General features: G+C 64.9%; 54 protein-coding genes, 1 rRNA gene and 1 pseudogene (2 of these 56 cut by a window edge). 23 read left to right on the forward strand and 33 right to left on the reverse strand.

The features are described from left to right. The 6 genes from NXY83_RS19760 to NXY83_RS19785 form a co-directional block, all read right to left on the reverse strand. Window positions 1-502, reverse strand: a 16S ribosomal RNA gene (locus NXY83_RS19760); it reaches 1,024 nt to the left of the window's first position. Window positions 503-1,176: 674 nt separating this feature from the next. Continuing rightward, window positions 1,177-1,482, reverse strand: coding sequence for a 30S ribosomal protein S14 (rpsN, locus tag NXY83_RS19765; RefSeq protein ID WP_258803889.1), 306 nt, complete (start codon window positions 1,480-1,482; stop codon window positions 1,177-1,179). A 4-nt stretch (window positions 1,483-1,486) separates the two neighbouring features. Continuing rightward, window positions 1,487-1,654: a 50S ribosomal protein L33 gene (gene rpmG, locus NXY83_RS19770; RefSeq protein ID WP_013602737.1), complete on the reverse strand. Its 168-nt coding sequence runs from the start codon at window positions 1,652-1,654 to the stop codon at window positions 1,487-1,489. Beyond that, window positions 1,654-1,890 (reverse strand): 50S ribosomal protein L28, encoded by a 237-nt coding sequence (gene rpmB / locus NXY83_RS19775; RefSeq protein WP_026532175.1) that lies wholly within the window; start codon window positions 1,888-1,890, stop codon window positions 1,654-1,656. The genes rpmG and rpmB overlap by 1 nt, the downstream gene beginning before the upstream one ends. 267 nt (window positions 1,891-2,157) lie before the next feature. Continuing rightward, a complete protein-coding gene (locus NXY83_RS19780) occupies window positions 2,158-2,946 on the reverse strand; it encodes an SGNH/GDSL hydrolase family protein (RefSeq protein ID WP_258803890.1) in 789 nt (262 codons plus the stop codon). A gap of 47 nt (window positions 2,947-2,993) precedes the next feature. After that, window positions 2,994-3,473, reverse strand: a complete 480-nt coding sequence (locus NXY83_RS19785) for a MarR family winged helix-turn-helix transcriptional regulator (protein WP_258803891.1) — start codon at window positions 3,471-3,473, stop codon at window positions 2,994-2,996. A 59-nt stretch (window positions 3,474-3,532) separates the two neighbouring features. Here NXY83_RS19785 and NXY83_RS19790 point away from each other — a divergent pair, with 59 nt between their 5' ends. After that, window positions 3,533-3,820: a YciI family protein gene (locus tag NXY83_RS19790; RefSeq protein ID WP_258803892.1), complete on the forward strand. Its 288-nt coding sequence runs from the start codon at window positions 3,533-3,535 to the stop codon at window positions 3,818-3,820. On the opposite strand, the gene NXY83_RS19795 is transcribed toward NXY83_RS19790, so the two are convergent. The 6 genes from NXY83_RS19795 to NXY83_RS19820 form a co-directional block, all read right to left on the reverse strand. Further along, a complete protein-coding gene (locus NXY83_RS19795; RefSeq protein ID WP_258803893.1) occupies window positions 3,817-4,662 on the reverse strand; it encodes an SGNH/GDSL hydrolase family protein in 846 nt (281 codons plus the stop codon). The genes NXY83_RS19790 and NXY83_RS19795 overlap by 4 nt on opposite strands. Before the next feature lie 163 nt (window positions 4,663-4,825). After that, window positions 4,826-5,869, reverse strand: a complete 1,044-nt coding sequence (locus NXY83_RS19800; protein ID WP_258803894.1) for a siderophore-interacting protein — start codon at window positions 5,867-5,869, stop codon at window positions 4,826-4,828. Then, on the reverse strand, window positions 5,866-6,681 hold the full coding sequence (locus NXY83_RS19805) for an ABC transporter ATP-binding protein (RefSeq protein WP_258803895.1): 816 nt from the start codon (window positions 6,679-6,681) through the stop codon (window positions 5,866-5,868). Before NXY83_RS19805 ends, NXY83_RS19800 begins: the two co-directional genes overlap by 4 nt. 1 nt (window position 6,682) lies before the next feature. Further along, a complete protein-coding gene (locus NXY83_RS19810; RefSeq protein ID WP_397427536.1) occupies window positions 6,683-7,816 on the reverse strand; it encodes a FecCD family ABC transporter permease in 1,134 nt (377 codons plus the stop codon). Then, window positions 7,813-8,901, reverse strand: coding sequence for a FecCD family ABC transporter permease (locus NXY83_RS19815; protein ID WP_258803896.1), 1,089 nt, complete (start codon window positions 8,899-8,901; stop codon window positions 7,813-7,815). Before NXY83_RS19815 ends, NXY83_RS19810 begins: the two co-directional genes overlap by 4 nt. A 26-nt stretch (window positions 8,902-8,927) precedes the next feature. Continuing rightward, entirely contained in the window at window positions 8,928-10,019 is a 1,092-nt protein-coding gene (locus NXY83_RS19820; protein WP_258803897.1) for an iron-siderophore ABC transporter substrate-binding protein, read from the reverse strand. 360 nt (window positions 10,020-10,379) lie between these two features. Here NXY83_RS19820 and NXY83_RS19825 point away from each other — a divergent pair, with 360 nt between their 5' ends. Beyond that, complete coding sequence (locus NXY83_RS19825; protein ID WP_258803898.1) at window positions 10,380-10,874, forward strand: FBP domain-containing protein; 495 nt, start codon at window positions 10,380-10,382, stop codon at window positions 10,872-10,874. A gap of 73 nt (window positions 10,875-10,947) precedes the next feature. On the opposite strand, the gene NXY83_RS19830 is transcribed toward NXY83_RS19825, so the two are convergent. The 5 genes from NXY83_RS19830 to NXY83_RS19850 form a co-directional block, all read right to left on the reverse strand. After that, entirely contained in the window at window positions 10,948-11,676 is a 729-nt protein-coding gene (locus NXY83_RS19830) for a hypothetical protein (protein WP_258803899.1), read from the reverse strand. Between the two features lie 56 nt (window positions 11,677-11,732). Continuing rightward, entirely contained in the window at window positions 11,733-12,416 is a 684-nt protein-coding gene (locus NXY83_RS19835) for a hypothetical protein (protein WP_258803900.1), read from the reverse strand. A 219-nt stretch (window positions 12,417-12,635) separates the two neighbouring features. Then, on the reverse strand, window positions 12,636-16,097 hold the full coding sequence (locus NXY83_RS19840; RefSeq protein WP_258803901.1) for an ATP-binding protein: 3,462 nt from the start codon (window positions 16,095-16,097) through the stop codon (window positions 12,636-12,638). Beyond that, a complete protein-coding gene (locus tag NXY83_RS19845; RefSeq protein ID WP_258803902.1) occupies window positions 16,094-16,897 on the reverse strand; it encodes a DUF4194 domain-containing protein in 804 nt (267 codons plus the stop codon). Before NXY83_RS19845 ends, NXY83_RS19840 begins: the two co-directional genes overlap by 4 nt. Beyond that, entirely contained in the window at window positions 16,890-18,347 is a 1,458-nt protein-coding gene (locus NXY83_RS19850) for a DUF3375 domain-containing protein (protein WP_258803903.1), read from the reverse strand. The genes NXY83_RS19845 and NXY83_RS19850 overlap by 8 nt, the downstream gene beginning before the upstream one ends. A gap of 230 nt (window positions 18,348-18,577) precedes the next feature. Here NXY83_RS19850 and NXY83_RS19855 point away from each other — a divergent pair, with 230 nt between their 5' ends. The 3 genes from NXY83_RS19855 (at window position 18,578) to NXY83_RS19865 (ending at window position 21,832) form a co-directional block, all read left to right on the forward strand. Next, a complete protein-coding gene (locus tag NXY83_RS19855) occupies window positions 18,578-18,880 on the forward strand; it encodes a hypothetical protein (protein WP_258803904.1) in 303 nt (100 codons plus the stop codon). Window positions 18,881-18,942: 62 nt separating this feature from the next. After that, window positions 18,943-20,943 (forward strand): acyl-CoA dehydrogenase family protein, encoded by a 2,001-nt coding sequence (locus NXY83_RS19860; protein WP_258803905.1) that lies wholly within the window; start codon window positions 18,943-18,945, stop codon window positions 20,941-20,943. Between the two features lie 64 nt (window positions 20,944-21,007). Further along, window positions 21,008-21,832, forward strand: a complete 825-nt coding sequence (locus NXY83_RS19865) for a TIGR04086 family membrane protein (RefSeq protein ID WP_258803906.1) — start codon at window positions 21,008-21,010, stop codon at window positions 21,830-21,832. Window positions 21,833-21,874: 42 nt separating this feature from the next. Here the strand turns inward: NXY83_RS19865 and NXY83_RS19870 are convergent, their stop codons facing one another. Then, window positions 21,875-22,273, reverse strand: a complete 399-nt coding sequence (locus NXY83_RS19870; RefSeq protein WP_258803907.1) for a YchJ family protein — start codon at window positions 22,271-22,273, stop codon at window positions 21,875-21,877. Between the two features lie 163 nt (window positions 22,274-22,436). Between NXY83_RS19870 and NXY83_RS19875 the strand changes: the two genes are divergently transcribed. The 5 genes from NXY83_RS19875 to NXY83_RS19895 all read left to right on the forward strand — a co-directional run bounded on the left by NXY83_RS19875 (window position 22,437) and on the right by NXY83_RS19895 (window position 26,825). Next, the gene (locus NXY83_RS19875; RefSeq protein WP_258803908.1) at window positions 22,437-23,222 is read left to right on the forward strand and encodes a hypothetical protein; all 786 of its coding nucleotides are present in this window, start codon (window positions 22,437-22,439) and stop codon (window positions 23,220-23,222) included. 27 nt (window positions 23,223-23,249) lie between these two features. Continuing rightward, window positions 23,250-24,254, forward strand: coding sequence for an aldo/keto reductase family protein (locus NXY83_RS19880; RefSeq protein WP_258803909.1), 1,005 nt, complete (start codon window positions 23,250-23,252; stop codon window positions 24,252-24,254). A gap of 67 nt (window positions 24,255-24,321) precedes the next feature. Further along, window positions 24,322-25,119: an SDR family oxidoreductase gene (locus NXY83_RS19885; RefSeq protein WP_397427611.1), complete on the forward strand. Its 798-nt coding sequence runs from the start codon at window positions 24,322-24,324 to the stop codon at window positions 25,117-25,119. A gap of 147 nt (window positions 25,120-25,266) precedes the next feature. Then, window positions 25,267-26,394 (forward strand): sulfite oxidase, encoded by a 1,128-nt coding sequence (locus NXY83_RS19890; protein ID WP_258803911.1) that lies wholly within the window; start codon window positions 25,267-25,269, stop codon window positions 26,392-26,394. Window positions 26,395-26,441: 47 nt separating this feature from the next. After that, window positions 26,442-26,825: an RNA-binding S4 domain-containing protein gene (locus NXY83_RS19895; RefSeq protein WP_258803912.1), complete on the forward strand. Its 384-nt coding sequence runs from the start codon at window positions 26,442-26,444 to the stop codon at window positions 26,823-26,825. Window positions 26,826-26,883: 58 nt separating this feature from the next. On the opposite strand, the gene NXY83_RS19900 is transcribed toward NXY83_RS19895, so the two are convergent. Continuing rightward, window positions 26,884-27,396, reverse strand: a complete 513-nt coding sequence (locus tag NXY83_RS19900; RefSeq protein ID WP_258803913.1) for a hypothetical protein — start codon at window positions 27,394-27,396, stop codon at window positions 26,884-26,886. Window positions 27,397-27,494: 98 nt separating this feature from the next. Between NXY83_RS19900 and NXY83_RS19905 the strand changes: the two genes are divergently transcribed. From NXY83_RS19905 to NXY83_RS19935, 7 genes and pseudogenes are all read left to right on the forward strand, one after another. After that, entirely contained in the window at window positions 27,495-28,817 is a 1,323-nt protein-coding gene (locus NXY83_RS19905; RefSeq protein WP_397427537.1) for an HNH endonuclease, read from the forward strand. Between the two features lie 171 nt (window positions 28,818-28,988). Continuing rightward, window positions 28,989-29,606 (forward strand): uracil-DNA glycosylase, encoded by a 618-nt coding sequence (locus tag NXY83_RS19910; protein WP_258803914.1) that lies wholly within the window; start codon window positions 28,989-28,991, stop codon window positions 29,604-29,606. Window positions 29,607-29,615: 9 nt separating this feature from the next. Continuing rightward, entirely contained in the window at window positions 29,616-30,551 is a 936-nt protein-coding gene (locus tag NXY83_RS19915) for a hypothetical protein (protein WP_258803915.1), read from the forward strand. A 199-nt stretch (window positions 30,552-30,750) separates the two neighbouring features. Beyond that, window positions 30,751-32,304: an alanine/glycine:cation symporter family protein gene (locus NXY83_RS19920; RefSeq protein ID WP_258803916.1), complete on the forward strand. Its 1,554-nt coding sequence runs from the start codon at window positions 30,751-30,753 to the stop codon at window positions 32,302-32,304. Window positions 32,305-32,439: 135 nt separating this feature from the next. After that, window positions 32,440-33,147: a FadR/GntR family transcriptional regulator gene (locus NXY83_RS19925; protein WP_258803917.1), complete on the forward strand. Its 708-nt coding sequence runs from the start codon at window positions 32,440-32,442 to the stop codon at window positions 33,145-33,147. A gap of 27 nt (window positions 33,148-33,174) precedes the next feature. Then, window positions 33,175-34,200, forward strand: coding sequence for an asparaginase (locus NXY83_RS19930; protein WP_258803918.1), 1,026 nt, complete (start codon window positions 33,175-33,177; stop codon window positions 34,198-34,200). Window positions 34,201-34,206: 6 nt separating this feature from the next. Next, window positions 34,207-34,503 (forward strand): annotated as a pseudogene (locus tag NXY83_RS19935) (lyase family protein); the annotation flags it as partial. A gap of 63 nt (window positions 34,504-34,566) precedes the next feature. Here NXY83_RS19935 and ggt read toward each other — a convergent pair. After that, on the reverse strand, window positions 34,567-36,438 hold the full coding sequence (ggt, locus tag NXY83_RS19940) for a gamma-glutamyltransferase (RefSeq protein WP_258803919.1): 1,872 nt from the start codon (window positions 36,436-36,438) through the stop codon (window positions 34,567-34,569). Window positions 36,439-36,626: 188 nt separating this feature from the next. On the opposite strand from ggt, the gene NXY83_RS19945 reads away from it, so the two are divergent. Beyond that, window positions 36,627-37,571, forward strand: coding sequence for an L-lactate dehydrogenase (locus tag NXY83_RS19945; protein ID WP_258803920.1), 945 nt, complete (start codon window positions 36,627-36,629; stop codon window positions 37,569-37,571). Between the two features lie 130 nt (window positions 37,572-37,701). Then, window positions 37,702-39,018: an ATP-binding protein gene (locus NXY83_RS19950; RefSeq protein ID WP_258803921.1), complete on the forward strand. Its 1,317-nt coding sequence runs from the start codon at window positions 37,702-37,704 to the stop codon at window positions 39,016-39,018. Window positions 39,019-39,110: 92 nt separating this feature from the next. On the opposite strand, the gene NXY83_RS19955 is transcribed toward NXY83_RS19950, so the two are convergent. From NXY83_RS19955 to NXY83_RS19980, 6 genes are all read right to left on the reverse strand, one after another. Further along, window positions 39,111-39,758: an HD domain-containing protein gene (locus NXY83_RS19955; RefSeq protein WP_258803922.1), complete on the reverse strand. Its 648-nt coding sequence runs from the start codon at window positions 39,756-39,758 to the stop codon at window positions 39,111-39,113. Between the two features lie 42 nt (window positions 39,759-39,800). After that, window positions 39,801-40,016, reverse strand: a complete 216-nt coding sequence (locus NXY83_RS19960; protein WP_258803923.1) for an AsnC family protein — start codon at window positions 40,014-40,016, stop codon at window positions 39,801-39,803. Between the two features lie 83 nt (window positions 40,017-40,099). After that, on the reverse strand, window positions 40,100-40,984 hold the full coding sequence (gluQRS, locus tag NXY83_RS19965; RefSeq protein WP_258803924.1) for a tRNA glutamyl-Q(34) synthetase GluQRS: 885 nt from the start codon (window positions 40,982-40,984) through the stop codon (window positions 40,100-40,102). Between the two features lie 361 nt (window positions 40,985-41,345). Continuing rightward, window positions 41,346-44,486, reverse strand: coding sequence for an efflux RND transporter permease subunit (locus NXY83_RS19970; RefSeq protein WP_258803925.1), 3,141 nt, complete (start codon window positions 44,484-44,486; stop codon window positions 41,346-41,348). Window positions 44,487-44,492: 6 nt separating this feature from the next. Next, complete coding sequence (locus NXY83_RS19975; RefSeq protein WP_258803926.1) at window positions 44,493-44,951, reverse strand: hypothetical protein; 459 nt, start codon at window positions 44,949-44,951, stop codon at window positions 44,493-44,495. Next, window positions 44,948-48,217, reverse strand: coding sequence for an efflux RND transporter permease subunit (locus tag NXY83_RS19980; RefSeq protein ID WP_258803927.1), 3,270 nt, complete (start codon window positions 48,215-48,217; stop codon window positions 44,948-44,950). The genes NXY83_RS19975 and NXY83_RS19980 overlap by 4 nt, the downstream gene beginning before the upstream one ends. 247 nt (window positions 48,218-48,464) lie before the next feature. Between NXY83_RS19980 and NXY83_RS19985 the strand changes: the two genes are divergently transcribed. Together NXY83_RS19985 and NXY83_RS19990 are read left to right on the forward strand one after the other, a co-directional pair. After that, window positions 48,465-49,136, forward strand: a complete 672-nt coding sequence (locus NXY83_RS19985) for a response regulator transcription factor (protein ID WP_258803928.1) — start codon at window positions 48,465-48,467, stop codon at window positions 49,134-49,136. Window positions 49,137-49,208: 72 nt separating this feature from the next. Next, window positions 49,209-49,667: an Lrp/AsnC family transcriptional regulator gene (locus NXY83_RS19990; protein ID WP_258806366.1), complete on the forward strand. Its 459-nt coding sequence runs from the start codon at window positions 49,209-49,211 to the stop codon at window positions 49,665-49,667. On the opposite strand, the gene NXY83_RS19995 is transcribed toward NXY83_RS19990, so the two are convergent. Then, window positions 49,668-50,123, reverse strand: coding sequence for an Lrp/AsnC family transcriptional regulator (locus NXY83_RS19995; RefSeq protein ID WP_258803929.1), 456 nt, complete (start codon window positions 50,121-50,123; stop codon window positions 49,668-49,670). 106 nt (window positions 50,124-50,229) lie between these two features. On the opposite strand from NXY83_RS19995, the gene NXY83_RS20000 reads away from it, so the two are divergent. Continuing rightward, complete coding sequence (locus NXY83_RS20000; protein ID WP_258803930.1) at window positions 50,230-50,877, forward strand: LysE family translocator; 648 nt, start codon at window positions 50,230-50,232, stop codon at window positions 50,875-50,877. Here the strand turns inward: NXY83_RS20000 and NXY83_RS20005 are convergent. Continuing rightward, on the reverse strand, window positions 50,874-51,851 hold the full coding sequence (locus NXY83_RS20005; RefSeq protein WP_258803931.1) for a hypothetical protein: 978 nt from the start codon (window positions 51,849-51,851) through the stop codon (window positions 50,874-50,876). The genes NXY83_RS20000 and NXY83_RS20005 overlap by 4 nt on opposite strands. Before the next feature lie 154 nt (window positions 51,852-52,005). Between NXY83_RS20005 and NXY83_RS20010 the strand changes: the two genes are divergently transcribed. Beyond that, window positions 52,006-52,212: a hypothetical protein gene (locus NXY83_RS20010; RefSeq protein WP_258803932.1), complete on the forward strand. Its 207-nt coding sequence runs from the start codon at window positions 52,006-52,008 to the stop codon at window positions 52,210-52,212. 31 nt (window positions 52,213-52,243) lie between these two features. Here the strand turns inward: NXY83_RS20010 and NXY83_RS20015 are convergent, their stop codons facing one another. From NXY83_RS20015 to NXY83_RS20035, 5 genes are all read right to left on the reverse strand, one after another. Then, window positions 52,244-52,618, reverse strand: coding sequence for a nuclear transport factor 2 family protein (locus NXY83_RS20015; protein WP_258803933.1), 375 nt, complete (start codon window positions 52,616-52,618; stop codon window positions 52,244-52,246). A gap of 39 nt (window positions 52,619-52,657) precedes the next feature. After that, the gene (locus NXY83_RS20020; RefSeq protein ID WP_258803934.1) at window positions 52,658-53,161 is read right to left on the reverse strand and encodes a DUF456 domain-containing protein; all 504 of its coding nucleotides are present in this window, start codon (window positions 53,159-53,161) and stop codon (window positions 52,658-52,660) included. A 95-nt stretch (window positions 53,162-53,256) separates the two neighbouring features. After that, window positions 53,257-54,456 (reverse strand): NAD(P)-dependent malic enzyme, encoded by a 1,200-nt coding sequence (locus NXY83_RS20025; RefSeq protein ID WP_258803935.1) that lies wholly within the window; start codon window positions 54,454-54,456, stop codon window positions 53,257-53,259. A 285-nt stretch (window positions 54,457-54,741) separates the two neighbouring features. Continuing rightward, complete coding sequence (locus tag NXY83_RS20030) at window positions 54,742-55,350, reverse strand: TetR/AcrR family transcriptional regulator (RefSeq protein WP_258803936.1); 609 nt, start codon at window positions 55,348-55,350, stop codon at window positions 54,742-54,744. Between the two features lie 138 nt (window positions 55,351-55,488). After that, window positions 55,489-56,092, reverse strand: partial view of an MFS transporter gene (locus NXY83_RS20035; protein ID WP_258803937.1) — the 3' end only. Its footprint extends 683 nt past the window's final position; 604 of the gene's 1,287 nt are visible here — the last part of the coding sequence; its start codon lies beyond the right edge, outside the window; the stop codon is at window positions 55,489-55,491.

Below are 56,092 nucleotides of genomic sequence, written 5' to 3' on the forward strand. Positions count from 1 at the left end.
GCTGCTGGCACGTAGTTAGCCGGCGCTTCTTCTGCAGGTACCGTCACTTTCGCTTCTTCCCTACTGAAAGAGGTTTACAACCCGAAGGCCGTCATCCCTCACGCGGCGTCGCTGCATCAGGCTTGCGCCCATTGTGTGCAATATTCCCCACTGCTGCCTCCCGTAGGAGTCTGGGCCGTGTCTCAGTCCCAGTGTGGCCGGTCACCCTCTCAGGCCGGCTACCCGTCGTCGCCTTGGTAAGCCATTACCTCACCAACAAGCTGATAGGCCGCGAGTCCATCCAAAACCACAAAAAGCTTTCCACCAACCACCATGCGATGATCAGTCATATCCGGTATTAGACCCAGTTTCCCAGGCTTATCCCAGAGTTAAGGGCAGGTTACTCACGTGTTACTCACCCGTTCGCCACTAATCCAGGAGCAAGCTCCCTTCATCGTTCGACTTGCATGTGTTAAGCACGCCGCCAGCGTTCATCCTGAGCCAGGATCAAACTCTCCGTTGAAGTAAAACAAAAACAGACACAACATGGCACCACGGGAAAACGCGGCCACCACACTGCAAAATTTGAAACCAGCTGTAAAAACCAGACCACCCACAGGGGCGGACGATCCAGTCAATTCAACCAATTCATAAAACAAATCGGTATCAACAAACTTGGCACACTATTGAGTTCTCAAACAACAGACACACCCGGCACCACCCAAACCAACGTTCAGGATCGCTCCGGAGCAACCTCTCAAACCTACCCGATCCCCCACCCCGACGCAAACCCATATCTCAGGATTCTCATCGGCAGGAAAACCATCCCCACCACTTTCCAGCGCCCTAAAGAGCCACCAGATTTTGGATTCGATTTCGGGGGTTTGGCCGCCCGTGGTGACCAGCTCTTCGCTGTCTCCCTCGCGGCGACTTAGAAAACAATACACCCACTCCGGCCCCACCGCAAACCCCCCTCCTGCGGGCAGAAGACCCGCGTGTTTCCGCGGTAAAACGCGTCACGGAGGCACCTGGGGGCGCTGCCGCCGTCGTAATTGGTCCATGTGGGCTGCGGCACAGGCCTTCCGTCGGCCCAAAGCCGCCCGCCAAGGCAGGGCCAGCGCGGCTTAAAGCGAAGAAGGGCCGGCAACCATGATGGTTGCCGGCCCTTCTCAAACAGCTGGAATCAGCCGTGCGGGATTACCAGGAAGACTTGGTGATGCCCGGAAGTTCGCCCCTGTGGGCCATGTCGCGGAAGCGGACACGGGAGATACCGAACTTCTGGAGGGTTCCGCGGGGACGGCCGTCGATGATGTCGCGGTTACGCAGACGGATCGGGGACGCGTTGCGGGGCAGCTTCTGCAGGCCCAGGCGGGCTGCTTCGCGTGCTTCGTCGGTTGCGTTTTCGTCAACCAGGGTCTTCTTCAGCTCGAGGCGCTTTGCAGCGTAACGCTCAACGATGACCTTGCGCTGCTCGTTGCGAGCAATCTTGGACTTCTTAGCCATATGTTTAGCGCTCCTCTCGGAATTCGACGTGCTGGCGGATCTTGGGGTCGTACTTCTTCAGGACCATGCGGTCCGGGTCGTTACGACGGTTCTTGCGGGTTACGTAGGTGTAACCCGTGCCCGCAGTCGACTTGAGCTTGATGATCGGACGTACGTCCTTGTCCTTAGCCACTAGAGCTTCACCCCACGAGCCAGAATGGCGGCGACGACTGCGTCGATGCCGCGTACGTCGATGGTCTTGATGCCACGTGCAGAGACCTGCAGCGTGACGTTACGGCGCAGGGACGGAACCCAGTAGCGCTTCTTCTGAATGTTCGGATCGAACCGACGCTTGTTGCGGCGGTGCGAGTGCGAAATGCTGTGCCCAAAGCCCGGCTCGGCTCCGGTCACTTGGCAGTGTGCTGCCATGACTTCTCCTCAAGAATTGAAAGTAATGATCCGCATATCTGCTGCTGGACCATGCTGCTAAGGGCGACCCCAAATTGAAGAAGGGCGAACGGTTAGTCACGCAACTTGAGCCCCTAACTACCGGCCGCCCTGGAGAATTTACCGGGCAACCGGAGCAATTGCGCACGCTCCGCGCACTTAGCGCCTACCAAGTCTACGAGTTCGCGCAATTAAAGACCAATCCGGCCAAATGGGTGTATAAGCAGCGCGCCCGAATGTGTTATCCGGTCACCGGTTTCCGCTGACCGCTTTCGGTTCGAGGCGCGTGAGCTGCGGGTATTTGGGCAACAGGCTATCGCCGGAGGATTTGCCGGTAACGCGTCGGACCACCCACGGTCCGGCATACTCGCGGAACCACTGCGCATTGGCTCGGATGGCTTCCGCGCGGCCCAGCTCCGGAACCGGAGTCATGGGCGGGATGTCGATGGAGTGGTCATACTTGAGCACCTCCAGTACCCGCTTGGCCATGTTGGCGTGCCCGGCCGCGGACATGTGCATCCGGTCGCGTGCCCACATGCCCCAGTCGTAGTACTCGCTAAAGCGCCAGTAGTCCACGAGCAGGGCGCCATGGTCCCCGGCGATGCCGCGCACCAGCTCGTTGTAGATGGCGGTACGGCCGCGCATGGTGCCGAAGACCTTGGACCCGCGGGCATCGAACCCGGTGAACATCACCACCGTGGCGCCGGTGGCACTCAACCTTCGGATGCCGTCGTCGTACTCCGCCAGGAGGTCATCGATATCGACGCGCGGGCGAAGGATGTCGTTGGCGCCCGCGTAAATGCTCACCAACGTGGGATTAAGTTCGACGGCGGCGTCCACCTGTTCAGCCAGGATCTGGCGGAGTTTCCTCCCGCGGATGGCGAGATTGGCGTACCCGAATCCGGGGTCGGCTGCGCCCAGCTGCTCGGCCACGCGGTCAGCCCAGCCGCGGACACCGTTGGGGCGGGTGGGATCGTCGTCGCCCACGCCTTCGGTGAAGGAGTCGCCAAGGGCCACGAACCGGGAAGTGAAGTCCATGCGGCTAGTTTGCCACCCGTTGCCGGAAGCAACCAACACGCTGTCCCCTAGCTTTCACGCAGGATCCAATGGTCGGCATCCAGGCGGCCCACGACCTTTTCGCCGATCCGCGCCAGGTCGCGGACGTCCTGCTCCGACAGGGCGTCCAGGAAGAGATCGCGTACCGACTCCACGTGGCCAGGCGCCAGGCCCACGATGGTTGCCATGCCCTCCTCAGTGAGATGGGCAATGGTGACGCGGGCGTCATGGGGATGCGGCCTGCGCTCCACCCAGCCCCGCTTCTGCAGCTTGGTCACCACGTGCGAAAGGCGGGAAAGGGATGCGCTGCTGCGGGCGGCGAGCTCGCTCATGGGCAGGAACCGCTCGTCCGCCTCGGAAAGCATGGCCAGGACGGTGTAGTCGAAGAGCGAAAGCTTGCCCGCGGTGTGAAGCTTGGTATCGAGGGCTGCGGGCAGCAAGGTATTGATGCTCACCAGGGCCAGCCAGGCACGTCGTTCGTCGGCGTTAAGCCAGCGCGGTTCGGTCATGCCCCCCATTCTACGATTGATCCTTCAAGTGATGGCGACTGGCCCGGTAGGCTGGACGGATGTATGTTGTCTCCCTGACTTACCGCGTTCCGCAGGACATCGTCGATTTCCACAATGACGCCCACATCGCCTGGCTGCAGAAAGCCTTCGACGACGGCGTCTTCATCGCTGCCGGCCGGAAGGTCCCGCGCACCGGGGGGATGCTGCTCTCCCGGTCGGACCGGGCCACCTTGGATGCCTGCCTCCAGCAGGACCCGTTTTATTCGAACGGGGTAGCCGATTTCGACGTCGTTGAATTCCATGCCGCCAGGGTGGCACCCGGATTCGAAATCCTGCTAGACAGCTAGCCTTCCATCGCGCCGGCCGGGCTTCCCGCCGCCAGTTTTTTGAGCCCGCCCTTCCGTGGCACCTTGACCGGTTCAGGCCAGCGCGGGGTGAGTTCATCGCCCAGAGTGACGCCCCGCAACTTGCGGCCGAACAGCGGCAGGACCCAATCCTGGATCCAGCGCCGTTGGCGCCGTTCCCACTCCCGCAGCGTGAGCCGGGTGGGCGGTTCCCAGTCCTTGGGCGTAATTTTGTGTGGCACTCCCAGCTGGTCCAGTACCTGCCCGGCCAGGTACTTGTGCCCTGCCTTGGACATGTGCAGCCGGTCCGAGTCCCACATGCGCCGGTCATGGAAGGCGTCCAGGCACCAGTAGTCCACCAGCACGGCACCGTACTTGGCGGCGATGGCCCGGACCTGCTGGTTGTAGAACGCGTTGCGCTTCTTGAGCGGCTCGAGCAACGCGGAGACCTTGACGTCGAATCCGGTAAAGAGGACCAGTGTGGCCCCCGTTTCCGCCAGCCGCGCCACAAGTTGCTCGTAGTCCGCCATCAGGGCAGTCATGTCGGTTTTGAGGTCCAGGATGTCGTTGCCGCCGGCATAGAGCGTAACCAGCGACGGCTTCATCCGCAGCGCCGGTTCCAGTTGCTCGTCGATGATGTGCCGGAGCCGTTTACTGCGGATGGCTAGGTTTGCGTACTTCCACCCCGGTTGCGCCTTGGCCAGTTTTTCCGCCACCCGGTCAGCCCACCCCCGCACGCCGTTGGGCAAGCGGTCATCCCGGTCCCCCACGCCCTCGGTAAAAGAGTCACCCAGAGCGACAAACACCCGCCGCCCGGACTCAGGAAGCAAAGGATCAGGCCGCACCAGCCCAACCTAGCCACCGAAAGAAAAGCCGGAACGACGGCGGGATGAACAGTAAGGGCGAGAGAGTTGCACCAGTTCCGGTGAAAGGTGAGAGAGCGTCCAGGCTTTAGCTGCAGGATCTGATAGGGCGTTACTCTAAAACCCGCAAAAGGTGAGAGAGGGTTTACCCCTCGGCTTTGCCCTGCCTCCAGTACCCCATGAAGGCAACCTGCTTCCGGTCGATCCCGACGTCGCGCACAAGGTATCGGCGCATGTCCTTGATGACGCCTGCTTCGCCGGCGATCCACGCGTAGAAGGGCATGGCCCCGGCCGGCATGTCCGGGTTCTTGCTCGCGATAATCTCGGCAGTTTCCATCCGTGACGGGGTTTCCCAGAGGATGTCCACATCAACGTTGACGTCTTCGGGCTCGGGCCCGGCGCCGCCGTCGACCTCCTTGATGCCCACCCAGCCGGGCACGGGGACTGCCTTGCGCACGGCCTCCTGGAGCAGTTCGCCGTGGGGACGGGACCGCCCGATGGCGGCGCCGCGCGCCAGCCAGGTGATCTGGACGTCGGCGGGTGAGGTGAGTTCCAGGAAGTCGCCGGCCTCGGGGACTTCGAGGAAGGCGTGCCCGCTCATGTACCCGGGCAGGCTTTGCAGGATGGCGGAGATTGCCGGAATGGCGGTTTCATCGCCGGCGAGCAGGATGCGCTGGGCCAGGCCGGGGCGCCATTCAATGCCGGAGTAGATTTCTGCGGTGACGCAGTGTGCTGCCCGGTTGTTGGGGCCGATGATGGTAATCGCGTCGCCGGGTTTGGCGTTGAGGGCCCAGTTCGCGGCCGGGCCGCCGTGGCCGTGGTCATCGAAGTGCATGGCGAAGTCGACGTCGATCTCCGGGTACACGGCCTCCAGGCGGGCCTGCCGCACGGTGTAGGTCCGCATCGAGCCGCGGACGGCCGGATCCATGGCCAGCCATTCGCGGTACCAGCCGGCCTGGCTCATTTCGAAGACCGGAAGCGGCAGCTGGCTGCCGTCGGCGGCCAGTGACGGGATCATGAGCTTGATCCGGAGGTCGAGGGTGTCGCCGTGGACGCCGAAGTCGCGCAGCGAGTATCCGCCGAACGTGATCCGGCGGAAGTTGGGGGTAAGTTCCTGGACGGAGGATACGGTGACCTCGAACGCCAGGGTCATCGGCTCGGTGGAGGCAACAACTTCTCGGGTCTTCATGAAACAAGCTCCAGTTCAATGGCGGGGACGTGGTGGCGGCCGATGGGAATGATCAGGGGGGTTCCGGATACGGGGTCCGGGATGACCCGGGATTCAAGGTTGAACACGCTGCGCACCAGGTTTTCGGTGACCACCTCGCGCGGGTTGCCTACGGCCACCACGGCGCCGCCCTTCATGGCGATGACGTTGTCGGCATACCGGGCGGCGAGATTGAGGTCGTGCAGGACTATGGCCACGGTGGTGCCGCGCTTGCGGTTCAGGTCCGTCACGAGGTCCAGGACTTCCACCTGGTGCGCGAGGTCCAGGTAGGTGGTGGGTTCATCCAGCAGCAGCACATCGGTTTCCTGGGCGAGGGCCATGGCGATCCAGACCCGCTGCCGCTGGCCGCCGGAGAGTTCATCCACGTCCCGTCCGGCGAGGTCCAGCGTTTCGGTCGCTTCCAGCGCCCGCTGCACGGCGGCGTCGTCCTTGTCGCTCCAGCTGCGGAAGAAGCCCTGGTGCGGGTAGCGCCCGCGGCCCACCAGGTCACGCACGGTGATGCCGTCCGGGGCGGTGGGATGCTGCGGCAGGAGGCCCAGGGTGCGCGCCAGTTCACGCGCGGGGCGGGAATGGATGTCCTTGCCGTCCAGGGTGACGCTGCCGGCGGCCGGTTTGAGGAGCCGGGACAGGCCCCGGAGCAGAGTGGATTTTCCGCACGCGTTGGCACCCACGATCATGGTCACCTTGCCCTCGGGGATCTCGGCGCTGAGGCCGTCCACCACACAGCGCTGATCGTATTTCAGCGTCAGGTCCTTGGCGTTGAGAACAGCCATGTCAGGCATCCTTTCGGTTGGCGGTGACCAGGAGCCACAGCAGGAACGGGGCACCGAGCGCACCGGTGATGACGCCCACAGGCAGAACAGTGCCGTCCAGCAGCAGGGGGGCAAGGTTGGCGGCGAAGTAGTCAGCCGCGAGGACGATCAGGGCACCGACCAGGGCCGACGCCGGGAGGCTGGCTTTGCCTGTGAAGCGGCGGGCGATGGGCCCGGCCAGGAAGGCGACGAACGAAACGGGGCCGGCTGCCGCAGTCGCCACTGCCGCCAGCGTCACGGCGATGATCACCAGGGAAAGGCGGGCTGCGTTGACCCGGATGCCCAGGCCGGCGGCGGCGTCGTCACCCAGCTCGAGGATCCGCAGCGGGCCGGCGATAACGGCGACGGCGGGCACGAGGACTACGAGGGCGAGGAACAGGACCCCGGCGCGGTCCCAGTTGGCGGAGTTCAGGGATCCGTTGAGCCAGACGAGGGCATCGGCGGCGGTCCGGATGTCGGCGCGTGTCATCAGGAAGTTGACCACCGCGTGGAGGGCGGCGGCGATGCCGATGCCGGCCAGGACCAGCCGGTTGCCGGCGGCGTTCCCGCGGCTGGTTCCCCGGAGCGCGCCACCTGTGGAGATGGCGTAGATGAGGGCGGCCACGGCGAGGGCACCGGCCAGGGCTGCCCCGGAAACGGCGGGGCCGGACGCGCCAAAGATGACGATGGCGATGACGGCGGCGGCACTGGCGCCGTAGCTGATGCCAATGACGTCGGGGCTGGCCAGCGGGTTGCGGAGCATCGTCTGGAAAAGTGACCCGGCCAGGCCGAATGCGACGCCGATCATGGTGCCGATTACCGCCCGCGGCAGCTTGTTCTCCATCACGATGAAGCTGGCGCCGGGGATCTTTTCGCCGCCGGTCAGGTGCGCGGTCACGATCTTGAAGAAGTCGGGGATGGTCACCGTGTAGCTGCCCAGCAGGACGGACACGGCGAAAAGGATGACGACGGCGACGGCCAGGAGGGCGGTCCGGTTCAGGCGCAGCGGGCCGCGGCGTTGTGCCGTAACTCTTGGTCCCTCTGGCCCCGATTTAGCTACTGGAAGTAATAGTGCAACAGGGGTTTCCAGGCGTTTTCTGTCGTCGGCGAGTGTCACAGTCCGGCCCCTTTGCCCCGGCGGATGAGCCAGACGAAAACTGGAGCACCAACGAGGGCCGTCATGATGCCGGCGGGCACTTCACCGGGGAGCAGTACCACGCGGCCAATGATGTCCGCACCGAGGAGCAGGACGGGAGCCGCCACCAGTGAGAACGGCAGGATCCAGCGGTAGTCGGGGCCGGTGAGGAAGCGGACGGCATGGGGAACAACAAGGCCCACGAAGCCGATGGGACCGGCCAGCGCGGTGGCTGTACCGCACAGCAGCACGATGCCCAGGGCTGTCACGGCGCGGGCCATTCCCACGCGCTGGCCAAGCCCGCGGGCAATGTCGTCGCCGAGGGCCAGGCTGTTGAGGATGCGGCCGGTCAGGAGCACGATGATGGCGCCGGCGGCCAGGAAGGGAACCCCGGGCAGGATTACGGACCAGTCGCGGCCGGCAACGCCACCCACCTGCCAGAAGCGGAAGCGGTCCAGGGTGTCCTGGCTGGACACCAGGATGACGTTCATCAGGGAGTACAGGCCGGCGCTCAGGGCGGCGCCGGCGAGGGCCAGCTTCACGGGGGTTGCACCTTCCCTGCCGAGGGACGCGATGAGGTAGACCACGACGGCGGCGATTGCTGCGCCGATGAATGCGAACCAGATGTAGCCGGAGAAGGTGGCGACACCGAAGACGTAGATGCCGGTAACCACGGCCAGGGCTGCGCCGGCGTTGACGCCCATGATGCCGGGGTCGGCCAGCGGGTTGCGGGCTACGCCCTGCATGGCTGCGCCCGCAAGGCCGAGCGCGCCGCCGGCCAGCAGTCCGAGGACTGTGCGCGGGATGCGGGCGTGGACTACTGCGTGGTCACCGTTGGCGGGATCGAACTGCGTGAGGGCCTCCCACACGGTGGTCAGGGGAAGACCCCGGGCACCGATGGCCAGGGAGGCCCCGGCCAGAACGGCAAGCACGACGACGGCGGCCAGCAGCCAGGCCGCCCGCTTTCCCCCGAAAGCGAGGCGGGAAGGACCTTCAGGTCCTTTCGCCGGCACCGAAGTGCCGGGCCTCCCCGCCCTGGAGGCCACCGTCGTCGTACTCTGCGTCATGGAACTATGCCTGCTTCAACCGGGGATTACTTCACTGCATCCGCTGCGGTGGCCAACTGCGGCAGGAACGTGTCCAGCGACCAGGGCAGGCTGAGCGGTGAGGCGGCGGAGATGGACAGCGTCAGGGTGTTGTCCGAGTCGGCAACCAGGGCGCCGTTCTTGATGGCGGGGATCTGGCCGAGCAGCGGGTCGGCCTTGATGGCGTCGGCCGTGGAGGCGTCCGGAACCCAGGTCACGAAGACATCGGATTCGAGTTCGTTGGCCTTTTCCGCGGACCACGGGATGAAGAATTCCTTGGAGCCCTTGGAGCTGTCTTCAACCACGGGAGCGAGCTTCATGCCGATTTCGGAGAGGAAGCGGGGGCGGTTGTCATTGGCGGTGTAGACGTTGACGCCGTCACCCTTGGCGGGCTCGAGGTTGCCGTAGATGAAGCTCTTGCCATCAATCTGCGGGAACTCGGAGACCTTTTCCTTGATGGTGGCCTCGGTGTCCGAGATGAGCTTGGTGGCTTCGGCGTCCTTGCCGAGGGCCTTGCCGATGATTGAGGTGGAGTCCTGCCAGGAGGTTCCGTAAGCCAGCTCGGGGTGGGCCACTACGGGAGCGATCTCGCTGAGCTTCTTGTAGTCCTCTTCGGTCAGGCCGGAGTAGGCCGCGAGGATGACATCCGGGGTGAGCTTGGCGATCTCGGTGAAGTTGATGCCATCAGCTTCGGAGTACTGGACCGGGGCCTTGTCGGAGCCGAAGCCGGCGCCGAGCTCCTCGAGTGCTTCGTCCTTCCAGGGGGTGGAGCCCTGGTCGTTGCCGCCCCACTCGTTCTTGGGGACACCCACGGGCACTACGCCAAGGGCAATGGCGACGTCGTCATTGACCCATGAAACCGTGGCTACCCTGGCGGGCTGCTTTTCGATGGTGGTTTTGCCGAAGACATGCTCGATGGTGACGGGGAACTGGGAGCTGCTCGAGCTGGACGTGCCGGCGTCCGTGGTGGAGGACGCGGGGCCCGTGGAGCAGGCAGAGAGGGTGAGCGCCGCTGCGGCAAGAACGGCCGTGGCCTTGCCTGCTGATTTGAACAGCGTGCGGCGGGTGGCGCTGGGCCGGGAGAAAAGGGGGGAAGTCACGAAACTCCTTAGGTGAATGAAGCGAACCTAAGTAAGGCTAGCCTAGCCTCTCGTCCATTACGCAACGCTTTCGTAACTTATTTCCCAAGGTGACGAAGGCCACAGTAGTTGCGGGGTGTTTGTTTCTTGGACAGGCACCGTCTCTTTTGGCAGGATGGCACTGCCGGATCCCTGCGCGGATATGACGGCAAGCGGAGTAAAGAAACGGGAAACCAGGAGCAATGTGCACGCCGAACGCCCTCAGGGCTTTAGCTGCCGTGGAAAGCGGGGTGGCCGCCTTGGCCTGCTCCGCGGAGAACAGCTGAATCTCCATGCCCTTTTCCCCGCATCCCGGGGCTCCCATCTTTTGAAAGTTCAGCCATGCAATCAGTCACGCCCCAACAGATCCGATCTTCGTTCGTCAACGCGAGCCGCTCCGAGGCCGCCAAACTCAACCTGCCCAAAGACTTCGACTCCCTGGACTGGGACAGCCTGGACTTCCTGGGCTGGCGGGACGAAAAGATGCCACTCCGCGGGTACCTGGTGGTTCCCGGACCCCGGGAACTCACCGGCATCATGCTGCGGGCACCCGAAAGCGGTGCCCGCAAGAACCGTTCAGTGCTCTGTGAGCTTTGCCGGGACGTGTTTTCCAAAGAGGACGTGCTCCTCTGGGTAGCCAGGCGGGCCGGCCAGGCCGGGCGCGACGGCAACACCGTGGGCACCTTGATTTGTGCCGATTTCCTCTGCTGCGGCAATGTCCGCAAGGAACCGCCGGCCAACGAGATCAACCCGGATCCGGCCGCCGTCGTCCTGCGCCAGATCGAGGGCCTCAAGGACCGAACCGCCCAGTTTCTGGGCCGGGTCAAGGGGAAGTAGCCGCCCCAGGCCTGCCTCCGGGCAGGAGGAAGCCCTCCCCCACGTTGCGGAGGAGGGCTTCCATGCCTGACGGTCAGCGGTAGGAGAAGCTCATGAGCACGGACTTCAGGGCACGGCCCTCATCACTCCAGTACCAGGCCTGCGCTGCCTCATCACCTTCAAACCGCGGTTCAGTGAACAGCACATCTGCGGTCAAAATGCGGTCGCCGATCCTAACGAGGCCGTATTGCACCTGCCCGTCCGGCGAGACGGGCGATCCTGGCGTCAGTCCCATCCGGTAATGCGTAACGCCATCAGCGCGATCAATAAAGAACGACGAACTGGGCGTCGGGACAGAAGCACCGATCAGTCCCCGTACCGGATCCGTCTCGATGACGGTCCTGGAGACGTTGCCGGCCGTGACGTCACCAACCTGGCTGTAATAGATGTTGATCTGCTCGGTTCCGCCGGCATCGTAGACGGTCGCCGTCTCCACTGCGGGGGACGCTGACACCTGCTCGTGTTTCACGCGCCAGCCCGCCGGATAAGCAAACGACAGGCGGCCGTCTGCGAACGTGAAGGCTTCCGGCCCCTGGGGCACAGGGGAGGAGGTGGCTGCGGGAACGACGGATGCAGGCGGGCTGGCAACCGCGGGCGTCCGTCTGGAAGTGGCGGCGGGCTCACTTGCCGAGGCCGACGGGAGCGCGGCGGCTGTAGTTGTGCCACTGTTTCCCGCCGAGGTGTTGGACATACAGCCAGTCACGGCGAGCGCGGCTGATACGGTCACCGAGAGCAGGAAGATCGCACGTCGTGTCGAACGCATGGAAGTACCTTTCAAGAAAATCCCCTGGGTCATTTGTCGGTTAGCGGTAGGATCGGTTAGCGGTAGGAGAAGCTCATCAGCACCGCCTTCAAAGCTTGGCCTTCCTCTCCCCAATACCAGGCTTTCGCCTCCCCATCATTGGCGAACGGCTGGCCCGTGAACACCACGTCCGCAGTCAAAACGCGGTCGCCGAGCATGATGAGCCCGTCTTGCACCTTCCCGTCCGGCGAGACGGGCAGTCCTGCAGTAAGCCCCATCCGGTAATTTGCAGCGCCATCGCTGCGATCAACAAAGAACGACGAATGGGGCGTTGGAACAGAATGCCCCCGCAGCCCCGGTACCGGGTCCGTTTCCAGTACGGTCCGGTCGGCATTGCTGGCCACGACGTCGGCAATTTCGCCGGTGTAGATGGTGATTTTCGCCTGGCTGGTGGGATCGGACACCGTTGCAGTGCCCACGAACGGCGAGGCAGATGCCTCGAAGAGCTCCGCGTGCCAGCCTTTCGGGTACTGGAACGAAAGCCGGCCGTCCGGAAAAGTGAACGTCACCAGGCTCTCAGCGCTGAAACCAGGCCGGGCCGGCTGCTTTCCTGCCGCCGTTGTGCCTGGCGATTCGGCCGTGGGAGCGGGGCTTGCGGACGCAGGGGCTGTTGCCCCGGGGGCCTGGGAACCGGCGCTCTCCAACGAGGTATCAGCCGCACACCCCGCGAGGGTGAGGGCTGCAACGGCCGTGAGCGCCATGTAGGTGGTAGCGGTGTGCTGGGCGCATTTGTAGTGCCTTTCAAGCGAAGGCCGTCAAACCCGTGAAGGCGTCAGATGCAGGACCCAGCGTTCCACAACTGCCCGCCGCTGGATGAAGGCGAGTGTTCGATGCCAACCAGCATGGCACCGCGGCGACACCCTTCAACAGCTCCGAGACAATATATCCATCGATTTGTTATAGAGCCCCTCCGTTGGTAACTAGCGCAAAACGATGTCCACCGGGTTGGCTTCGGACCGCCATGCTCCTTCTTCTCCGGGGCGCGGACGGATGACGGGTGCGGTGAGGATGCCGGAGCGGTTGGTGCGCCTGTCCCGGAGGATCTCGGTGACCGAGCCAAGGTGCCGGGACAGGTCAATCACGTTCTCCGGTGCGGCGAGCAGCAGCTGGAAGCCGAATTCGTGGAGCGCCTTGATGCCGGCTCCGGCGAATTCCTCGGAAGCCAGTACGAAGGCTTCATCCATCATCACCGTGCCGTAGGTGGTGAAGCCCTGGTCGGCGATGCCCAGCTGGTAGCTCAGGGCGGCGGCCATGATGAACGCCGTGAAGCGCTGCCGCTCGCCGCCGGACATTGACCCGGTGTCCGCGTGCATAAACACCTCGGACTTCTTCGCCCCGCGGGGACCCACCACTTCGCGGTGTTCCTTGCACTGGATGAACAGGTGCCCGCGGACGTCCAGCACCTCGGCCCGCCAGCGTCGGTCCTCCGGGGCCTGGGAGCCAAGCCGCTTGACCAGGGCTTCGAGTGACTTGTAGCGGGCGGTGAGCTCGGCGTCGTCGTCCCGTTCCGGAGCGGAGCGGTCCTTGCCGGCCTCGGACCTGGCGGGCCGGGAGTGGCGTGCCTTGAGGGCGTTCTGGACGGCGTCCTTGAACTGCTTGGCAGTAGGCGGCAGGGTCTGCTTGATGTCCAGTTCGAGGAAGCTGCCCTCGTGGAAGTTGACCTGCGAGAGGATCCCGTTCAGCGGCAGGATCCGGCTGGTGATGGAGCGCCGTTCCTCATCAAGCAGGTGCAGCAGCGTGCTGAAGGACTCGTGCGTGCGCTGGTTGAAGAACTGCCGGAACTCTGCCTCCTGGGCGGGCAGACCGTCGCTGACGATTGCGTGATAGCGACTTTCGAACTCGCTGGCAGCGCCAATGGTGGTGCCGTGGTCAGCCGAGATGGCACTCCCCCATTCCCGGACGAAGCCCTCGAAAATCCTGGTCAGCCGCTCGGCGGTGGCCTGTCCGCGGGACTCCGCCTCGTGCAGTTCGCCCAGGAGTACCGTCCGCACCCGGTTGGCCAGGTTGTCCAGCTCATGCATCTCCGTCACGTCGCCGAAGTCCGTGAAGTACGGATCCAGCGCGGCTATGGTGGCGTCCGACGGCGGCGCCTGGGCGAGGCGCTCACGTGCACTTTCCAGCAGGGAATCGGCAGTGGTCAGTTGCCTGTCCAGCGCCTTGTATTCGCTCTGCAGGACGGCGGCGGCCTCGGTGCTGGACTGGTGCTTCTGCCGCACCTGCTCGATGGTGGCGCGCAGCGGTTCCAGATCAGCCTGCGCGGCCAACGCGTCCTTGAGCCGCTGCTCGATCCGGGCCAGTTCTTCCGCAGCAACCGCCGCGGACACCTGCCCCCAGGAGCGCTCGTCCTCCGCAATGCGCTGGAGGGCGTCGAGTTGCCGGCTCATGCCCTGGTGCGAGTCCTCGCGGCTCTGGGCCAGTTCCGCCGCCTTGGCGACCTCCTGGCGGAGGTCCTCCACCTGGCCGGCCACGAGTTCCAGCTTGGCAGCGTTGTCGAACCCCAGGACGTAATCCTGGCGGCTGGTGAAGCGGTCGTCCTTCTCCACCGTGTGGCGGTTGCGCTTGACCACTCCGCCCAGGCTGAGACCCTTGTCCAGCACGGCAAGTTCGTCCGGGTCCTCCACGCAGGGGTAGGCAAAGTCGAGGGCAATCCGCTCGCGGACCCATGATCCGGGCTCAGCAGCCGCACCCGTGGCGAGGATGTCCAGTTTGGTGAGCAGGTCGCCGTCGCGCGCGTCCTCGACGGCCAGCGCCCCGCCCGCCAGGGGCTTCGACACATCCACCGCCCGAAGCGCACCGCGGACATTATGGTCATTCAAGTACCGGGTGACGGCAGCAAAATGCTCGCCGGGGACCAGGAGGGTGGTGGCCAGGTTGCGGAGGGCGCGTTCTGCGGCGGGCCGCCAGCGCTCCTCTCCCTCTGCCAAATCCATGAGTTCACCCGCGAACGGCATCCGGTCCTCGGGAATGCCTGTGGCGGCAGCGATCGCGGCCCGATTTTCAATGCTCGACGGCGGCAGCAGGGATTTGCGCGTCTTCAGGGACACGAGCTCCTGCTCGGCAGCTGCAAGCTCGCGCTTCCTGGTCGCGTGGGCATCAAACGCCTCGAACCGCAGCTCCTGCAACGCCTGCGAATCGTCCTTCAGTTCGGCGGAACGCGCGGCCGCCTGCTCGTGCGCCTGCTCCCACCCCCCAGCCGTCCACTCAAGCTGCAGTCCGGCATCGGCGAGTGCCTGCTGCGCCGCCTCCTCCACCTGCTGGCGGAGCTTCAGCCCCACCCGTGCGTTCTCCAGCGACTGCTCGATCGCGGAAATCGCGTTGCCGCCCTGGCTGTTGTAATCGGTCTCCAGCTGGCGCAGCTCCCTTGCCAGGCCGTCGCGGACTGAACGCTCAGCGCCCAGCTCCCTTGCCTTTGCCTGGGCCAGTTCCTTGAAGCGGGCCAGCGTTTTCTGGTGGACCGTCACGGCCAACCGCTGCCGGTAGGCCTCAAATTCCCCGCCGGCCAGCTCGCGGAGCCGGTTCGCGTCCAGGAGCGACTGCGCGTACTCCCGGTTCAGTCCGGGAACCGGAGCAAGCTGGTCGCGCTGCTGCCGGACGTCCTCCAGCCGTTGCCGGATGGACATCAGGTTGCTGAACTCCTCCACCACGTCATCGGCGGCGGCAAGCGTTGCCGGGGCGTCCAGGACCTGGTCACGGAAAAACGTGTTGACGCTGCCGCCCAGCCCCTTGCCCGCCTGGATAACGCGCAGGAGCGGAAGGGCCTGGTCCGAGTTGATCCCCAGCAGGCGGCGGAACCGCTCCGCGAAGGCCTTATGGACATCGAACACCTGCGCGTGCGGGAAGATCGTCTCCAGGGCAGCCTTGGTGAATCGCTTGTCCGCGATGCCCTCAACGGCTGCCAGGTCCAGGGGCGTGCTGTCGATCAGGTAGAAGCGCCCAACGCTCGATTCCGTACCGTTCTTCGGCAAATCGAACAGGGCCGAAACGGTCACCTTGGTGCCGGCGGCGTTATCGAAAGTCAGGGCGACGGCAGACCAGGTGGCACCCGGCCGCTGGAAGGCACTTGCGGAGCCCTCGCCCACAGCCTTGTCGCCCACCTTGCCGCGCATGTACGTGAACGTGGTCCGCTTGTCCTCAACAGCACCACCCGACCGCTGCGCAGCCGCTTCATTCGACCTCGGCCGGGCATCGAAAACCCGCAGCATCGCGTCGAACAACGTGGACTTGCCGACGCCCGAGTTGCCCGTCAGCAGCGTTCCGTTGCGGTCCACGTGCATCGTGTGCGCCCCATGGAACGTTCCCCAGTTGACCACCTGCACCAACGAAAGCCGCATCTGGCCCGGGTTCGTGACTTCTCCGATCGGGAGCATGCTGGCGATACTCACTTGGCGCTCTCTTCCGTGGCCGTGGCTGGGTACGATGACGGTGCTGCCGCCCCCGGGGAATCCGCACCATCCTCGTCCGGCGCGTCGCCGTCGAGCTCTATCAGCGCTTCTGTGCCGGTTGGGTCCGCCGAAGCGGCCACCAGGGCCTCTATATGCGCCGGGATGTCGCCGATGTTTTCGAAGGGCAGTGCCAGGGGCAGGGCGTTGGAGATGGTGTAGACGTCATCCAGTCCGGTGGGCAGGAGGAGTTGGCGGGCCAGGAGTTTGGTGATGGCCCGGGTGACCACGTCGGAGTCGCGGAGCGCGTCCTGTTGGCCGGCCGGCTGGTAGTGGGTCACCAGGTCGGCGATTTCCTCGCGGGTGATGGTGGGGTCGGTCTGGGCGGTGACGTGCCGGTCCAGGAGCAGGCGCAGCCGGAGCAGCACAATGGTCTCCACCCGGCTAAGGGCACGCTGCTGCCGAAGGATGCTGGAACGCGCACTGCCGCCGATGGCGTCGGGATCGACGGGGCGCAGGACGGCGATCTTCCGTTCGTGATCCAGCTGCATGGCGAGGAAGAGCTCGGAGAGACGGCTCCGCAGGATCACCTGGTTGTCCAGCAGCACCGTCCAGAGCTTCTCGTCGCGGCCGCCGTCGATGTAGGGGCCTTTGAGGAGCTTCACCAGCGCCTGCCTGACCTTCATGGACAGCACTCCCGTGTCGCCCGGGAACAGGGCGGCGCCGTCGATGAAAGTGTCCCGCGGGCTGACACCCCCGGTGAAGGGTCGCTCCGCGCCGGTAGCGTTCGTAACGTCAGTCATCAGAATCCTTTGTAAGCGTGACCACCGGCAGGTAGGCCCTGCGTGCTGTTCCGTCAATCTGTTCAAACTCCAGGCCGTCCCAGGCTTCCCGGTTGAAGTCCGCCCCGGCGTGCAGGGCGTGCGAGAGGAGTGCGCGGATGGTGTTGATGTGCTGCTCCCCGGGCGGCAGCTGTTGCCACGCCTCGGCAAGCGTTGTGGCTCCGGCCATCGCGGACCGGATGACCTCGGGTTTAGCCTTGCCGGTCCTCGGCGAGCGCACCCGGTCGGAGTCGCTGAAGGCGATGGGGTCCGCGAGTTTCGGCGGGGCCGCAAATTCGTCGGGGTCGAAGAGCTTCACCATGGAGAGAGACTCGAAACCCGCGTTGTAGAGCACCGGGCCGGGAACCAGGCCGGGCCGGTCGCGCTCGTACGGGAGGGAGCGGATGGCCTGCTCCGCTTCGCGCAGGACCTGCCGGAGCCGGACTGACTGGCGGAAGTCGTCGCTCTGGACGTACGTGTTGAGGCTTTCGCTGAGCTTGCCGTAGATGCGCTGGATCTGGCTGTGCTGCTGGCGCAGTTCGGCCACCAGGTTCTTCAGGGTCTCCCGGTCCTCGGTAGACAGGTCGTCCGCGAACTGCCGGCTGAGGACCTCCCCTATCGCGGACCGGAACCTCACTTGCTGCTGCGGATCCTCCAGGAAGGCGGTGAACGAGCGGAAGGTCCTGCCCTCAGGGCTCTGGCGGAGCCGCTTATCGGCTTCCAGCACCTGGGCCATGGTGGCGCCCTTGGTCAGCGACTCCTCGATGATCTGGTTGCGGAGCCCGCCCACCAGCTCCTCGATCCGGTCACGCATCTTCTTGTAGTCCGCGGGAAGGCTGGCCGCCAGGTCAAGGATGTTTCCGGCGGCTTCCACGGCTTCGTCGTCGTCCAGCAGGCCGTCGAACCCGCCGCTGCTGATGTCCTGGATCAGCAGCTGCCGCTCTTCGATCTCCTCTTCCAGGGATTCCAGCCGGGCGCTTTGGTCCGGGTTGGTTTCATTGGCGAGCTTTTCCACATCCCCCAGCAGGGTGCCGAGGCGGGACCCATTGAGGGTGGAGCGCTCACTGGAAAGGCTGTCGAGGAAGGCGAGCACCCGGGCCGCAGGTTCGGTGACCTCGTAAACGATCTGGCCGGACTGGTTCCGGCGGGTCAGGAACTGCCGGCGCGTCCACTCGTCGCCGAACGCCTTTCCGTTGGCGCCGCCACCCAGCCCGGGGTCCTGCCGGCGCAGCTCCTCAAGGAAGGAGTCGACGTCGGCGTGGAATTCCTCCAGCGGCAGCTGCGGCCGGGTGCGGGTAAAGGAAGCCTGCAGCACCGCGATCACCCAGGGAGCCGAGCGCGTCAGTGCCCAGGCAGGTCCTTTGGTAAGGAGTTCGAGGTCCCGGAGCCGGGCGCTGATGGCGTCAGCGGATGACCTGGCGGAGCGGGGCACACACTCTCCTTGGGCTGTTTTCGGGGTCGGGGCGGCGGCGGGGACGGAAAACCGCCAACTACAAGGTTAACGCAGGCGGCCGCGACCGCTCCGTGACCTACTTCGCCGTAGGGTTTCGATCCCATATCAAGAGCCGTTTTCGGCTGTTGCGGCTCTGGCTGGCCGCGCAGGGGTGCCCCTACGCTTCTGCTACTGGTCTTCATCAAAGCAACGTCGCAGCAGGGGGATACATGCAGTTCGATCTAAGCACGCTCGAAACCAGCACTTTGGTCTTTATTGGAACGCTGGTGTTCGCCTTCATCCTGGCAGCGTTCGTCCTGGCGGCAGGGCTGGTTGCCTTGGTGCTGCTGGGCGCGGGGAAGCTGACGTGGGCAGTGGTGGCAACTACGCTCCTGGCGGTTGTCCACGGGATCAACGCAGGGTGGGACCGGCTGGTGCGTCGCGCTTCGACTGCCGATGTAGCCGGGGATTTTCAAGGCCAGGGATCCCCTAGCACCGGAACTTACCCACGGGTAATATTGAGAGACAGCTGAAGGGTTCTCCAACCCGGCGGATCCATGGCTACACCGGCCGCATCCGGCCAAGGAGATATCCCATGACCTCCGCAACTGATTCCCCGTCCACAGATGCTCCGGCCACCGAGACCCCTGTTCCCGCAGGCAAAATTGGATCCGGTGTCACGGCTGACGAAGCCCGCGCCGTTGCAGAAGCGGCGCGTGAATCCGGCTGGGAGCGCCCAAGCTTCGCCAAAGGCCTTTACCTGGGCAACTTTGACCTCAGCCTGGTTCACCCGTGGCCCACCCCAAACCCTGATTCCGTGGAACGCGGCGAAGTGTTCATGGCCCGCCTCACGGAGTTCGCCCGGACGATGGACGGGCGCGTTATCGAACGCGAGGCGAAGATCCCGGACGAGTACCTCCGTGGCCTGGCCGATCTCGGCGTGTTTGGGATGAAGATTCCCGAGGAATACGGCGGGCTGGGGCTCTCGCTGGTGTACTACGGCAGGGCCCTGGCCCTGCTGGGCAGCGTCCACCCGAGCCTGGGTGCCCTCCTGTCCGCGCACCAGTCCATTGGCGTGCCCGAGCCGGTCAAGGTTTTCGGCACTCCGGAGCAGAAACGCGAGTACCTGCCGCGCTGTGCGGGTGGCGCCGTCACCGCGTTCCTCCTCACCGAGCCGGACGTGGGAAGCGACCCCGCCCGGATGGGCAGCACAGCAACACCAACAGACGACGGCGAGGCGTACCTCCTGGACGGCGTGAAGCTTTGGACCACGAACGGCGTGATCGCCGAACTGGTGGTGGTGATGGCAGTGGTGCCGGCCCATACGGGCGCGGACGGAACGCTGCACAAGGGCGGCATCAGCGCCTTCGTGGTGGAAATGGATTCGCCGGGCATCACCGTGGAGAACCGGAACGCCTTCATGGGCCTGCGCGGCATCGAGAACGGGGTCACCCGTTTTCACCAGGTCCGCGTGCCGGCAGCCAACCGGCTGGGCCGCGAAGGCCAGGGGCTGAAGATTGCGCTGACTACCCTCAATACGGGCCGGCTTTCCATTCCGGCGCTGTGCGTCGCCTCCGGCCGCTGGAGCCTTAAGATAGCCCGCGAATGGTCGAACGCCCGTACCCAGTGGGGCAGGCCGGTGGGTGAGCATGAGGCCGTGGGCAAGAAAATCGCCTTCATCGCCGCCTCCGCGTTTGCCCTTGACGCCGTCTTCGAACTCTCCGCCGAACTTGCCGACGCCGGCCAGAAGGACGTGCGCATCGAGGCTGCCCTGGCCAAGCTGTGGGCAACGGAGATCAGTTGCCGGATTGCGGATGAACTGGTCCAGATCCGTGGCGGGCGCGGATTCGAGACCGCGGATTCGTTGGCGGCGAGGGGAGAGCGGGCGGTCCCGGCGGAGCAGCAGCTGCGGGACCTGCGCATCAACAGGATTTTCGAGGGCTCCTCCGAGATCATGCGCCTCCTGATCGCCCGCGAGGCCGTGGACGCGCACCTGGCCGCCGCGGGCGACCTCGCGTCCCTGGATGCAAGCCTGTCCGACAAAGCGAAGGCCGCCGTCGGGGCCTCGGGCTTCTACGCCAGGTGGCTGCCCAAGCTCGTGGCGGGCGCCGGCATGGATCCGCGCTCCTACAGCGAGTTCGGCCGGCTGGCCAAACAGCTGCGTTTCGTGGAGCGATCTTCGCGGCGCCTGGCCCGGCAGACCTTCTATGGCATGGGCCGCTGGCAGGCGAAGCTTGAGCGGAAGCAGGCGTTCCTGGGGCGCGTGGTGGACATTGGCGCCGAACTGTTTGCCATGACGGCCTGCTGCTCCCGCGCTGAAATGCTCCTGAACACGGCGACGGAGCGGGCAGCGAGCGCCTACGAGCTTGCCGAAGCGTACTGCGAGCAGGCCCGGGTGCGCGTGGACGAATACTTCGACCAGCTTTGGCGGAACACGGACGACGGCGACCAGGGGCTCACGCGCAGGGTCCTCGCCGGCGAGTACACCTGGCTGGAGGAGGGTGTCCTGGACCCGTCCGAAGGGACCGGACCGTGGATCGCCGACGCTTCCCCCGGCCCCTCCCAAAAGGACAATCTGCACCGCAAGTACAGGTAAAACTGCAGGTCACAAAATAGTAAGCACGCTTGCTATCCCTCTGGGTCGATGGTTGAGTTGAACCATGAGCAGCTCAACGGACCCAGAGAACCTGCCCCCACGGCGCGCCCGGGAGGACGACAACCGGAGCGGAAGCTACCGTGCCGGGGACTCGGACAGCCAGAATACGCGCGCCTTCGACCAGGTGCCGGCAACGGACGCGGACCGGGGCTCCAACTATTCGGACCGGCCGGCAGCCTACGCTGAGCGGGACTACGCCCCTGCGGCTGCCGCCCCGGCACCCGCCGCAAACCCCAACGTCACTGACCGGCAGACCGCCGTCGCCAGGGAAAAGGAACAGTTCGGTGGCATCAAGGTGGGCTCGGCCTTCTTCGGCTGGCTGACGGCCACGGGCATGGCCGTCCTGCTGACCGCCTTCGTGGCTGCCGCCGGGACCGCGGTAGGCCTTGCCAGCAACACCGACGTCAACGAAGCAGTAAACCAGGCGGCCCAGAACCAGGGGACGGTAGGCCTGGTGGGCATCATCGTCCTGCTGGTCATTCTCTTCCTCTCCTACTACTGCGGCGGCTACGTGGCCGGGCGCATGGCACGCTTCAACGGCGCCAAGCAGGGCCTGATGGTATGGATTTGGGCCCTCATCGCCGCGGTCGTGGTTGCCATCCTCGGGCTAGTGGCCGGCCAGCAGTTCAACGTGCTGGCCAACCTCAACAGCTTCCCCCGCATCCCCGTCAACGAGGGCCAGTTGACCACCACCAGCATCATCGCCGCCGTCGTGGTGGCCGCTGTTGCCCTGGTGGGCGCCGTCCTCGGCGGGCTCGCGGGAATGAGGTTCCACCGCAAAGTCGACAAGGCCGGGTTCACCCCGGACGACGCGTACGACGACGAGTAACCCGGTGGGCGAGCAGTGGCTTCTTCAGCCCGGTCCCGCTTTTCAGGCGAGGACATCCCCATCGATGTAGTACCAGCGGCGGTCCTGCCGCACGAACCGGCTCACCTCATGGTGGATGCCCCGCTCGCCGCCCTGCCGGAAGTACGCCTTGAACTCGACGGTCCCCTCGGAGTCCAGGGGGCCGCCCCGGCTGGTGGACACGATGTCCAGCCGCCGCCATCCGATGCCGGGATCAGGTTCGATGTCGGCCGGCGCGTTGTCTGGATGCCACGTCCGCCGGAGGTAGCCGGCATCCAGCAGGACAAACGCGCTGTAGCGGGAACGCATGAGCTGTTCGGCGGTGGCCGCGTCCGACGCGCCGGAATGGAACCGCCCGCAGCACTGCGCGTACTGCTCCCCGGACAGGCAGACGCAATTGTCCTGCCCCGCAATTTTTGTCATACCGGGATGGTGTCATATCCGGTAACAGCTTCGATACAACCACGGACCCGCCGTTGCCTGCGGCGGCATGGCCCGGCAATAATCCGTAAGGTGTAAAAGGAGTTGTTGCCCCGGCAAACCGGTGCAAGCGCCGGAGCCGCTGCCGGCGGAGAGGAGAGATGACGTGGAAAACCCGGATACGCTCATCCTCAACCTGACCTTCCTGGGCACCGTGGGTGTCGCATTCCTGATGTTTTTCATCCTCTTCCTGCTGGGGGTGATCACCCTGGTGCTTGCCGGCGTCGGCCGCCTGGCCGCCGTCGTCCTGATGGGCCTGTTCGGCGGGCGCTCCCGGAAGGAATCCCTCCCCCTGGTGCAGCTGTATGGGACGCGGCTTCAGGAACGAAAAGACGCCTCCGACGGCGGCGCTGCCGCGGCTTCCCCTTCCGGCCCGGCACGGGCAGGTCTCCTGTCCAGGGCCTTGCCCGGGGCTGGCGGGAGGCAACCGCGTGGCTGGCGTACCGCATTGAAGCCGGCACACCTGAAGTCGGCGCTGCGCACCGCCGTCGTACAGCATCCGGCACTGACCGCTGCGGGCCGCGAACCGCCCGTCCTGGCGGAGGACTGGGCCTCAGCCGTTGCCGAGGCGGACGCCCGTGCAATGGCCCGGGCACGTGCGGCGGCACCGGAGATCAAACTTTCCGTGCGGGACCTGCCGGATCCACACGTGCCGGCCGAGCAGGTGGCGGAGGTGGCCCCCCTGGTGGAGTCCGCGCTGGACAACCACCACCCCCACAGCGAGGTGCCGCGGTCATTCAAGAAACCCCAGCACCCCGAACCGCTCGCACCGCTCGACACCGGATCGCTCGTGTCGCTGTCCGGCCCCGAAATGCTCAAGGGTTCAGCGCCGGCGCAGAAAAGCTCAGCCTCTGTGGGTGCTCCTGAGAAGGGCAGACAGCCCTTACCCTGAGCAACCATCTGGGCTAGCGTGAAACCCATGGAATTCAGATACCTCGGAAACAGCGGTTTCAAAGTCTCGGAAATTACGTTCGGCAACTGGCTCACCCACGGCTCGCAGGTGGAAAACGACGTTGCCACCCAGTGCGTGCGGGCAGCCCTCGACGCCGGTATCAGCACCTTCGACACCGCGGACGTTTACGCCAACACAGCAGCGGAAACAGTCCTCGGCGAAGCACTGAAGGGCGAGCGCCGCGAATCCCTCGAGATTTTCACCAAGGTTTATGGGCCTACGGGTCCCAAGGGCAAGAACGACCTGGGCCTGTCCCGCAAGCACATCATGGAGTCCATCAACGGCTCGCTGCGCCGGCTGCAGACCGACTACGTGGACCTCTATCAGGCCCACCGCTACGACTTCGAGACGCCGCTGGAAGAGACCATGCAGGCGTTCGCGGACATTGTCCGGCAGGGGAAGGCACTGTACATCGGCGTCAGCGAATGGACAGCCGGGCAGCTCCGCGAAGGCCACGCGCTGTCCAAGGAGCTCGGTTTCCAGCTCATCTCCAACCAGCCCCAGTACTCCATGCTGTGGCGCGTCATCGAGGCTGAGGTTGTGCCGGCGTCGGAAGAGCTGGGTGTGTCCCAGATTGTCTGGTCGCCCATGGCCCAGGGCGTCCTCAGCGGCAAGTACCTTCCCGGCCAGCCCGCACCCGAAGGCAGCCGCGCCACGGATGAAAAGGGCGGGGCAAAAATGATCGAACGCTGGATGCGCGACGACGTCCTGGCCGGAGTGCAGGAACTGAAGCCCATCGCGGAGGAAGCCGGCCTCTCCATGCCCCAGCTGGCCGTGGCGTGGGTGCTGCAGAACCCGAATGTCGCCTCGGCCATCGTGGGCGCCTCCCGTCCGGAGCAGATCGCCGACAGCGTGGCAGCTGCAGGGGTGAAGCTGGAGCCGGAGGTCATGAAGAGGATCGACGAAGCCATCGGCTCCCTGGCTGAGCGTGACCCTGCACAGACCAAGTCGCCGCCCAAGCGGGAAGCGTAGGCCCTTGACCAACGCTTCGGACCTGCCCTTGCTGGCCGTTACGGGATCCACCGGCGGCCTGGGCGGAATGGTGGCCCGGCAGTTTGCCCAGGCCGGTTCCGCCCAGCGCCTGCTGGTGCGCGACGCCGCACGCGCCCCCGACCTGGAGAACGCGGCCTCCGTGGTGTGCACCTACTCCGACACTGAAGCAGCGTGCCGGGCCCTTGAGGGCGCCAAAGTGCTGTTTATGGTGTCCGCCGCGGAAACTGAGGACCGGGTCGAGCAGCATTACGCCTTCGTGGACGCCGCCGCCGCGGCCGGAGTGGAGCACCTGGTCTACACGTCGTTCTACGGGGCGGCGCCGGACGCCACCTTCACGCTTGCCCGGGACCACTACGCCACGGAAGAGCGCATCCGGGCGTCCGGCATGGACTACACGTTCCTGCGGGACAACTTCTACCTTGACTTCCTGCCGCGCCTGGCCGGGGAGGACGGTGTGATCCGCGGTCCTGCCGGCGACGGCGCCTTTTCCGGCGTTGCCCGTGAAGACATAGCCCGCTGCGCCCTGGCAGTACTCCGCGACCCTGCCATCCAGAAAGGGAAGACCTACAACCTGACCGGCCCGGAGGAACTCACCCTGTCACGGGCTGCCGAGGTACTCACGGAACGAACAGGCCGCACCGTCCGCTACCAGCAGGAGACGGTGGATGAGGCCTATGCCTCACGGGCATCGTACGGCGCACCGCAGTGGCAGCTGGACGCGTGGGTCAGCACCTACCTTGCAATGGCGTCGGGCGAGATGGCGGGAGTGTCCCTTGACGTCCATGGGCTGACCGGCCAGGATCCCATCAGCCTGGCGGAGTTCCTGACGCGCCCGGTTCTGTAGCCGTCCCGGTGGGGCAGGAGTCGACGGGGCCCGATGTTGAAGGCCGGGGTGTTGAAGGCGGGGCGTTGACGCGCCGCCGGGGCGGGCGTAGACCTGTGGCAAGGCATACTCCGCCCAGCCGAACCCGCCGAACAGAAACGCACCGCCATGACGCAGATCCACGACAACCTGCAGTCCACCCCTCCAACCGGAGAGCCGGGGGTACCGGCCGCAGTCGCGGCCGGCCCCACCGCTGGTCCCCTCACCCCGGAGGAGCTCCAGCTTTCAGCCCGAAACCACTCAATGCCGCTGGAGGCGCTGCGCCGGGACGTCACTCCCCCGGGGCTCCACTACATCCTCACCCACTTCGACATTCCGGATATTGACGTCGGGTCCTGGCACCTCCGGATCAGCGGAGCCGTGGAGCGGGCGCTGGAATTGAGCATGGCCGCGCTTCGCAAGGACCCTGCCATCACCGTGCCTGTCACCTTGGAGTGCGCCGGCAATGGCCGGTCGCTCCTTTCGCCACGGCCAATGAGCCAGCCGTGGGTCCTTGAAGGAGTGGGCACCGCCCACTGGACCGGTGTTCCCCTCGCCTACCTCCTCGGAAAGGCGGGGGTACTGCAGAACGCTGTGGAAGTGGTCTTCACCGGCATCGATGCGGGAGTGCAGGGCGGCGTCCCCCACCATTACGCGCGGAGCCTGCCGATCCGGGAAGCGCTGCGTGCCGACGTCGTACTTGCCTACAAAATGAACGGCACCGAACTGCCGCCCCAGCACGGTTACCCGCTGCGCCTGGTGGTCCCCGGCTGGTACGGCATGGCCAGCGTGAAGTGGCTGCAGTCCATAGAGGTGGTGACCGCTCCTTTCGCCGGCTACCAGCAGCAGGTCGCCTACCGCTTCCAGCAATCGGCGGACGACGCCGGCACACCGGTTTCCCGGATCAGGGTACGTTCGCTGATGGTCCCTCCAGGCGTCCCGGACTTCTTCACCCGGAAACGGATTCTGAACCCGGGGCCGGTACTGCTGCAGGGCAGGGCTTGGTCCGGTGAGGGCGCGGTGAGCGGTGTTGAGGTGGGCATCGACGGCACTTGGTTGCCCGCCCAGTTGGACAAGCCGGCCGGCGGATTCGCCTGGCGCAAGTGGGCCCTCCCATGGGTGGCGGACCCGGGCGAGCACGTCCTGTCCTGCAGGGCCACGGATGCCACCGGCGCCACCCAGCCGCTGAAACAGAACTGGAACTACCAGGGGATGGGCAACAACGTGGTTCAGCGCGTCAGCGTGACGGTCGAATGAGCTTGCGCTGAAGACCGACAGGCCCCGGGCTATACTCGGTGCCAGCCATGACCAGCCTTCCTTCCTCCCCCGCCAGCGTCCGTATCGATGCGTGGCTGTGGGCCATCCGCGTCTACAAGACCCGCTCCGCGGCGACGGCCGCCTGCCGCGCGGGACACGTCCGCCTGAACGGCAACCCGTCCAAGGCCTCTGCCACCCTGGTGACCGGCGATACCGTAACCGTTCGGATGCCAGGCTATGAGCGCATCCTTGAGGTGCGCCGGCTCATCGCCAAGCGTGTAGGCGCCGAAGCCGCCTCCCACTGTTTCACAGACCACACCCCGCCGCGGCCCATCGCGCCGGCACTGGGCCTGCCGCAGCGGGACAGGGGCGCCGGCCGGCCCACCAAGAAGGACCGGCGCGAGATGGAACGCCTCCGCGGGCCTGCATAGCGGACTGGCCGGTTCTTATGGCGAGGCACTTCCTGCCCTTGGTTGCTTCCTCTGAGCGTCAGCTGCCGGCCTTGGCCCGGGCCTGGACGAGGTTGGCGAACGGCAGCTTTCCGAACTCCTTCACGAAGGCTTCGTGGTAATCCGCTTCTGCCTGATTCAGTTGTCCTGCCGGAAGTTCCTTCCAGGCGATTGCCAGGTTGTCCGCGTCTGCAAGCTGCCAGACCAGGCGGCCGTCCCAATGTCCCGGCGGCTTTCCCTGCCCGAAGTCCAGGAATTCCTGGATCTGGCGGCGGAGGCCCCGGTTGCCTTTGCTGCCCGGGCCCGCCTTCCCGACATAGAGGACGACGGCATCGTCCACCCATTCTGTTGCCAGGGCTGGCTCCGGCAGGCTGGGGTCCTTCTTCTTGAAGACACCCGCGGTGCTCTTCTTCAGGAAGCGCGGCTGGAAGTCTTCGGGGCGGACGACTGCGAAGAGACCTGTTCCCTGCGGGACCCTCATGGTGTCGAGGTCGCGGATGGGCCGGAAGCCTGCGAAGCCCTCGGCCTTCAGGCCCTTCCTGGTGAACTGCATATCTCATTGAACAGCATGCCTGCTTATTGCGCGGTGCCGTTTTCCACATACAGCTTCCAGCAGCGGCTTTTGTCAGAACCGGCTGGAAGACTTTGGTTATGGAAGCGGTGGGGTCGTTGGCAGCGGTAGTGGCGGGGCGCGGTGGTGTCCTGTCGGTTGCCAAGGCCGGAAGGATTGTGGCTTCTCTTCCTGTCCCTCCTGATGGTGCGGGGATGATTGGGCAGTTGCGGGAGCTTGAGGATTTGAAGTCTGCCGCAGCTGCCAAGCAGGCGCAGATCGCTGTGGCCTTTGACCTGTCCCAGCGCCGGGCCCAGGCTGCGGCGGGGGTTCCTGCCGCTGAGCTGGGCGCCGGGGTCGGTGCTCAGGTCGCGTTGGCGAGGCGTGAGTCCCCGGCCCGCGGCGGCCGGCTCCTGGGCCTGGCGAAGGCGTTGGTGACGGAGATGCCGCGGACGCTGGCGGCCCTGGGGTCCGGGCAGCTGAACGAGTGGCGGGCCACGCTCCTGGTGAAGGAGACAGCCTGCCTGTCCCTGGATGACCGGTGCGCGGTGGATGAGGAGATCGCCGCCCACGCCGCCCTGACCCGGCACGCCGACACCCTCCGCTCCACCGGCGATGAACGGACAAGGGGCCAGATCATGGCCGATTCCCTGGTCGGACGCCTCACCGGAACCCCGGCCGGGATCACCGGCATCGAGATCCAGCTCGTCATGACCGACCGCACCCTCCTCCAGGGCGACAGCGAACCCGCCCGGCTTCCCGGCTACGGCACCGTCCCGGCCCAATGGGCACGGGAAGCAGTTCTGAACGGGTCAACGGGCGCCGGCAAGCCCTCACGTCCAGCTAAGGCACGGACTTGGGCTGGGGATGCGGAAAGCGGACCCACCGCTGCCGATCCCGCTGCCGGTGTCCCTGGTGCTCCTGATCAAGGCGGGCTGTCCGTCTGGTTGCGCCGGCTCTACACCGCCCCCGGCACCGGCGAACTCGTCGCAATGGACTCAAAAGCCAGGATCTTCCCGCCCGGGCTCCGCCGGTTCCTCCAGATCCGGGACGACACCTGCCGCACCCCCTACTGCGACGCACCGATCCGGCACCACGACCACATCATCCCCTGGCACACCAACGGCCCAACCACCGCCAGCAACGGCCAAGGACTCTGCGAAGCCTGCAACCACACCAAAGAAAACCCCGGCTGGTTTGCAAAGCCTCTCCCCGGGGTCCGGCACACGGTCGAAACCCGAACCCCCACCGGCCACACCTACCACTCCACCGCAGCCCTACTGCCTGGGACCGTGCTGACCACGGCTCCCCAAGGTGGCTCGTCGGTGACGGATGCGGACCGGTCCGCCCGCCGTCGTCGTGCTCACAGCCATCGCACCAGGGCACTTAAACGGGCCCACTTCCGGCAACCTGTGATGGCCTGAGGACAAGTTGCATCTGCATGTGTGACCAGCCCTGCCTTGACCACCGCTTACATGCGCAAACGGGACAGCGGATGCTCTTCCGCTGAAATTCCTCTGCCCACCCTTCCGGCCGGAAGCGTAGAGTGGCCTAAGACGCCTGATTCTGGACGCCTTGCTGCTGAGGGAGAGATCGTGACGATTGATTGGGACGAAAAAAAGGCCCTGCTACAGGAACCGAACATCGCGAAGGTGACCCAGCTTTGCGATGAACTGATGGAAAAGAAGCCGGGTTCCACCGTCCCCTATATCGACCCCGTGCATGACGAGGACGAATGCCGGATTGTCAGCCTGCAGGTCAGCCCGGGAAAGGGTACCGAGTCCGGCTTTGTCTCCCATTACAACGATGACGAGGCCGCCCGCCGCGCCACGCAGATCTACGAACTTGCTGAACTCGATCCCCGCTATGTCATGCCCTGGCACGCCTACCCGTGGGTCCGCGACGCGGGCAGTCCATCAGCGTTGAGCGTTCAGGAAAAGACTGATGGACTTCGCCCGTTCCGTCAGTTCCTGAAGATCAATTCGCGCGTTTCGGCGATCATCGCCCACGGCACTGACGCCTCCACCTTCCTCACACTCTTTGAGAAGACGTACCACTCGTCCCTGAAGAACAGTGGCATCAAGATCTACAAGGCCACCGCGCTCGGCGGGCGGGCGTTCGCCGTCTCTGAGGCCAAGCAGGAGGAACTCCTGCTCAAGAACGTGGAGACGTACAAGGACGCCATGCAGCGGGCAGGAATCCAGCACCTCTGATATCCGCAAATGCAGAACCGGCTTGACTGGCTGCTCGACTCCGACCCTGCCATCCGTTGGCAGGTGCTGCGCGACCTTAGCGATGCTTCTCCCGATGAGGTCCTGAAAGAGCGGAAGCGTGTCGCAACCCAGGGCTGGGGCGCCCGGCTGCTTGGCCTGCAGGGAGCAGACGGACAGTGGGACGGCGGCACGTATTGGCCGGCCTACGACGACGATCCCGACGGCCAGCCCTGGACTGCCACCACTTACAGCCTGCTCCTCCTGCGCGACTTCGGACTGCTTCCCGACAGCCCGGAAGCCCAACACGCGGTCTCCCTGGTGCGGGAGAACAGCCACTGGGAGGAAGGCAACCAGCTCTTCTTCCAAGGTGAAGTTGAGCCCTGCATCAACGGCATGACCGTGGCGCTTGGAGCATACTTCGGTGAGGACGTGGATAGCGTAGTCGAGCGCCTCACCCGCGAACAGCTGGCCGACGGCGGCTGGAACTGTGAGGCCGGGCGGGGCTCCACGCGTTCTTCGTTCCACAGCACGATTTGTGTCCTGGACGGGCTGTTGGAGTTTGAACTGGCCACCGGCGGAACTCCACTGTCCCGGGCTGCGCGAAAAACCGCGGAAGAGTACCTGCTGGAGCGCGGGTTGCTGAGGCGGAAATCAAACGGCGGGATGATCAGCGGGGACTGGCTGCGCTTCTCCTACCCCACCCGCTGGTTTTACGACGTCCTCCGGGGCCTGGACTATTTCCGGGCAACAGGAGCTGCTCCGGACCTGCGCATGGCTGAAGCGGTGGAAATAGTCCGCTCAAAGCAGCAGCCGGACGGAACGTGGCTGCTGGAGAACACCCATCCCGGAAAAGTCCACTTCCCGCTGGAGGATGGAGACGGGCAGCCCAGCCGGTGGAACACGCTGCGCGCTCTCCGGGTTCTGCGCTGGCATGAAGGCTCTTAAGCTGCGCCGTTATCCCTATTACCAGAACCCTAAGGCGAGCCCAAGGTCGAATTTTTGGCGCACTTGACATAGGTTGGTGCGGTATATGCCGCAGCTCACATCCGTTGGGGGAAGCCCAGGCAGCAGCTTCGGCTGTTCTGGGCAGAGCGGGGCAGTTAGCCCTCAACCAGAGAGTATGGAACCAATGCAAGCAATACCCATGACTGTCCATGACGAAGTCGGTTGGCTGGCCTCCGTAGAACAAACGATCGATGACATATTCCGCCCGATCGCTGAAGTATTTTCGGCCATAGTCTTCTTTCCCATCACCATCGGAGATGTCAGCTTTCCCGCAGTTGTGGCCTGGCTCATCGCCGCCGGCGTCATCATCAGCATCTATCTCGGCCTGATCCAGTTCCGGGGACTCAAGGTCTCCTATGAAGTGGTGCGGGGGCGCTATTCCACCAAGAGCGACCCCGGCGAAGTCCCCCACTTCCAGGCTCTCACCTCTGCACTCTCAGGCACTGTCGGCCTCGGCAACATCGCCGGCGTGGGTGCCGCCATGGCACTCGGCGGCCCCGGTGCCACGTTTTGGATGATCCTGGCCGGGCTGCTCGGCATGGCCACAAAATTCGCGGAATGCACCCTCGGCGTTAAATACCGGCAGGTGCACGAAGACGGCACCGTCACGGGCGGACCGTTCAAATACCTGCCCATCGCTTTCCAAAAATTCGGCAAGGTGCCGGTAAAGATCCTCACGGGAATCTTCGCCGTCTCCATCCTGATCTTCGGCATCGCCGGTGGAAACATGTTCCAGGCCAACCAGACCTTCGCCCAGATGCGAAACGTCACCGGCGGCGACGATGGCTTCCTCGGCACCGCCGGAGCGGCCCTGATCTTCGGCCTCATCCTCGCGGCGCTCGTGGCTGCCGTGATCCTCGGCGGCATGAAGTCCATTGGGGCCACTACCAGCAGGCTCGTTCCCGCCATGGCTTTCATCTACGTGGTCGCCTGCCTGTTCGTCATCTTCGTGAACATCGGCCAGGTTCCGGCCGCGTTCGGCGCCATCATCGCCGGTGCGTTCAACCCGTCAGGTATGGCCGGCGGCCTCGTGGGCGTCATGATCGTGGGCTTCCAGCGTGCGGCGTTCTCGAACGAAGCAGGCCTGGGATCAGCTGCGATCGCGCACTCCACGGTCAAGACCCGCCGTCCTGTAAGCGAAGGGTTCGTTGCAATGTTCGAGCCCCTCGTGGACACCGTCATCATCTGTACGATGACTGCCTTGGCAATTGTGATCGCGGGCGCCCCCAGCCTGCAGGCAGGTATCGACCAGGTGCAGGCCGGTGAAGGCGCACCTGACGGCGTAATCCTCACCTCAGATGCATTCGCGACAGTGCTGCCCTGGTTCCCGCTCGTCCTCGCCTTCGCAGTGGCCCTGTTCGCGTTCTCCACGCTCATCACCTGGTCCTACTACGGCCTCAAGGCCTGGGAGTACCTTTTCGGGCGCAGCAAGGTTTCCGAAATCTCCTACAAGTGCGTCTTCCTGTTCTTCACTGTCGTCGGTACGGTCCTGACCTTCAGCCAGGTGCTGAACTTTGCCGATGCCGCACTCTTCATCTGCGCGTTCATCAACCTGCTCGGCGTGTACCTGCTGATGCCGGTGATCAAGCGCGAGATGAAGGCTTACCTTGCGGACCGCAAGAGCGGAAAACTGCTGGAGCTTGGAGTCGAGTCCGACGAAGCGGGCTCATCGCGCGTTTCGGGCCGGGAATGAGCCGGTAGAACGTGGCAGCTTCAGGAGCGTAGCTCCGAAGGACCAACCAGGGAGGCTGGCACCGTTTCGGTGCCAGCCTCCCTTGTTTTAACTACGCATTTTGACAGTGCCTGTGACCCCTGCGATCTTTAAAGCGTGAACCTGTCAGACAGCCGGACAGCAGGACAGCCTGCAACCCTTCCGCTCGCCCGGCTTAGTGCTGCCGAGGCCGTTTTCAATGCTATCCGCGGGGACATCGAGTCCGGGGCTGTCGCAGTGGGCAGCAAGCTCAGCTCCGAGGCCACCCTTTCCCAGCAGTACGGTGTCAGCCGGTCGGTGATCCGTGAGGCCCTCAGGTCCTGCACGGCGCTGGGTTTGACGGTTACCAAGACAGGCAGGGGCACGTTCGTCGTGGCCAGCAAAGTGGCCAACGACCTCACGTTGGGCCAATACTCCGCCCGGGATCTCACCGAGGCCCGCCCGCACATCGAGGTCCCAGCCGCAGGGTTGGCCGCCGAGCGGCGTACAGACGAAGAGCTGGAGAGTCTGCGCCACATCATGGCCGCGATGGCGGACGAGACAGACCTGGAATCCTGGGTGGCACTGGACTCCAGCTTCCATGCAGCCATCGCCCAGGCCAGCGGAAACAAGGTGTTCGCCAGCGTGGTGGCGGACATCCGCGGTGCCTTGGCGAACCAGTCGGAAACCCTGAACATGGTGGCAGACCGGCAGCACGCCTCCGACGTTGAACACCAGCAGATCCTTGCCGCCATCGAGGCCGGCTCAGCGGAAGATGCCCGCGCAGCCATGGCCCATCACCTGCAGGCCGTGGGCGCGGCCCTCTACTCCATCCTGAACAAGTAACGCCCGCACGCAACCTCCAAGGAACGTATGCTCTCCCCTGCACTTTCTGCTGCCCATACTGCTGCAATGCTCCCGCAGCACCAGCCCCTGGTGGTGGCCATCCGCGACGGCCTGGTGGAAAGCGTCCACTACGGGTCTGCCATCGCCCTCGCAGCGGATGGCTCAACAGTGGCATCTGCAGGCGATCCGCTGGCGGCCTTCTACCCCCGGTCCTCGCTTAAGCCACTCCAGGCAGTGGCCATGGTGCGCGCCGGCCTCGAACTGCCGGCTGATCTCCTCGCCCTGGCCGCTGCGAGCCACTCGGGCGGCGCAAAGCACCGCCAGGGAGCCCTGCGGATCCTCGAACAGCACGGCCTTGGCGTCAGCGACTTCGGCAACAGCAAGGACCTCCCCTACGGCGTGAACGAGCGGGAGGACTGGCTGCGAAACGGAGGCCGCTCCACCCACCTCACCCAGAACTGCTCGGGCAAGCACGCCGCCATGGCTGCGACCTGCACCATCAACGGCTGGCCGGTCAAAGGCTACCTGGAGCCCTCACACCCGCTGCAGCAGCTGGTCGCCCGGACGGTCACCGAACTGACCGGTGAGGAACCACTCGCCCTCAGCACCGACGGCTGCGGAACGCCCCTGTTTGCCCTGACGCTGCCGGGCATGGCCCGCGCCTTCGGAGTTATCGCCCGCGCCGCCGCGCTCGACGACGGCAGTGCGGAAGCCGCCGTCGGACGCGCCATGCGGCAGCACCCGGACATGGTGGCCGGGGAGGCCCGCGACGTCACCGAACTGATGCGCCTCCTCCCGGGCGCCGTCGCAAAGGACGGCTTCGAAGGCGTCCAGCTGGCAGGCCTGCCAGACGGCGGCGCCGTGGCCGTCAAAATTTCCGACGGCGGCGACCGTGCCCGGATGCCCGCCACCGCCAGGCTGCTGAAGGCGCTCGGCGTCGACACCGGTCCCCTGGCCGGTATCGCAACTGCGCCGGTGCTCGGTGGGGGCCACCAGGTCGGCGTACTCCAAGCCACTGATTTTCTGTCCACACCCGTCAATGAAGCCCCGTAAGGACCCATGACTATCATCGAAACCGCAGCGGACGCCACATCCGCTCCGACCACCAGGTCCGAGCACGAGCTGCTCGGCGACCGGGACGTCCCCGCTTCCGCCTACTGGGGCGTGCACACGCTCCGGGCCGTGGAAAACTTTCCCATCACGGGCCAGAAGCTGTCCTCGAATATGCACCTGGTCCGGGGCCTCGCGGCGGTCAAGCTTGCAGCTGCCCGGACGAACCGGGAACTCGGGCTGTTGGACGCGGAACGCTCAGGCGCCATCGAACAGGCATGCCAGGACGTCCTGGACGGCCGGCTCGCCCGACGGCGGCACCCAGGGTTCTGGAGGTACAGAACCCTGGGTGCCGCCGTCGGGTTTTAACTATCGGTGTTGGCACCGGCAGGGCGCTTCAACAACCATTGCCGAACCGCCCCCGCGCCTGGCGGGTTCGGCGGCGGCGACGGTACTTCCGTCCGGAAGGAACTCAATAGCGGTGGCGGCTCCGATTTCTGCTGCTGACGTGCCGGGCTCACCCGCAGCGGCGAGAGTGTGCCCGAACCGCGATGTAAGGGCTGTCCCGTACGCATCGATGAAGGCCTGCTCGGCCGTCACGTTTGCAGTGTTGCGCTGGGCAGCGCGGGGGGCGGCCAATGCGTCTTCGATCTTCATTTCGAGGTCGATCCGGTTGATGACCGTCTGCAGCACCGTGGTGATGATGGTTGAGCCGCCGGGCGATCCCAGGGCAAGGAAGGGTTCGTCATCCTTCAGCACGATGGTGGGTGACATTGACGAGCGCGGCCGCTTACCCGGTTCGATGCGGTTGGGGTCGGTTTCGCTATAGACAGGACTGAAATCCGTGAGTTCGTTGTTCAGGATGAAGCCTCGGCCGGGAACAACGATGCCGGACCCGCCGGTCTGCTCGATGGTGAGGGTGTATTCCACCACGTTGCCCCACTTGTCCGAGACCGTGAGGTTGGTGGTGTTGATGTTCTCGGTGTCCGCTTCATCGGCGAGAGCCGCGGGCTCTACCGGGCAGGCACCGTCGTACTTGGCCACGTCACCGGCCGGTACGGGCTTTGCTGCCGCGCGCATCGGGTCCAGTTCACAGGCCCGCTCCTTGCCAAAGACGGGGTCCAGGAGTTCTTCGGTTGGAACGTCCACAAACGCCGGGTCGCCCACGTACTTGCCCCGGTCGGCAAACGCGAGCGCGCTTGCCTCAAGGTAGTGGTGCAGGGCGCCTGCCTGGTCACCTGCCTTGGCCAGGGATTTCAGGTCGAAGACCTCCAGGATGTTCAACGCCTCGCCCACGGTGGTGCCGCCGCTGCTGGAGGGCGCCATGCCATAGACGTCATAGCCGCGGTAGTTCACGTGGGTGGGGTCCTGGTCCAGAGCTTCGTAGTCATCCAGATCGTCAACAGTCATAACACCCGCAGGCCCCGGCAGCACCTTGGGATCAGGGGAGGAGGGCGCGTTCCTGACGGTGGACACTATCTCCTCGGCCAATTCGCCCTCGTAGAAAGCGTCCATGCCGTGCTTCCCCAAGAGCTCGTATGTCCCGGCAATATCCTCGTTGGTGAAGATCGACCCAACAGCGGGCGCATCGTTGTCCGGTCCTGGCAGGAACAGCTTCCTTGTTGCTTCGAACGGCAGGAAGCGGTCCTTGTTCTCAAGCGTCTGCTGGCGGAACGTCCCATCAACCACAAAGCCCTTCCCGGCAACCTCGATCGCCGGTTCCAGCGTTTCGGCGAGGCTCATGCTGCCCCAGCGCTCCAAGGCCCTCTCCCACGTGGCCGGGGTGCCCGGCACGCCCACCGAGATTCCGCTCGTGGCCTGCTTCCTGAAGGGAAAAGGTTCACCGGTAGCCGGATCGATAAAGGCATCTGCAGGCATTGCGGCGGGCGCTGTTTCGCGGCCGTCGATGGTGCTCACTTCCTCCGTTTCTGCATCGTAGTACACGAAGTAGCCGCCGCCACCGATGCCGGCACTGTACGGTTCGGTCACTCCAAGAGTGGCGGCAGCGGCTACGGCTGCATCCACGGCGTTGCCGCCCTTGCGGAGGACTTCGATGGCCGCAGCGGATGCATCAACGTCAACAGTGCTGACCGCACCGCCACGCCCTGCAGCCGTGGGCTCCTTGTTGACGTGCCGGTCGTCAGTGCTGTGGGCAGACGCGGGGCTGGTAATTGCACCGGTGGTCACGCTCATCGCCAGTGCTGCCGTAACGGCAGCGCACCGGCGTCCCAGATGTGGCATGGTGGCTCCTATGCGGGTTTGAGTGAGGTGGGCCACACACTACTCCTCGGGCAGGGGACACTCAACGGACCCGCCTACCCTGAAAGCGGGCCGGCCTACCCTGAATCGGCAGCCTGAAAGCGATCAGGGCAACTGCACCAAACGCCGGGCCGAAACTTCCCCAGGACGACAGGAAAACGAGGCACCACATGTCCAGATCCAGACTCGCCATTGTTGGAGCCGGGAGCGTGGGAACGTCCCTGGCCTATGCCGCAATGATCCGCGGCTCGGCCAGCGACATCGCCCTTTTCGATGTCAATGCCACCAAGGCTGAAGCCGAGGCCCTGGACCTTGCGCACGGCACCCAGTTCGCTGCCGCCGCCTCCGTAACGGGCGGTGGCGACATCGGGGTGACGGAGGGGGCCGACGTCGTCGTGATTACCGCCGGAGCAAAGCAGGCCCCGGGACAGACACGGCTGGATCTCGCCGGCACCAACGTCCGCATCCTCGAACAGCTCATGCCGCAGTTGCTCCATTGTTCCCCGGACGCGGTCTACGTCCTGGTCACCAATCCCTGTGACGTGCTCACAGTTGCAGCGCAGAAGATCTCCGGGCTGCCTGCAGGGCGGGTATTTTCCTCCGGCACGGTCCTCGATACGTCCCGGTTGCGCTGGCTGCTCGCCAGCCGGGCCCACGTCGCCGTGGCCAGCGTCCACGCCAGCATGGTGGGTGAGCATGGTGATACGGAATTTCCCGTGTGGTCCGGCGCCACCATTGGGCCCGTTCCCATCCGGGACTGGAAAGTAGGCGGGGAACGCGTCTTTACCTCCGAATATCTTGCAGAAGCAGCCCGTGAAGTGACGCAGGCGGCCTACAAGGTCATCGCCGGCAAGGGAGCAACCAATTACGCCATTGGCCTGGCCGGCGCGCGCATCGTGGAAGCCCTGCTCCGCGACGAAAGCGCGGTCCTTCCGGTCTCCACCGTCCTCGACGGACAGTACGGGATTTCGGGCGTCGCCCTCTCCCTGCCCAGCATCGTCGTCCGCGGCGGTGTGGCTGGCGTTCTCGAAACACCGATGGACGACGATGAACTCGCGGCCCTGCGGCATTCCGCAGACACGCTCCGGAGGACGCTGGGCATCCTGGGCATCTAGCGGCATGGTTCCGCCGTAACGCACCGCGTCATGCAACGCCCCCGCAACCCCGGGCAGAGCCCGTTCAGCATATGCTCACGGCAGAGAAGTTCACGCTGGCTCAACGACGAACCACCACAGGAGTAACGCTATGACCAACTGGCGGATCAGGGATTTCCACTCGGCGGACCTGGACGGGATCCTGCACCTCTGGGAGACCTTGAAAGCGACCAATGTGGAACCCGTCTATGCCCTTTCCGAGGTGCTGGCGTCCTGTGAAAAGGACCACGCCGTCGTCGCCGTGCAGGGCGAGCAGGTGGTGGGCGCCGCCGTCGGACGCGCCGCGCACGACCAGGGCTGGATCGTCTTCCTGGCCACCCTGCCCGAATACCGCGGCCGCGGGATCGGCACCTCGCTGCTTGCCGCCGTCGAAAACCGCATGGCTCCGCACGGGCTGAACAAGCTCTCTGCACTGATGCCGGAATCGGAGACCCGGGTGGAGCCCTTCCTGGGCCGCGGTTTCGCGTTGAAGAAAAACCTCCGCTACTTCGAACGGACCATCCCCGTCCAGCGCCAGGAACTCGGCGCACTCGGCCAGCTGGGCGGACGCGTCCTGGCCCGGGACCTCTGGGAGAACGTCGCCGGCATGCGCAAGGAAAAGGAACTGCTGGAACGCCGCCTGGTCCTCCCGCTCGCCGAAGCCGACCTTGCTGACGAATTCGGCGTCGTGCCGCCGCGGGCAGTCGTCCTTTTCGGCCCGCCCGGTACCGGCAAAACCACCTTCGCCAAAGCCATCGCCTCCCGCCTTGAATGGCCCTTCGTCGAAGTGTTTCCGTCCCGGCTGGCCGCCGACCCCCAAGGCCTGGCCGGCGCTTTGCGCGAGACCTTCCTGGAGATCGCCGAACTGGAACACGCTGTGGTGTTCATCGACGAGGTGGAGGAAATAGCCTCACAGCGCTCGGGTGAACCGCCCTCGCCGCTGCAGGGCGTCACCAACGAGCTCCTCAAGATCATCCCGGCCTTCCGCGAACAGCCTGGCCGCCTGCTGGTCTGCGCCACCAACTTCATCCGGGCGCTGGACTCTGCGTTCCTGCGGCATGGGCGCTTCGACTACGTCATCCCCATCGGCCTGCCGGACCGGCAGGCGCGCGAAGCCATGTGGCAGCGGTTCATCCCCGCACCCGTGGTGGACGACGTGGATGTTGACCTCCTGGTGGAACGCACCCAGGGCTTCTCGCCCGCCGACATCGAGTACGCCGCCCGCAGCGCCTCCCAGCGGGCCCTGGAAAAAGCAGTGTACGACGACGGCGGGCTGGCCTCCGGAGGGCAGCTTTCCGTCCGTGAGGCGGTCCGCAAGGGGCCCTCCACCCAGGACTACCTCGACGCCATCGCCGACACACGCACCACCGTCAGTGAAGAGGTCCATCGGGAATTCCTGGAAGACATCGACGCCCTGGGGCGTGTGTAGGGGCGGACTTCATCCCGGACATCGTCCTGGGTAAGTGCCTCTCCGGTCCTGTCGAGACCTGCGGCCATCGTGTGGCCGGCTGGAAGCCGAGACTACTGGGCCCCGCCCGTCCCAGCGTTGGGTCCCGCCTCACTTGCGCCATCCGGCTCCCCATAGGACAGGTTCTCGTAGTCCGTCGTGTCTTCTTCATCCAGCTGGTCGTCGAGTTCCTCCAACAGCCATGGGTTCACCCGCGCGAGGATCTTCCGGACCTCCTCCACCTCTACGGCGGCATAGAGTACGGGACGGGCATCCCGGTACTTCGTGACCGGCGGCTTGTCCGGCCATTTCCCGGCCAGCGCCTGAACGCGTTCGGGCAGCGAGTTATGGGCGTTGTCAGCAATCTTGACCAGGGCGGCGTCGTGGTCCTGTGAAATGTCCCGGATGACGGCCGCATAGTCGTCAGGGTTTTCGTGGAGCCTGCTGGTGACCCGCTCGATGATCCGCACAGCGCGCTCGGACACACCCATCTCCAGCAACGCCTGGCGTGTCATGGGGGTGTCCTCGGCAACATCGTGCAGGTACCCGGCGATGCGGATGTCGTCGTCGAAATCCGCGAGGGCGTCACCAACGGCGAGGACATGGTCCTTGTAGGGACGCTTGAGCTTGTCCTTCTGCCGGTTGTGGGCCACCTCCGCCAGGACCTTCGCGGTCTCGACGGTGAAAGCGGGCGTGGACTGGTGCTCAGCGTGGTTTGGCATGCCCCCAGCCTAGGCTTTAACGGCGCTTCTGTTTGAGGCGGCCTACTTCTTGCCGTACTTCCGGTGGACAGCCTGCTTGCTGACTCCCAGGCAGAGGGCGATGGCCTCCCAGGAGAGTCCGGCCTGCCGTGCGCTCCTGACCAGCGAGGATTCCGCCCGCTGCACTTCCTTCTGCAGCTCGGCGACTGCCCGCAGAGCCTCCGAAGGCCCCATTCCGTCCATCGATCCAACGAGTGTTTTCATTCGTTCCACCTCCATGCCGTCAACATTAGTTGACGCGGCAGTGGCTCGTCAACAAGAGTTGACGCAGAGGTTCAGTTCACATTGCCAAAAGCCGGCAGTCAGCCCATCCCGGTCCAGATCCACGGTTCCCGAGGCAGCCCGGCGGGATCGAAGGCGTCCAGGGCGCGCTGAAGTGTTCCGGCCGGCAGGCCGAGTGACGCCAGCAGTCGGTCCCGTACGGCAGCGGCTGTGATGCCCCGCTGGTCAAGGTCGCCAAGGGTAACGGCGCCGTCGCGCTTGGCCAGGCGAACGCCGTCAGCGTTGACCACCAAGGGGACGTGCGCATATTCCGGCGCGGGAATCTTAAGGAGGGACGCGAGGTATGCCTGGCGCGGGGTGGACGGGAGCAGGTCATCGCCGCGAACCACCTGGTCGATTCCCTGCGCAGCATCGTCCACCACCACGGCGAGGTTGTAGGCCGTGACGCCGTCGTTGCGGCGCAGGACGAAGTCGTCCACAAGGCCCGTGAATTCGCCGTGGAGAACATCGTGCACTGTGTACTCGTGAACCTCGGACCGCAGCCGGACAGCGGCGGGCCTGCTTGCCCGCCTGAATTCCAGTTCGGCGGCATCAAGGTTCCGGCAGGTGCCCGGGTAAGCGCCCTGGAGGGCGTGCGGGGCGGACGGCGCCTCCTGGATTTCCCTGCGCGTGCAGAAGCACTCGTAGGTGAGGCCGGCATGCTGCAGGCGCTCGATGGCCTTGGCGTACAGCGCGCCCCGGGCGGTTTGCCGGACCACTCCGCGGTCCCATGTGACACCAATGGCTTCGAGGTCCCGCAGTTGCTCCGCTTCCGCCCCCGCCCGCGCGCGGTCCAGGTCCTCCACCCGAAGCAGGAACTCGCGGCTGGAGGAGCGGGCAAAGAGCCAGGCGAGAATGGCAGTCCGCAGATTGCCCACATGAAGTTCACCCGAAGGGCTGGGGGCGAAGCGGCCGGCGGAAGTCATGGGTTCAAGACTATGCGGACGGCAAAGCGGGCAGGGCAACACAAGAGCCCCTCAGCTACCGATGACTTCGGAAATCCGACGCCGGTAGTTCAGGGGCTCTTGCCGTGTTTGCAGAAAGACCATGGTGTGAACAAGAGTCAATCAGGGCAGCTTCCTTGCGGGAAACAGTCTCGCGCCCTCCGGGTGGTGTGCCGGGAAGCGGTAGCCGACGGGATTCGGCGGTAGCCTTGCCCGTTGCCAACATTTCACCAGCAGACGTGCAGTTCGCGCAACCGGCGCAGGCGCCACTGGTCAAATTGACCACTTCTTGCACCGCCACGGGTAAGGAAGTGATCAATATGTTTTCGTCTTCGTACCCAGGCTACGCGGCAGGCGCCGGAACCCGAGGGGCAGGTGGTTCAGCCTTGGACCGCGGTTTGCCAAACCGCAGGTAGAGGGACGGCAGGATGAACAGGTTGAGCAGCGTCGAGGACGCCAGGCCGCCCACAATGACTACAGCCATGGGATGTTCGATTTCGTGGCCGGGAATGGTGCCCATGAGGATCAACGGCACCAGTGCCAGCCCAGTGGCCAGCGTGGTCATCAGGATAGGCGAGAGCCGTTCCCCCGCGCCCCGGAGCACCAGTTCGGGCCCGAACTTTTCATTTTCATATTTCTCGAGGTGCTGGCAATGGCTGATCAGGAGGATGCCGTTGCGCGCCGCGATGCCCAGGACTGTCAGGAACCCTACGATCGAGCCGAGTGAGAGCACGCCGCCGCTCAGGTAGGCCGCGAGCATGCCCCCAACGAGTGCAACAGGAAGTGTGAACATGATCAAGGCGGCCAACCGCCAGCTGCCGAATGACGCCTGGAGCAGCAGGAAAATGACCAGGAGGGCGCCCACCGCAAAGATCAGGAGCTGGCGGGTGGCAGCTTCACGTTCCGCGAACTCCCCAAGGATCTCAGCGTGGTAGCCCGCGGGGAAGTCCACCCCGGTCAGCCCTTGCTCAAGTTTGGCCACGAGGGCGCCCAGATCACCATCCGATGCGGCATTGGCGCTGACGTCGATCCTGCGCGAATTGTTGTTCCGATCGATGACGCCGGGCGTTGCGTTGACGCTGACGTCTGCCACCTCGGCGAGCCGGACCGGCACTCCGGATGGAGTATCGATGGGCAGGTTCCCGATGCTGGTTACGTCTGAACGGGTCTCCGGAGGACTCCAGATACGGACGTCGAAGACCTTGCCTTCCCGCCATAGATCGCCCACTTCCTCACTGGCCACCATCGCTGCCGCGGCCCTCCGGACGTCGCCGGGCTTGACCCCATGGCGCTGGGCTGCCTCGAGGTTGACCTTGACGTCCACCTGCGGAATGTCCACCTGCAGCGATACGTGCTCCTCCACGGCTTCGTCGATACGTCCCATCACCTCTTCGACTTCCTTGGCCAGCCCGCGCAGGGTTTCAAGATCGTCGCCGTATACCCGGACCACCACGGCGTCGCCTTCGCCTGTGAGGACCTCGCGGATCCGCTCCTTCAGGTAGGTCTGCACGTCGCGGTGTATCCCTGGGTAGCCGTCCACTACCTCCTGCACAGCGGCCAGGGTCTTGTCGTAGTCGGCCGAGGGATCCACGCTGATCCAGTTCTCGCCGAAGTTCACCCCAACTACCTCATCTGCGGCCAGCGCCTGGCCGATGTGGGCACCACAATTCAGCACCCCGTCCAACGCCAGCAGCTCTCTGCAGGCACGCTCGCTGATGCGGACCTCCTCGGCCAGGGAGGTGCCCGGTTGAGTCACCCAGTGCATGAGGAAGTCGCGTTCCTTGAACGACGGCAGCAGTGCCTGTCCCAGCAGCGGTGCCACCAGGACCCCGGAAAGAGTCAGCCCCGTGAAAGCCAGGTAGCCAGGTCCTGGGCGGCGGACCACCCGGGACATCAGCCAGTGGTAGCCGCGCTTCAGGACCCGGACCAGCGGCGGGTCCCGCGGATCCAGCGGAGCCTTGCGCAGGAAAATGAGTGCAAGGGCTGGAGTGACTGTGAGTGCCACCAGCATGGAGGCAAAAACCGCCAACGTGTAGGCGCTGGCAAGTGGACGGAAAAAGGCCCCGGTGAGTCCTTCGAGGAAGAAGATCGGTACCGCGGCCACCACGATGATGAGGGTGGCGTACACGATCGGTCCGCGGACCTCCATTGATGCTTCCAGGACAACTGACGCCGTGGACCGGCCGCTGCGGCTTTCGCGATGCTGCCTTAACCGTCGGATGATGTTTTCAATATCGATGATGGCGTCGTCCACCACCACGCCCACGGAAATGACCAGGCCGGCCAGCACCATGGTGTTCACGGTGCTGCCGGTCATCATAATGACCACGCCCGCCGTGATGAGGGATAAGGGGATGGCAATCAGGCTGATAAGGGCTGTGCGCCACTGGAACAGGAATGCCCCCAGCACCATCATGACCAGCACGATGCCCAGCAGCAGCGCCAGGCTCAGGTTTTCCAGCGACTGTTCTATGAAGGTCGCCGGCCTGAAAAGGGCGGTGTCGACGTCGATTCCCGACAATGCCGGAGCCATCTGCTCCAGCGCTTCCTCCACTCCCTTGGTCACCTCGAGGGTGTTGCCCCACGGCAGTTTCTCCACGATGAGCATCAGGCCTTCGCCGTCATTGATGACTGCGTCACCGATCAGGGGGTTGTGGTCCATCACGACGTCGGCCACGTCGCCCAGGCGCAGGGGGTTCCCGTCGCGTTCCCGGATAGGGATCTTGGCGAGGTCCTCAGGCGTGCGGATGGGCAGGACGTGCGAAATGCCGATGCGCTGGTTCGGAGTCTCCACAACTCCGCCGGCGCCTACCACGTTGCCGGATGTGTGCTTGAGCAGTCCGGCGTGCATGGCGTCATTGGTAGTCGACATCACCTCCCTAAGGGACACATTTTCGGCCAGCAGCCGATCAGGCTTGACGCGTACCTGGAGCGTTTCCTTCCGTTCACCCCAGATGGCAACATTAGCCACGCCCGGGACGGAGAGCAGGTGGGCCCGCAGCTTGTAGTGGGTCAACATGGACATTTCGATCAGGCTGCGCTCCTCCGAGGACAAGCCGATCTTCATGACCCGGCTCGTGGAGGACAAGGGCTGCAGCATCACCGGTGGCGTGGCCCAGCTGGGCAGCGTCGGCGTGACCGTTGCGACTCTTTCCGAGACCAGCTGCCGCGCCTTCAGCAGATCAGTGCCCGGGTCGAAAATCATCAGGACCGAGGACAGCTGGGAAACAGACTTTGACCTTAGCTCGTCCAGCCCCTCCAAGCCGTTGAGCGCGTGCTCAAGCGGAACCGTGACCAGCTCCTCGACTTCCGCCGCGGTCAAGCCCAGGGCGGCCGTCTGGATTTCCACCCGGGGCGGTGCGAACTCGGGAAACACGTCCACTGATGCTGAACTGATCTGGACAGCACCAACCATCATGATTCCGAGGGCCAGCGCTACCACCACCGAACGGAACTTGAGGCTGAAACCAATGAGCCTGCGCATGGCTGGTCAGTGCGCCGTATCCAGTTCAGCACCCAGAAGTTCGGCCGCCCCTACAGTCACGATTTTGGTTCCAGGTTGGGGTCCGCTTGCCAGCTTCACGGTCGGAGCCTCGATCCGTTCAACCGCTACGGGTGCCCGGACGAACACCAACGGCTCGGGGTTGGTGTAGACCCAGGTGCCGCCGCTCGCGTCGTATATCAGGGCCGAATAGGGAACCTGGAGTTTATCTTCAACCGTCTCCACCGCGCCTGTGGTGATCCCCAGCCGTTCGGCAGCTCTCCCGGTCAACGTGATGCGGCTGACTTCCTGCCCTTCAACCTCCTCAAGGGTGGCGGCTTCGACCCCTGTCGCGGCCGGAGCCGCCTCAGGCACTTCGCCGCACGCGGCCACAGGACCACAGACCAGGCAAGCCATGACCAGGACGCCGAACAGGCGGCGCTTCCAAGGCACGTACGCAGTCGTCATGGCACTTCCGTTCTTTCAGCAAGCCCCGCAGCATCGGCGGGACCTTGTGGCTTCAGGGGATCCTCGTCCTCCGGTGTGCCGGTGCCAAACAGGATCAGGAGGGTTGGCAGGACAATCAGAACAAACAGCGCGTGCGTCACTAACCCGCCCCACACCACGATGGCCAGGGGCAGGATCGTTTCCCTGCCAACAGCTCCCCCGAGTACCACCAGGGGGATCAGGAATGCCGTGCTGACAACCGCAGCAATCACAAGCGGCACCAGCCGTTCCTGGGCTGCCTGCAAGATTGAGGAGCGCGAACCACCCCGCAGCTGGGCTTCCTCCCGCGCCTCCGCAGATACTGGATTGCTGGTCATGACCGGGGTTTGGGCACGCCGGACCAGCAGGATGGAGTCCCGCACAGCCATTCCGAACAGCGCAACGAAGGCAAGGAGAGTCACCAGGGAGCTGATGCCGCCCGTGAGGATTGCGCCCAGAACGCCGCCTACAAGGGCGAGGGGCAGCGCCAGGAATACAACCAGTGCCACCCGCCAGCTTCCCAGCGCGGTCTGCAGGAGGACCAGGATGCCGATCAGTGCTGCTCCCGCGACGGTCCAGACGAGTTGCACAGTGCTCTGTTGCTCGGAGTACCGGGATGGCACCTGCGCGTGATATTCCATTGGGAAATCAAGGTTGGCCAGCCCGGCGTTGACATCTGATGTGATGTCTCCGACGGACCTGCCATCCACCTGGGCCACCACATCTATGTGGCGGGAGGTGTCGGTGTGGGTGATAACCGACTCGTGTGGCGTTACCCGGACGTCGGCGACTTCACTGAGCCGCACATGGCCACCGTCCGGCTTGTCGATCAGCAACTCCTGGACACTTGTGAGGCTTGAACTGGTGGCCGGAGTACCCTTGACCACCACCTGGAACACTTTCTGCTGCTCGAAGAGGAAGCCCACGTCCACGCCCTGTAGCAGGGTGGCTGCTGCACGCCGCACATCGCCCGGTTTCACCCCGGCTTGCTGTGCCTTGTCCAGGTCAACTTCGATCTCTGCGATGGGTTGGAGCCGGGGAAGGGACAACTGCGGGTCAACCAAGCCGGCTGTGGAGGACATCATGTCCCTGACGTTTTCCGCGGTTTGGCGCAGGACCTGGGGATCCACCCCGAACACCCTGACCGAGAACTCATGTTGTGACCGGTTACGCTCCACGTCGAGCCGGTTTTGGCCGTAGGTAGCCACGCCGCCGCGGATCCCGGGGTAGCCTGCCACGACTTCATTGACCGCTTCGGTGACACTTGAGTAATCAGCGTCCGCTTCCATGGTGACCCAGAGTTCCCCCGAATTCGGCCCCACCACCCGGTCCGAGGTGATGGCGCGCCCCACGTGTCCGCCTACGTTGGCGACTCCCGGCAGGGTGGTCAATTCCTTGCTGGCAAGGGCCGATATCCGGCCCATCTCACCGTTGGACGTTCCTGCCAGTCCATCCCACTGCACCAGCAGGATCCGGTCCTGAAGTGCAGTTACCGAGGGCTGGCCGGTGGCGAGCAGCGGTATACCGGCTGCGGCAGCCACTGCAAACAAAGCGGCTGCAGCCACCACCCACCGGGACTTGGCGGCGGACCTTTCAACCGCTTTCCGGGTCCCTTCCCTGATCTTGCCCGGCCATCGCGGCGGCTGCCCCTCGCCGGCCATGAACGTGAGGGCCAAAGCCGGGGTCAGGAGCCAGGCGATGAGCAGGGCGACGGCGAGTGCCAGCAGGAAGGACAGAACCAGGGGGACGAAAAGAGCCCGGTTTACCCCCGTCAGGAACAGCACGGGCAGCAGGACGAGCGCCATGGTAAGTCCGGCGAAGACAATTGCATTCCGGGTCTGCTGGAGGGCTGCGGTTATCAGTGCCAGCCTCGGCTCCGCCTTCACCCCGGACCCGCTCAAACCGTCCTCCGTGTTGCCCCTGTCCCTGCCGTCGACGGCCGCTGGCAGGCCGGAATCCGACGAAAGCTCCCGCCGTCGTCGCAGCCCATTCAGGTCGGTCACGAGGTCGGTCACAACCACAACCAAAGCCAGAACCAGTCCGGCAAAGACCAGAACATTCAGCCCGATTCCCACCACCGACAGCATGAGGAAAGCGGCCGCCGTGGACACTGCCAGGACAATCAAACCCACAAGGGCCGTCCGCCAGGACTTGAACAAGAGTCCCAGGAGGAGGGCAGCCAACAACAGGCCGACAAGGAAGCCCGTTCCCAGGTTCTGCAACGCGGACTCAAGGAAGGATGCAGGCCGGTAGACACTGGTGTCGACGTTGATTCCCGAAAGGCCTGGTTTCAAGTCCTCCAGTGCCGCTTCCAGCGCTGCCGTGATCTCAGCCGTATTGGCCTCAGGAAACTTCTCGATGACCAGCATGAGGGCGGGGTCCTCGTCCACCACTGCATCGCCGATGAGCGGCTGGTGGTATTCCCGGACTGTTGCCACATCGCCCAGTACCAGCGGCGGACCTGTCACGTTCTCGACGCTGACCTTCGCCAAGTCGCTGGGGGTGGTGATCGGCAGGACATGCTGGATCCCAAGCCGCTGGTTCTCGGTCTCCAGGAAGCCGCCGGTTCCCGGTGTTGAGGCCTGGAGGAAAGTCAGAGGTGATACCCATACTGCGTTACCCGTTGTCCGGATTACCTGGTTGAGTGTTACCCCGCGGGCCTGGAGCGCTTGAGGGTCCACTTCCACCTGCATCTGCTGCTCACGCTGGCCCCAGATCGAAAGGTTTGCAACTCCGGGCACACCCATCAGGCGGGGCCTGATATTCCATCTGGCAAGGACGGACATGTCGATGAGCGGAACTTCCGACGACGACAGCCGGACCATCATCACCCTGCTGGTGGAGGACTTCGGCTGCATCAGGACCGGAGGGGTGGAAACTTTGGGCAGTGAATGGGCCTGGACCAGGCGCTCGGCAACAAGTTGGCGCGCCCGGGGCAAGTCGGTGCCCGGTTCGAAAAGCAGCTGGATGGACGAAAGGCCTGGCACGGACTGCGACCGGATCTCGTCCAGATATGCGACGCCGTTAAGGAAGTCCACTTCCATGGGGGACGTGATGAATTGTTCAACTTCAAGCGCGGACAGTCCAAGGGCTTCGGTCTGGATCTCGACTTGGGCGGGTTCAAATTCAGGCAAGGCGTCCATGGAGGACCTGGGGTAGTACCAGATTCCCATCGCTATTATTGCTGCAGCCAACGCCAGGATCAGCAGGCGGAACTGGAAACTCCATCGTGCAAATACACCGGTCATCGCTCTTCCAAGCTGCAGGTGGGGGCCTAGTAGGCAGTGATCTAAGCTTCCCGCCGTGCAGAACGGGCAAACAGTCCCCACGTTAGTCAGGTGCACCCCCAAAATAGGGGGCGAGTAGGCCCGGAAAGGGGGCCTGTGACCTATACAAGGGGGCTTGGGCGGAGCATAATTCGCAATAACGAGCTTGATGGTGACGCCTACTAATACGCTTCCTGTGCGTATGGTCCGGGTGATTGGGGATATGGCAATGACCGCAGAAGCTCTTGCCGAGGGAGCCCGCACGAGTGTCCTGGTCATCGACGACCACACCTCGTTTGCAGAACTGCTGACGTTGGCGCTGGACCGCGAACCCGACCTTCAGGGACTGGGTTTTGCCAGGAACGCCGCGGTAGGCGTGCGGATGTGCCGCGCCCTTCAGCCGGATGTGGTGGTCATGGGCGGCGGCCAGCGGGAGGACCTGGGGCCGGCGATTGCTGCAGAAATCGTTGCTGCTGTGCCGGGAACACGAGTGGTGATGTTGGCCAACCAGCCGACGAGGCAGGGCCTGGCGCAGGCCGCCGCGGCCGGTGCTTCCGCCTTTCTGGCCAAGGACACGCCCCTGACCGCGCTCCTTGGTACGGTGCGGCATTCCCACCCCGGGATAATCGAGGTTGACCCGCAGATTCTGGCGGCCTTCGCAGAGCAGGTCCAGCCGCCTGTCCAGGTGCCAGCCGTGCCATTGCTGACCAAGCGGCAGATGGACGTGCTGCGCCTGATGGCGGAGGGTAAGGACGTTCGATCGAATGCGAAGACCCTGGGGATCTCCCAGAACACCTGCCGTGGCTATGTGAAGGCCATCCACGCCCGGCTGGGAGTCCACTCGCAACTCGAAGCAGTAGTGATTGCCCGCCGGTTGGGCCTTCTGGCCCCCGGCCGATAATGTAGGCCCGGGCTGATCTGTCCGCGCTGTGAGCCTAAGCGAGAGGACGGAATCCGGAGGGAAAGGGTGGCTGTGCAGAAACTGGACGGTACAGACAAGCGCATCCTGAAGGCCTTGGACGACGACCCGCGCATTCCCATCATGGTGCTGGCCCAGCGATTGGGGTTGGCACGCGGAACAGTGCAGTCACGGCTGGAGCGGATGACGGCGTCAGGCGCCCTCCGGCCCAACAGCAGCAGGGTGCTTCCCGCCGCACTGGGACGCGGTGTGGCAGCTTCCGTCAGCGCCGAACTGGACCAGAGCCATCTCAACGAGGCCATTGCCGCCCTCCGGAAGATTCCGGAGGTCCTCGAATGCCATGCGCCGGCCGGGGACACCGACCTCCTGATACGGGTAGTAGCCGCCAGCCCGGATGATCTCTACCGCGTCTCGGAGGAAATCAGGCTTTGCCCGGGCATTGTCCGTACTTCCACCAGCATGTTCCTCCGTGAAGTTATTCCCTACCGCACCACCGGGCTGCTTGACGGCTGACTAGACGGGCGGGCCCACGTTCGACTTCAGGTTCTTCATCACCAGTGTGGACGTCAGGCGTTCCACCCCGGGCAGGGACGTCAGCTCGGCGTCGTAGAAGCGCTGGTAGGACGGCAGGTCCTCTGAGATGACCTTCAGCAGGTAGTCCGGCGAGCCGAACAGCCGCTGCGCCTCCACGATGTTGGGATGGTCCGTCACCCGGTTCTCGAAGATCTCCATGGTGGGCCTGTCCACCTGCCGGAGCGTGACGAACACAATGGCCTCAAAACCCAAGCCCACGGCCGCGGGGTCGATGTCCGCTTTGTACCCGCGGATCACCCCTGACTGTTCCAGGTCGCGCAGCCGCCGATGGCAAGGGGCCACCGTCAGGCCCACCTTGGCAGCGAGAGCAGTGGCAGTCATCCGGCCGTCTTCTTTGAGGTAGCGCAAGATATTTCTATCAATATGGTCAAGCACGCAATAATCCTACTGCCATTGCAGCAGGGCGGGCGAAAAAGGGACAGCACTTCCCGGCTGAAAGTCCCTAAGGTTTCTCCTGAGACATCCGTTGACAGGAGAACCCATGAATCCGGAGCTGTTCCTGGCCTTCGTGCTGGTAGCCGCCGCCCTGGCCTGCACGCCGGGCGTGGACTGGGCATACTCCATCACGGCCGGTCTTCGGCAGCGCAGCTTCGTCCCGGCGGTGGCAGGGCTCTGCGGCGGCTACGTCCTCCATACCGTCCTGCTGGTGGCCGGCCTGGCCGCCGTGCTGACCGGAATGCCGCATGTCCTGGCGTGGATCACGCTGGCCGGCGCCGGCTACCTGATGTGGCTGGGCGTCAGCACGCTCCGCTCCTGGCGCGGCGCCTCCTTCAGCGTGGCAGACGCCGCGGGAGGCCGTGACGCCACGCAGCTTCGCACATTCCTGCAGGGCATGGGCACCAGCGGGATCAATCCCAAAGGCCTGCTGTTCTACGTGGCGCTGATCCCGCAGTTCGTCAGCGCGGAGGCATCCTTGCCGGTACCTGTTCAGTCCGGCCTCCTGGGCATGACATTCGTGGCCCTGGCCGGCGCGGTCTACACTGCCGTCGCGCTGCTCTCGCGCACCCTGCTGCAAAGCCGGCCGGGGGCAGCGCGCGCTGTCACCTTTGCCAGCGGCATCATCATGGTGGTCCTGGGTGTGGTCCTGGTCAGCGAGCAGGTTCTGCCGCTGCTGGCCCTGGCGGATTAGTCCCCGCTGAGCTTTTTCCAGTCCTGTTCCCAGATCCGGCGCATCTCTTCGTCCTTGCGGATGGGGACAGGGGCCGCAATCTCCCGCTGCGGTTCGGGATCCGGCCGGCGCCGGCCCCAGTCGCGGGGGTTCAGCGACCGCCGGCTGGACTCGAGGACCAGCAGGGCCCTGTCGGTCAAGGCGTCGTTCCGGAGCGCGAGGTGAGTTTTACGCCGCCGCAGGACCTCCGCGATGGCCTGGTGGGCGGCCTCATACCGCCCTTCCCGGCGGAGGGCGCGGGCCCGGACCAGCAACAGCGCGGCGGATAGGTCGTCCGCGTTCAGCAATCCCTCGGTCCAGTCGATCACCGTACGGCTTCGGCCCAGCGTCAACGCAATCGAACAGCGCGCCAGGGCCATAGGAAGCGACGGCGGCAGGCCGGTCAGGGCGTCCAGCGCCGCTTCCGTGCGGCCGGTTTCGCGCAGTGAATGGGCCAGCGCCAGGAACACCGACTCCTCGCTGAAGAGGACGGGTACCTCCACGCGTTCGGCGAGTTCAATGTGCGTGACGATCCTGGTGAGGTACGTGGACGAGTAGCGGTTCGCTTCGTCGTCGTTCCTGGTGGTGAGCCCCCGCTGCAGGAGCTCCGAGGCACGCAGGTACCCGCCGTGCTTGTAGGCAAGCAGCCCGGCCATCAGGTAGCACAGCCCCGCCCACCCCGGATAGGCGCGGGCCAGGGTGATCAGCCGTTCGGGTTCCCGGCTGGTAAAGATGGCCTCGTGGACAGCCTTGGCCGGCTTGGGCAGGAGCAGCTTCAGGCGGGGGATGTCCCCGTCGACGGACAGCAGCGCGGGGTTCCTTCCTCCCAGCACGCCGGTGAGAAGGCCGCCCACTCCCCCGGCAAGGTCATGGACCGGTGTGCGCAGCTGCGCCTGGCCGAAGGGGGTGAGGTCCCGGCTGTCCCAATAGATAGGTGCAGTATCCCCGGCGGTCATCTTTCCATGTTAACCGGGACGGTGGCCGGGCGTTGGCAGCCGGGCCCGGCCTGCAAGGACCTCCGAAAAATTCCGCTGGCCCTTGTTCACGCCAGCATCTTCGGGAAAGGTGATAAGCACCCTTAGCAATCTAAAGATACCCAAGGAGAGTGCCATGCAAATCGACAAGTCCCAGATCCTCGAGCTCCTCAAGTCCCGGGGTGACCACAACAAGGCAGCGCAGGCTGAGGGCGAACTGCCCGACCAGGTGGATACGGACCAGCACGCGGACCTGCTGTCGAAGTTCGGCATCAACCCTGCGGACCTGCTCGGCAAGCTTCCTGGCGGGCTGGGCGACAAGCTGGGCGGCCTCGGCCTTTAGGCGGTCCGGGCCAGGAACTGCGGGCGTCAGGTCACGCCCGTTCCATGAACCATTCGGTGAAGGAGCTGGCGCGGCCGGACGGGTCAAACCGCACCACCCAGAGGTTGTCGTAGGTGGGGCGGTCACCCGAATACGTGGTGACCGCCTGGACAAAGGCTGTATCGCCGTCGGTTCCCAGCAATTCCCAGCGAAACGTCCAGTCTTCCGGCTCGTCCCGTTCGGCCAGCCAGCCTTCCACGATCCCGTCCCGGCCAAGCCAGGGGTCCGGGTCATTGGGCCGTGTCTCGTAGCGGGCGTCCGGTGCGAACAGGGCGCGGATGTCCTCAGGTTCATTGCTGGTCCAGGCGGCCTGGTACTTCTCCATCCACACCGGAACGTGCCGGCGCACTGCCAAGGGCTCGGTCATGTCCCCGTTCTACGCCCAAGGCCGGCGGGCTGCAACCACTTAGCCGCTGGCGGCTGCGATCCACACCCCGATGACCCATGTGCTGGCCGCAAGGCAGGCGAGCCCGAACTCGGCGAGCATCCCCAGTCCGGTTGCCTTGAGGGCCGCCCAGCTGGACGTTGCAGCGGTGCCGATGTTGCGGGTGCGGAGAAATTCGCTGAGCAGCAGGCCCGCGGCAAAGCCGACGAAGAGCCCCACCACGGGGATGACGAACATGCCCACCACGCCCGCCACCAGGGCAATCGCAATGCTGCGGCTGGGAATCGCGTGTTCCTTCAGCTTCCTGCCCGTCAGTACGGCACTGGCGGCCATCCCGGCCGCGACGAACAGCATGGCCACTGCAAAGACCACCCAGCCGGCAGTCCCCGCGCCGCCCCAGATGGCCCAGGCGAGCAGGCCGGCTCCGATCAGGATGCTGCCCGGTAGGACCGGGATGACGGTTCCCGCCACGCCCACCAGGATTGCCAGGCCGCACAGGACGGTCACCACGGTCTCGGAGTTCATGGACCCAGTTTAGGAGGAAAGCCGTTTAACCCCCGACGGCGGCGCCTCCTTTCGAAGGAGGCGCCGCCGTCGTTATTTCCACAGGCGAAGGGCAGTTACTCCGCTTCCACCGCGGCGGCGACGGCCGCCGTGACCGCGGGGGCAACCCTCGGATCCAGCGGGCTGGGGACGATGTAGTCCGCAGACAGGTCCTCGGCCGCAAGCTCGGCAATGGCCTTCGCGGCGGCCAGTTTCATGGCGGGGGTGATGCGGCGGGCCCCGGCGTCCAGCGCACCGCGGAAGATGCCGGGGAAGGCGAGGACGTTGTTGATCTGGTTGGGGAAATCACTGCGGCCGGTGGCGACCACGGCGGCGTACTTCGCGGCCACTTCGGGCAGCACTTCGGGATCCGGGTTGGAGAGGGCGAACACGATGGAGTCCTGGTTCATCAGCGCCAGGTGCTCCTCGTCCAGCTTCGAGGAGGAGACTCCGATGAAGACATCCGCGCCGGCCAGCGCCTCGGCCGGTCCGCCGGTCACGCCGCGGGGGTTGCTGCGGACGGCGACTTCGGCTTTCTTGCTGGTGGTATCCGCGGCCAGGTCCGCACGGACGCTGTTGATGACGCCCCTGGAATCCAGCAGGACGACGTCGGTGATGCCGGCCGCCAGCAGGATTTCGGCGACGGCGATGCCCGCGGCACCGGCACCGGAAACCACGACGCGAAGGCCTTCCAAAGCGCGGCCGGTGACCTTGGCGGCGTTGGTCAATGCGGCCAGGGCCACCACTGCGGTGCCGTGCTGGTCATCGTGCATGACGGGGCAGTCCAGGGCGTCGATGAGCTTCTCCTCGAGTTCGAAGCAGCGCGGGGCGGCGATGTCCTCGAGGTTGACTGCGCCGAAGCTCGGGCGGAGGCGGACCAGGGTTTCCACGATTTCATCAACGTCGCTGGTGTTGATGACCAAAGGGATGGAGTCGAGGTCGCCAAAGGTTTTGAACAGCGCGGACTTGCCTTCCATGACGGGCAGGGAGGCGCTGGCACCGATGTTGCCCAGGCCCAGAACGGCCGTACCGTCGCTGACCACAACGACCAGCCGCTCGGCCCAGGTGAGTGTGCGTGCAAGTTCGGGCTGCCTGTAAATGGCCCTGCTGACCTCGGCCACGCCGGGCGTGTAGGCGATGGAGAGGTCGCGCTTGTTGGACAGCGGGACCGTGCTGGTGATGGACAGCTTGCCGCCCTTGTGGGCGTCGAAGATCTCGGCTTCGCTCAGTGCGGCGGCAGCGGAATTGTCGATGGCTGTAACTGCGTCAATGGACACGTCGTTGTCTCCTGGTGCTTGCCGTGCACGCACGGCACATGGGGCCCGAGCCCGGGCGGACTTAGGGCAGTGGAAATGGTGCGAACAGGAAACCCAGGGGTGGCGGGTCCGGGGAAAAGCAGGGGATGTTCACTCCCTGTTGCTCCGTGGACCCATGGTAGGAGGCGGAAACGGGGGCCGAGGACGACTTGATGGGGGAAGGGCTTGCCAAAACGTTTCTTCGGGGATCCGGTGACGCACACCACTACATAAAGGCCTATTTATTGGTGAATTGGACTAGACCGGTTACGCGCTCTGGTGAAGTGTGAACCCTGCTTCAACACCCGGAGAGAGGCAGGCACAGGCCTTTTTCAGGTCTTCTTGGGCTTCGAAGAGGGACAACCGGCGGTTCCGCACGGACTGGACCAGACCAGTGACGGTCAGCAGCAGAATCCTGGCCGCCGCCGCGTCGCCGGAAGCAGCGGCCACCACCTTCTCGCTAAGCGCGTCAATCTCCCGCAGGAGTGCGGTGGTGTCGCGGTCCGGAAGGTAGACGCCCCGGCTCAGGCACTGCTCCACGGCGGGCTGCATGACCCTCATGTGGAAGATTTCCATGACAAGTCCCGCCAGGGCACGGCCCCGGAAGCGGGCCGGGGCAGTCCGCGCGCCCGCCTGCAGCTCATCGAGCTGATGGCGATAGAGGGCGAGCATGAGGTGTGTGGGGGAAGGAAAGTACCGGTAGAGCGTGCCCAGCGGCACATCGGCCGCGGCCGCCACCTCCGGGAGATCCACCGAGTCCAGTCCCTTTCGGGCAAATCCCGCCGCCGATTCCAGGATGCGGGTATAGCGGAGCCGCTGGCGCGGAGCGGAAGGCCTTGCGGCCATGGGCGGATGGTCTGAAATGGTCGCGGGCATCAGCATTCCGGGGTTGTGTTCCTATGGTGCAGCAGCCAGGAGCGTCCCCATCCCGAACCGCCTGCAGTCCGGTTCAACTATACGCCACGGTACTGTGCCGTCATTCGTCAGGGGGCTTGCTTCCTGCCCTCCCGCAGGTCAGCGGACACTCTTGATTTTCACGACGAAGACCGCCCCCAGCAACCCGATGACGGCGGCAGTGATGAACAGCGACACGTAGCCGCCCGCATACCGGACGGCCACGAACGCCAGGGCCGGGGCCACCACCTGCGGCAGGGAGTTGGCCACGTTGATGACGCCCATGTCCTTTCCACGGTCGACAGCCTTCGGCAGCACCTGGGTGAGCAGCGCGAAGTCGACGGCGAGGTAGGCGCCGAAGCCGATACCCAGGACAGCAGCACCGGCCAGAGCTCCCGGCCAGACGGGGAAGAAGGCCAGGATGAGGCCAGCCATGGCAATCGTGGCCGAGGAGCCGATAACAAAGGGCTTGCGCCTGCCCACCCTGTCACTCCACGGTCCTGCCACCACCGCAGTAACCATCACCATCACCGCATAGATGCCGGTAAGGACAAGGACGCCCGTTTCCGGGCTTTCGTGCTTGAGGATATCCCGGAGGAAAAAGAGCAGGTACACGATGGTCAGCTGGTTGCCCACGTTCACCAGGAAACGCGTGAACCAGGCCCACCCGAAGTCCGGATACAGCCGCGGGCTGATCCAGAAACTGCGGGCAAATGCCTTCAGC

The sequence above is a fragment of the Pseudarthrobacter sp. NS4 genome, assembly GCF_024758005.1.
In the GTDB taxonomy this organism is placed as follows: domain Bacteria; phylum Actinomycetota; class Actinomycetes; order Actinomycetales; family Micrococcaceae; genus Arthrobacter.

Coding starts and splice junctions, on each gene's coding strand:
- NXY83_RS19985 (WP_258803928.1), top strand. CDS start 48,465: ATGACCGCAGAAGCTCTTGCCGAGGGAGCCCGCACGAGTGTCCTGGTC.
- NXY83_RS19845 (WP_258803902.1), bottom strand. CDS start 16,897: ATGACTGACGTTACGAACGCTACCGGCGCGGAGCGACCCTTCACCGGG.
- NXY83_RS19950 (WP_258803921.1), top strand. CDS start 37,702: ATGACCAACTGGCGGATCAGGGATTTCCACTCGGCGGACCTGGACGGG.
- NXY83_RS19790 (WP_258803892.1), top strand. CDS start 3,533: ATGTATGTTGTCTCCCTGACTTACCGCGTTCCGCAGGACATCGTCGAT.
- NXY83_RS19930 (WP_258803918.1), top strand. CDS start 33,175: ATGCTCTCCCCTGCACTTTCTGCTGCCCATACTGCTGCAATGCTCCCG.
- NXY83_RS19980 (WP_258803927.1), bottom strand. CDS start 48,217: ATGACCGGTGTATTTGCACGATGGAGTTTCCAGTTCCGCCTGCTGATC.
- NXY83_RS19865 (WP_258803906.1), top strand. CDS start 21,008: ATGAGCAGCTCAACGGACCCAGAGAACCTGCCCCCACGGCGCGCCCGG.
- NXY83_RS19920 (WP_258803916.1), top strand. CDS start 30,751: ATGACTGTCCATGACGAAGTCGGTTGGCTGGCCTCCGTAGAACAAACG.
- rpsN (WP_258803889.1), bottom strand. CDS start 1,482: ATGGCTAAGAAGTCCAAGATTGCTCGCAACGAGCAGCGCAAGGTCATC.
- NXY83_RS19970 (WP_258803925.1), bottom strand. CDS start 44,486: ATGCGCAGGCTCATTGGTTTCAGCCTCAAGTTCCGTTCGGTGGTGGTA.
- NXY83_RS19870 (WP_258803907.1), bottom strand. CDS start 22,273: ATGACAAAAATTGCGGGGCAGGACAATTGCGTCTGCCTGTCCGGGGAG.
- NXY83_RS19880 (WP_258803909.1), top strand. CDS start 23,250: ATGGAATTCAGATACCTCGGAAACAGCGGTTTCAAAGTCTCGGAAATT.
- NXY83_RS19780 (WP_258803890.1), bottom strand. CDS start 2,946: ATGGACTTCACTTCCCGGTTCGTGGCCCTTGGCGACTCCTTCACCGAA.
- NXY83_RS20015 (WP_258803933.1), bottom strand. CDS start 52,618: ATGACCGAGCCCTTGGCAGTGCGCCGGCACGTTCCGGTGTGGATGGAG.
- NXY83_RS20020 (WP_258803934.1), bottom strand. CDS start 53,161: ATGAACTCCGAGACCGTGGTGACCGTCCTGTGCGGCCTGGCAATCCTG.
- NXY83_RS19785 (WP_258803891.1), bottom strand. CDS start 3,473: ATGACCGAACCGCGCTGGCTTAACGCCGACGAACGACGTGCCTGGCTG.
- NXY83_RS20010 (WP_258803932.1), top strand. CDS start 52,006: ATGCAAATCGACAAGTCCCAGATCCTCGAGCTCCTCAAGTCCCGGGGT.
- NXY83_RS19960 (WP_258803923.1), bottom strand. CDS start 40,016: ATGGAGGTGGAACGAATGAAAACACTCGTTGGATCGATGGACGGAATG.
- NXY83_RS19830 (WP_258803899.1), bottom strand. CDS start 11,676: ATGCGTTCGACACGACGTGCGATCTTCCTGCTCTCGGTGACCGTATCA.
- NXY83_RS19900 (WP_258803913.1), bottom strand. CDS start 27,396: ATGCAGTTCACCAGGAAGGGCCTGAAGGCCGAGGGCTTCGCAGGCTTC.
- NXY83_RS20005 (WP_258803931.1), bottom strand. CDS start 51,851: ATGACCGCCGGGGATACTGCACCTATCTATTGGGACAGCCGGGACCTC.
- NXY83_RS19895 (WP_258803912.1), top strand. CDS start 26,442: ATGACCAGCCTTCCTTCCTCCCCCGCCAGCGTCCGTATCGATGCGTGG.
- NXY83_RS19855 (WP_258803904.1), top strand. CDS start 18,578: ATGCAGTTCGATCTAAGCACGCTCGAAACCAGCACTTTGGTCTTTATT.
- NXY83_RS19915 (WP_258803915.1), top strand. CDS start 29,616: ATGCAGAACCGGCTTGACTGGCTGCTCGACTCCGACCCTGCCATCCGT.
- NXY83_RS19825 (WP_258803898.1), top strand. CDS start 10,380: ATGCAATCAGTCACGCCCCAACAGATCCGATCTTCGTTCGTCAACGCG.
- NXY83_RS19885 (WP_397427611.1), top strand. CDS start 24,322: ATGGTGGCCCGGCAGTTTGCCCAGGCCGGTTCCGCCCAGCGCCTGCTG.
- gluQRS (WP_258803924.1), bottom strand. CDS start 40,984: ATGACTTCCGCCGGCCGCTTCGCCCCCAGCCCTTCGGGTGAACTTCAT.
- NXY83_RS19945 (WP_258803920.1), top strand. CDS start 36,627: ATGTCCAGATCCAGACTCGCCATTGTTGGAGCCGGGAGCGTGGGAACG.
- NXY83_RS19905 (WP_397427537.1), top strand. CDS start 27,495: ATGGAAGCGGTGGGGTCGTTGGCAGCGGTAGTGGCGGGGCGCGGTGGT.
- rpmB (WP_026532175.1), bottom strand. CDS start 1,890: ATGGCAGCACACTGCCAAGTGACCGGAGCCGAGCCGGGCTTTGGGCAC.
- NXY83_RS19815 (WP_258803896.1), bottom strand. CDS start 8,901: ATGACGCAGAGTACGACGACGGTGGCCTCCAGGGCGGGGAGGCCCGGC.
- NXY83_RS19890 (WP_258803911.1), top strand. CDS start 25,267: ATGACGCAGATCCACGACAACCTGCAGTCCACCCCTCCAACCGGAGAG.
- NXY83_RS20030 (WP_258803936.1), bottom strand. CDS start 55,350: ATGCCCGCGACCATTTCAGACCATCCGCCCATGGCCGCAAGGCCTTCC.
- NXY83_RS19955 (WP_258803922.1), bottom strand. CDS start 39,758: ATGCCAAACCACGCTGAGCACCAGTCCACGCCCGCTTTCACCGTCGAG.
- NXY83_RS19805 (WP_258803895.1), bottom strand. CDS start 6,681: ATGGCTGTTCTCAACGCCAAGGACCTGACGCTGAAATACGATCAGCGC.
- NXY83_RS20000 (WP_258803930.1), top strand. CDS start 50,230: ATGAATCCGGAGCTGTTCCTGGCCTTCGTGCTGGTAGCCGCCGCCCTG.
- NXY83_RS19835 (WP_258803900.1), bottom strand. CDS start 12,416: ATGGCGCTCACGGCCGTTGCAGCCCTCACCCTCGCGGGGTGTGCGGCT.
- NXY83_RS19800 (WP_258803894.1), bottom strand. CDS start 5,869: ATGAAGACCCGAGAAGTTGTTGCCTCCACCGAGCCGATGACCCTGGCG.
- NXY83_RS19975 (WP_258803926.1), bottom strand. CDS start 44,951: ATGACGACTGCGTACGTGCCTTGGAAGCGCCGCCTGTTCGGCGTCCTG.
- ggt (WP_258803919.1), bottom strand. CDS start 36,438: ATGCCACATCTGGGACGCCGGTGCGCTGCCGTTACGGCAGCACTGGCG.
- NXY83_RS19860 (WP_258803905.1), top strand. CDS start 18,943: ATGACCTCCGCAACTGATTCCCCGTCCACAGATGCTCCGGCCACCGAG.